This window comes from Candidatus Pantoea symbiotica (genome assembly GCF_056491525.1).
Genome location: NZ_JBSZHR010000002.1, coordinates 807401 through 863562 on the forward strand (window position 1 = coordinate 807401; position 56162 = coordinate 863562).

Annotated in this window: 57 protein-coding genes, 1 other RNA gene and 1 other annotated feature (2 of these 59 running past the window's edge); of the genes, 32 read left to right on the top strand and 26 right to left on the bottom strand. The window is 55.6% G+C overall.

Annotated elements, in window-relative coordinates; translation table 11 throughout:
* The 5 genes from lon to ACXIZX_RS04240 all read left to right on the top strand — a co-directional run.
* Positions 1 to 1497 carry the 3' portion of an endopeptidase La gene (gene lon, locus ACXIZX_RS04220; protein ID WP_008103930.1) on the top strand. The gene continues 858 nt to the left of window position 1, outside the view, so 1497 of the gene's 2355 nt are visible here — the last part of the coding sequence; the start codon falls outside the window, past its left edge; its stop codon occupies positions 1495 to 1497.
* Positions 1498 to 1710: 213 nt separating this feature from the next.
* Complete coding sequence (gene hupB / locus ACXIZX_RS04225; protein ID WP_036648244.1) at positions 1711 to 1983, top strand: nucleoid-associated protein HU-beta; 273 nt, start codon at positions 1711 to 1713, stop codon at positions 1981 to 1983.
* A gap of 237 nt (positions 1984 to 2220) precedes the next feature.
* A complete protein-coding gene (gene ppiD, locus ACXIZX_RS04230) occupies positions 2221 to 4089 on the top strand; it encodes a peptidylprolyl isomerase (RefSeq protein WP_479403641.1) in 1869 nt (622 codons plus the stop codon).
* A 140-nt stretch (positions 4090 to 4229) separates the two neighbouring features.
* Positions 4230 to 4553 (top strand): ComEA family DNA-binding protein, encoded by a 324-nt coding sequence (locus ACXIZX_RS04235; protein WP_008103924.1) that lies wholly within the window; start codon positions 4230 to 4232, stop codon positions 4551 to 4553.
* Positions 4554 to 4654: 101 nt separating this feature from the next.
* Positions 4655 to 5062 (top strand): acyl-CoA thioesterase, encoded by a 408-nt coding sequence (locus ACXIZX_RS04240; RefSeq protein WP_008103922.1) that lies wholly within the window; start codon positions 4655 to 4657, stop codon positions 5060 to 5062.
* 37 nt (positions 5063 to 5099) lie between these two features.
* Here ACXIZX_RS04240 and queC read toward each other — a convergent pair whose 3' ends face one another.
* On the bottom strand, positions 5100 to 5795 hold the full coding sequence (gene queC / locus ACXIZX_RS04245) for a 7-cyano-7-deazaguanine synthase QueC (RefSeq protein ID WP_479403642.1): 696 nt from the start codon (positions 5793 to 5795) through the stop codon (positions 5100 to 5102).
* A gap of 26 nt (positions 5796 to 5821) precedes the next feature.
* On the bottom strand, positions 5822 to 7537 hold the full coding sequence (locus tag ACXIZX_RS04250) for an SgrR family transcriptional regulator (protein WP_479403643.1): 1716 nt from the start codon (positions 7535 to 7537) through the stop codon (positions 5822 to 5824).
* A 93-nt stretch (positions 7538 to 7630) separates the two neighbouring features.
* Here ACXIZX_RS04250 and cof point away from each other — a divergent pair, with 93 nt between their 5' ends.
* Complete coding sequence (gene cof, locus ACXIZX_RS04255; protein ID WP_179451705.1) at positions 7631 to 8452, top strand: HMP-PP phosphatase; 822 nt, start codon at positions 7631 to 7633, stop codon at positions 8450 to 8452.
* A 34-nt stretch (positions 8453 to 8486) separates the two neighbouring features.
* On the opposite strand, the gene ACXIZX_RS04260 is transcribed toward cof, so the two are convergent.
* A complete protein-coding gene (locus tag ACXIZX_RS04260; protein ID WP_061723602.1) occupies positions 8487 to 9521 on the bottom strand; it encodes a PLP-dependent cysteine synthase family protein in 1035 nt (344 codons plus the stop codon).
* 115 nt (positions 9522 to 9636) lie between these two features.
* Between ACXIZX_RS04260 and ACXIZX_RS04265 the strand changes: the two genes are divergently transcribed.
* From ACXIZX_RS04265 to amtB, 5 genes are all read left to right on the top strand, one after another.
* Positions 9637 to 10098, top strand: coding sequence for an Lrp/AsnC family transcriptional regulator (locus ACXIZX_RS04265; protein ID WP_008103913.1), 462 nt, complete (start codon positions 9637 to 9639; stop codon positions 10096 to 10098).
* 23 nt (positions 10099 to 10121) lie between these two features.
* Positions 10122 to 11891, top strand: a complete 1770-nt coding sequence (locus ACXIZX_RS04270; protein WP_008103911.1) for a SmdA family multidrug ABC transporter permease/ATP-binding protein — start codon at positions 10122 to 10124, stop codon at positions 11889 to 11891.
* Positions 11884 to 13659 (top strand): SmdB family multidrug efflux ABC transporter permease/ATP-binding protein, encoded by a 1776-nt coding sequence (locus ACXIZX_RS04275; RefSeq protein ID WP_479403644.1) that lies wholly within the window; start codon positions 11884 to 11886, stop codon positions 13657 to 13659. Before ACXIZX_RS04270 ends, ACXIZX_RS04275 begins: the two co-directional genes overlap by 8 nt.
* Before the next feature lie 259 nt (positions 13660 to 13918).
* Positions 13919 to 14257 carry a P-II family nitrogen regulator gene (gene glnK, locus ACXIZX_RS04280; RefSeq protein ID WP_007886947.1) on the top strand — a complete coding sequence of 113 codons (339 nt, stop codon included), beginning with the start codon at positions 13919 to 13921 and terminating at the stop codon, positions 14255 to 14257.
* A 33-nt stretch (positions 14258 to 14290) separates the two neighbouring features.
* Positions 14291 to 15580, top strand: a complete 1290-nt coding sequence (gene amtB, locus ACXIZX_RS04285; protein WP_008103907.1) for an ammonium transporter AmtB — start codon at positions 14291 to 14293, stop codon at positions 15578 to 15580.
* Between the two features lie 71 nt (positions 15581 to 15651).
* Here amtB and tesB read toward each other — a convergent pair whose 3' ends face one another.
* A complete protein-coding gene (tesB, locus tag ACXIZX_RS04290; protein ID WP_479403645.1) occupies positions 15652 to 16515 on the bottom strand; it encodes an acyl-CoA thioesterase II in 864 nt (287 codons plus the stop codon).
* A 205-nt stretch (positions 16516 to 16720) separates the two neighbouring features.
* Between tesB and ACXIZX_RS04295 the strand changes: the two genes are divergently transcribed.
* The gene (locus tag ACXIZX_RS04295) at positions 16721 to 17278 is read left to right on the top strand and encodes a YbaY family lipoprotein (RefSeq protein ID WP_008103903.1); all 558 of its coding nucleotides are present in this window, start codon (positions 16721 to 16723) and stop codon (positions 17276 to 17278) included.
* Positions 17279 to 17423: 145 nt separating this feature from the next.
* Here ACXIZX_RS04295 and ACXIZX_RS04300 read toward each other — a convergent pair whose 3' ends face one another.
* Positions 17424 to 17735 (bottom strand): MGMT family protein, encoded by a 312-nt coding sequence (locus ACXIZX_RS04300; protein ID WP_008103902.1) that lies wholly within the window; start codon positions 17733 to 17735, stop codon positions 17424 to 17426.
* 177 nt (positions 17736 to 17912) lie between these two features.
* Here ACXIZX_RS04300 and ffs point away from each other — a divergent pair.
* Positions 17913 to 18009, top strand: an RNA gene (gene ffs / locus ACXIZX_RS04305) — signal recognition particle sRNA small type.
* 129 nt (positions 18010 to 18138) lie between these two features.
* Here ffs and ACXIZX_RS04310 read toward each other — a convergent pair.
* From ACXIZX_RS04310 to ACXIZX_RS04320, 3 genes are all read right to left on the bottom strand, one after another.
* On the bottom strand, positions 18139 to 18357 hold the full coding sequence (locus tag ACXIZX_RS04310; protein WP_007886938.1) for an HHA domain-containing protein: 219 nt from the start codon (positions 18355 to 18357) through the stop codon (positions 18139 to 18141).
* Positions 18358 to 18381: 24 nt separating this feature from the next.
* A complete protein-coding gene (gene tomB / locus ACXIZX_RS04315) occupies positions 18382 to 18759 on the bottom strand; it encodes an Hha toxicity modulator TomB (protein WP_007886936.1) in 378 nt (125 codons plus the stop codon).
* A gap of 147 nt (positions 18760 to 18906) precedes the next feature.
* Complete coding sequence (locus ACXIZX_RS04320) at positions 18907 to 19260, bottom strand: hypothetical protein (protein ID WP_479403646.1); 354 nt, start codon at positions 19258 to 19260, stop codon at positions 18907 to 18909.
* 340 nt (positions 19261 to 19600) lie between these two features.
* Here ACXIZX_RS04320 and ACXIZX_RS04325 point away from each other — a divergent pair, with 340 nt between their 5' ends.
* Genes ACXIZX_RS04325 through ACXIZX_RS04335 form a run of 3 tightly spaced genes read left to right on the top strand, consistent with a single transcriptional unit; the run spans position 19601 to position 21994 of the window.
* Entirely contained in the window at positions 19601 to 20257 is a 657-nt protein-coding gene (locus tag ACXIZX_RS04325; RefSeq protein ID WP_061717586.1) for a metal ABC transporter ATP-binding protein, read from the top strand.
* Positions 20254 to 21093 (top strand): metal ABC transporter permease, encoded by an 840-nt coding sequence (locus ACXIZX_RS04330; protein WP_179451700.1) that lies wholly within the window; start codon positions 20254 to 20256, stop codon positions 21091 to 21093. The genes ACXIZX_RS04325 and ACXIZX_RS04330 overlap by 4 nt, the downstream gene beginning before the upstream one ends.
* 22 nt (positions 21094 to 21115) lie before the next feature.
* Positions 21116 to 21994, top strand: a complete 879-nt coding sequence (locus ACXIZX_RS04335; protein WP_479403647.1) for a metal ABC transporter substrate-binding protein — start codon at positions 21116 to 21118, stop codon at positions 21992 to 21994.
* Positions 21995 to 22038: 44 nt separating this feature from the next.
* Here ACXIZX_RS04335 and ykgO read toward each other — a convergent pair whose 3' ends face one another.
* The 4 genes from ykgO to ACXIZX_RS04355 form a co-directional block, all read right to left on the bottom strand.
* A complete protein-coding gene (gene ykgO / locus ACXIZX_RS04340) occupies positions 22039 to 22179 on the bottom strand; it encodes a type B 50S ribosomal protein L36 (RefSeq protein ID WP_008103894.1) in 141 nt (46 codons plus the stop codon).
* Between the two features lie 15 nt (positions 22180 to 22194).
* On the bottom strand, positions 22195 to 22452 hold the full coding sequence (locus tag ACXIZX_RS04345) for a type B 50S ribosomal protein L31 (RefSeq protein ID WP_008103892.1): 258 nt from the start codon (positions 22450 to 22452) through the stop codon (positions 22195 to 22197).
* A gap of 149 nt (positions 22453 to 22601) precedes the next feature.
* Entirely contained in the window at positions 22602 to 25751 is a 3150-nt protein-coding gene (locus ACXIZX_RS04350) for an efflux RND transporter permease subunit (protein WP_479403648.1), read from the bottom strand.
* A 16-nt stretch (positions 25752 to 25767) separates the two neighbouring features.
* Positions 25768 to 26958 (bottom strand): efflux RND transporter periplasmic adaptor subunit, encoded by a 1191-nt coding sequence (locus ACXIZX_RS04355; protein ID WP_008103889.1) that lies wholly within the window; start codon positions 26956 to 26958, stop codon positions 25768 to 25770.
* 142 nt (positions 26959 to 27100) lie between these two features.
* Here ACXIZX_RS04355 and acrR point away from each other — a divergent pair, with 142 nt between their 5' ends.
* A complete protein-coding gene (acrR, locus tag ACXIZX_RS04360) occupies positions 27101 to 27742 on the top strand; it encodes a multidrug efflux transporter transcriptional repressor AcrR (RefSeq protein ID WP_061717444.1) in 642 nt (213 codons plus the stop codon).
* Here the strand turns inward: acrR and rsmS are convergent.
* Genes rsmS through priC form a run of 3 tightly spaced genes read right to left on the bottom strand, consistent with a single transcriptional unit; the run spans position 27739 to position 28713 of the window.
* On the bottom strand, positions 27739 to 27894 hold the full coding sequence (gene rsmS, locus ACXIZX_RS04365; RefSeq protein ID WP_008103886.1) for a pleiotropic regulatory protein RsmS: 156 nt from the start codon (positions 27892 to 27894) through the stop codon (positions 27739 to 27741). The two genes, acrR and rsmS, sit on opposite strands and share 4 nt — an antisense overlap.
* A gap of 8 nt (positions 27895 to 27902) precedes the next feature.
* Positions 27903 to 28148 (bottom strand): GlsB/YeaQ/YmgE family stress response membrane protein, encoded by a 246-nt coding sequence (locus ACXIZX_RS04370; protein WP_479403649.1) that lies wholly within the window; start codon positions 28146 to 28148, stop codon positions 27903 to 27905.
* 52 nt (positions 28149 to 28200) lie between these two features.
* Complete coding sequence (priC, locus tag ACXIZX_RS04375; RefSeq protein ID WP_479403650.1) at positions 28201 to 28713, bottom strand: primosomal replication protein PriC; 513 nt, start codon at positions 28711 to 28713, stop codon at positions 28201 to 28203.
* Between the two features lie 57 nt (positions 28714 to 28770).
* On the opposite strand from priC, the gene ACXIZX_RS04380 reads away from it, so the two are divergent.
* From ACXIZX_RS04380 to htpG, 6 genes are all read left to right on the top strand, one after another.
* On the top strand, positions 28771 to 29154 hold the full coding sequence (locus ACXIZX_RS04380; protein WP_479403651.1) for a DUF454 family protein: 384 nt from the start codon (positions 28771 to 28773) through the stop codon (positions 29152 to 29154).
* A 149-nt stretch (positions 29155 to 29303) separates the two neighbouring features.
* Positions 29304 to 29855 (top strand): adenine phosphoribosyltransferase, encoded by a 552-nt coding sequence (gene apt, locus ACXIZX_RS04385; protein WP_479403652.1) that lies wholly within the window; start codon positions 29304 to 29306, stop codon positions 29853 to 29855.
* 151 nt (positions 29856 to 30006) lie between these two features.
* Positions 30007 to 31986: a DNA polymerase III subunit gamma/tau gene (gene dnaX / locus ACXIZX_RS04390; RefSeq protein WP_479403653.1), complete on the top strand. Its 1980-nt coding sequence runs from the start codon at positions 30007 to 30009 to the stop codon at positions 31984 to 31986.
* Positions 31328 to 31389 (top strand) — a sequence feature (DnaX frameshifting element). It overlaps the preceding gene by 62 nt.
* Before the next feature lie 50 nt (positions 31987 to 32036).
* Complete coding sequence (locus tag ACXIZX_RS04395; protein ID WP_008103874.1) at positions 32037 to 32366, top strand: YbaB/EbfC family nucleoid-associated protein; 330 nt, start codon at positions 32037 to 32039, stop codon at positions 32364 to 32366.
* Entirely contained in the window at positions 32366 to 32971 is a 606-nt protein-coding gene (gene recR, locus ACXIZX_RS04400; RefSeq protein WP_008103873.1) for a recombination mediator RecR, read from the top strand. The genes ACXIZX_RS04395 and recR overlap by 1 nt, the downstream gene beginning before the upstream one ends.
* 99 nt (positions 32972 to 33070) lie before the next feature.
* Positions 33071 to 34945 carry a molecular chaperone HtpG gene (htpG, locus tag ACXIZX_RS04405; RefSeq protein WP_154153571.1) on the top strand — a complete coding sequence of 625 codons (1875 nt, stop codon included), beginning with the start codon at positions 33071 to 33073 and terminating at the stop codon, positions 34943 to 34945.
* Between the two features lie 94 nt (positions 34946 to 35039).
* On the opposite strand, the gene ACXIZX_RS04410 is transcribed toward htpG, so the two are convergent.
* On the bottom strand, positions 35040 to 35909 hold the full coding sequence (locus ACXIZX_RS04410; RefSeq protein WP_008103869.1) for a LysR substrate-binding domain-containing protein: 870 nt from the start codon (positions 35907 to 35909) through the stop codon (positions 35040 to 35042).
* A 188-nt stretch (positions 35910 to 36097) separates the two neighbouring features.
* Here ACXIZX_RS04410 and ACXIZX_RS04415 point away from each other — a divergent pair, with 188 nt between their 5' ends.
* The 4 genes from ACXIZX_RS04415 to ACXIZX_RS04430 all read left to right on the top strand — a co-directional run bounded on the left by ACXIZX_RS04415 (position 36098) and on the right by ACXIZX_RS04430 (position 40166).
* Positions 36098 to 36928, top strand: coding sequence for a DUF6024 family protein (locus ACXIZX_RS04415; RefSeq protein ID WP_479403654.1), 831 nt, complete (start codon positions 36098 to 36100; stop codon positions 36926 to 36928).
* Between the two features lie 151 nt (positions 36929 to 37079).
* Positions 37080 to 37724, top strand: coding sequence for an adenylate kinase (adk, locus tag ACXIZX_RS04420; RefSeq protein ID WP_061717437.1), 645 nt, complete (start codon positions 37080 to 37082; stop codon positions 37722 to 37724).
* Positions 37725 to 37846: 122 nt separating this feature from the next.
* Positions 37847 to 38806 (top strand): ferrochelatase, encoded by a 960-nt coding sequence (gene hemH, locus ACXIZX_RS04425; protein WP_154153565.1) that lies wholly within the window; start codon positions 37847 to 37849, stop codon positions 38804 to 38806.
* A 58-nt stretch (positions 38807 to 38864) separates the two neighbouring features.
* The gene (locus ACXIZX_RS04430; protein ID WP_008103861.1) at positions 38865 to 40166 is read left to right on the top strand and encodes an inosine/guanosine kinase; all 1302 of its coding nucleotides are present in this window, start codon (positions 38865 to 38867) and stop codon (positions 40164 to 40166) included.
* Positions 40167 to 40213: 47 nt separating this feature from the next.
* Here the strand turns inward: ACXIZX_RS04430 and ybaL are convergent, their stop codons facing one another.
* Complete coding sequence (ybaL, locus tag ACXIZX_RS04435) at positions 40214 to 41902, bottom strand: YbaL family putative K(+) efflux transporter (protein WP_154191792.1); 1689 nt, start codon at positions 41900 to 41902, stop codon at positions 40214 to 40216.
* A 445-nt stretch (positions 41903 to 42347) separates the two neighbouring features.
* Between ybaL and ushA the strand changes: the two genes are divergently transcribed.
* Complete coding sequence (gene ushA, locus ACXIZX_RS04440; RefSeq protein WP_479403655.1) at positions 42348 to 44099, top strand: bifunctional UDP-sugar hydrolase/5'-nucleotidase UshA; 1752 nt, start codon at positions 42348 to 42350, stop codon at positions 44097 to 44099.
* Positions 44100 to 44150: 51 nt separating this feature from the next.
* Here ushA and ACXIZX_RS04445 read toward each other — a convergent pair whose 3' ends face one another.
* Complete coding sequence (locus ACXIZX_RS04445; RefSeq protein ID WP_008103853.1) at positions 44151 to 44582, bottom strand: multidrug/biocide efflux PACE transporter; 432 nt, start codon at positions 44580 to 44582, stop codon at positions 44151 to 44153.
* A gap of 90 nt (positions 44583 to 44672) precedes the next feature.
* On the opposite strand from ACXIZX_RS04445, the gene ACXIZX_RS04450 reads away from it, so the two are divergent.
* Positions 44673 to 45542, top strand: coding sequence for a LysR family transcriptional regulator (locus tag ACXIZX_RS04450; protein ID WP_008103852.1), 870 nt, complete (start codon positions 44673 to 44675; stop codon positions 45540 to 45542).
* Here ACXIZX_RS04450 and ybaK read toward each other — a convergent pair.
* From ybaK to copA, 3 genes are all read right to left on the bottom strand, one after another.
* Entirely contained in the window at positions 45539 to 46018 is a 480-nt protein-coding gene (gene ybaK / locus ACXIZX_RS04455) for a Cys-tRNA(Pro)/Cys-tRNA(Cys) deacylase YbaK (RefSeq protein ID WP_008103849.1), read from the bottom strand. The two genes, ACXIZX_RS04450 and ybaK, sit on opposite strands and share 4 nt — an antisense overlap.
* A 269-nt stretch (positions 46019 to 46287) precedes the next feature.
* Positions 46288 to 47088 carry a TraB/GumN family protein gene (locus ACXIZX_RS04460; protein ID WP_323272547.1) on the bottom strand — a complete coding sequence of 267 codons (801 nt, stop codon included), beginning with the start codon at positions 47086 to 47088 and terminating at the stop codon, positions 46288 to 46290.
* A gap of 68 nt (positions 47089 to 47156) precedes the next feature.
* The gene (gene copA / locus ACXIZX_RS04465; RefSeq protein ID WP_479403656.1) at positions 47157 to 49667 is read right to left on the bottom strand and encodes a copper-exporting P-type ATPase CopA; all 2511 of its coding nucleotides are present in this window, start codon (positions 49665 to 49667) and stop codon (positions 47157 to 47159) included.
* Positions 49668 to 49762: 95 nt separating this feature from the next.
* On the opposite strand from copA, the gene cueR reads away from it, so the two are divergent.
* A complete protein-coding gene (gene cueR / locus ACXIZX_RS04470; protein ID WP_061717431.1) occupies positions 49763 to 50179 on the top strand; it encodes a Cu(I)-responsive transcriptional regulator in 417 nt (138 codons plus the stop codon).
* On the opposite strand, the gene ACXIZX_RS04475 is transcribed toward cueR, so the two are convergent.
* From ACXIZX_RS04475 to tesA, 5 genes are all read right to left on the bottom strand, one after another.
* Entirely contained in the window at positions 50155 to 50616 is a 462-nt protein-coding gene (locus ACXIZX_RS04475) for an NfeD family protein (protein ID WP_008103840.1), read from the bottom strand. The genes cueR and ACXIZX_RS04475 overlap by 25 nt on opposite strands.
* A complete protein-coding gene (locus tag ACXIZX_RS04480; protein WP_008103839.1) occupies positions 50613 to 51527 on the bottom strand; it encodes an SPFH domain-containing protein in 915 nt (304 codons plus the stop codon). Before ACXIZX_RS04480 ends, ACXIZX_RS04475 begins: the two co-directional genes overlap by 4 nt.
* Positions 51528 to 51590: 63 nt before the next feature.
* A complete protein-coding gene (locus ACXIZX_RS04485; RefSeq protein WP_008103837.1) occupies positions 51591 to 52445 on the bottom strand; it encodes a co-chaperone YbbN in 855 nt (284 codons plus the stop codon).
* A gap of 79 nt (positions 52446 to 52524) precedes the next feature.
* Entirely contained in the window at positions 52525 to 53298 is a 774-nt protein-coding gene (locus ACXIZX_RS04490; RefSeq protein ID WP_061717430.1) for an SDR family oxidoreductase, read from the bottom strand.
* Between the two features lie 31 nt (positions 53299 to 53329).
* Entirely contained in the window at positions 53330 to 53956 is a 627-nt protein-coding gene (tesA, locus tag ACXIZX_RS04495) for a multifunctional acyl-CoA thioesterase I/protease I/lysophospholipase L1 (RefSeq protein ID WP_479403657.1), read from the bottom strand.
* On the opposite strand from tesA, the gene ybbA reads away from it, so the two are divergent.
* Together ybbA and ybbP are read left to right on the top strand one after the other, a co-directional pair.
* Positions 53924 to 54610 (top strand): putative ABC transporter ATP-binding protein YbbA, encoded by a 687-nt coding sequence (gene ybbA, locus ACXIZX_RS04500; protein ID WP_479403658.1) that lies wholly within the window; start codon positions 53924 to 53926, stop codon positions 54608 to 54610. The two genes, tesA and ybbA, sit on opposite strands and share 33 nt — an antisense overlap.
* Positions 54607 to 56162 carry the 5' portion of a putative ABC transporter permease subunit YbbP gene (gene ybbP, locus ACXIZX_RS04505; RefSeq protein WP_479403659.1) on the top strand. Its footprint extends 859 nt past the window's final position, so 1556 of the gene's 2415 nt are visible here — the first part of the coding sequence; its start codon is at positions 54607 to 54609; the stop codon falls past the right edge of the window. The genes ybbA and ybbP overlap by 4 nt, the downstream gene beginning before the upstream one ends.

Below are 56162 nucleotides of genomic sequence, written 5' to 3' on the forward strand. Positions count from 1 at the left end.
GAAGCGACCGTGGTGCGTGGCTACATCGACTGGATGGTTCAGGTTCCGTGGGTGGCGCGCAGCAAGGTGAAAAAAGACCTGCGTAAAGCGCAGGAAACGCTGGATATCGACCATTACGGTCTGGAACGCGTCAAAGACCGCATCCTTGAGTATCTTGCGGTGCAGAGTCGCGTGAGCAAAATCAAAGGCCCAATTCTTTGCCTCGTTGGACCGCCAGGCGTGGGTAAAACCTCGCTGGGTCAATCGATTGCTAAGGCCACCGGACGTAAATACGTGCGTATGGCGCTGGGTGGCGTGCGTGATGAAGCAGAAATCCGCGGACATCGTCGTACCTACATCGGTTCCATGCCAGGCAAGTTGATCCAGAAAATGGCGAAAGTGGGCGTCAAAAACCCGCTGTTCCTGCTGGATGAGATCGACAAAATGTCTTCTGACATGCGTGGCGATCCGGCTTCAGCGCTGCTTGAGGTACTGGATCCAGAGCAGAACATCGCGTTTAACGATCACTATCTGGAAGTGGATTACGATCTCTCTGACGTTATGTTTGTGGCGACTTCAAACTCCATGAACATCCCGGCGCCGTTGCTTGACCGTATGGAAGTGATTCGTCTCTCCGGTTACACCGAAGATGAAAAGCTTAACATCGCGAAGCAACATTTGCTGCCGAAGCAGATTGAACGTAATGCACTGAAAGAAAAAGAGATCACCGTCGATGACAGCGCGATTGTTGGCATCATCCGCTACTACACCCGTGAAGCGGGCGTGCGTAGTTTGGAACGCGAACTCTCCAAGCTGTGCCGTAAAGCAGTTAAAACGCTGCTGATGGATAAATCGAAAAAGCACATCGTGATCAATGGCGATAACCTCAAGGATTTCCTTGGCGTGCAGCGCTTTGATTATGGTCGCGCAGAGAGCGAAAGCCGTGTTGGTCAGGTGACCGGTCTGGCGTGGACGGAAGTGGGCGGCGATCTGCTGACCATCGAAACCGCCTGCGTGCCAGGCAAAGGTAAGCTGACGTATACCGGTTCGCTGGGCGAAGTGATGCAGGAATCGATTCAGGCGGCGCTGACTGTGGTGCGCGCGCGTGCAGAGAAACTGGGCATCAACGGTGATTTCTACGAGAAACGCGACATCCACGTGCACGTACCCGAAGGTGCGACGCCGAAAGATGGTCCGAGCGCCGGTATCGCCATGTGCACCGCGCTGGTGTCATGCTTAACCGGTAACCCGGTGCGTTCTGATGTGGCGATGACCGGTGAAATCACCCTGCGTGGCTTGGTTCTGCCGATTGGTGGCCTGAAAGAGAAGTTGCTCGCGGCACACCGTGGCGGCATCAAAACCGTGCTGATCCCGGACGAAAACAAGCGCGATCTGGAAGATATTCCACAGAACGTGATTGCCGATCTGGAGATTCATCCGGTGAAGCGTATTGAAGAAGTGCTGAACCTGGCACTGGAAAATGCGCCTTACGGCATGCAGGTTGCGACCGCAAAATAGTGATTAACGGCATAAACCGTTAAAAAGCGAAGCTGGCAGGCAAAATGGTGCTTGCCAGCTTTTTTTTGTGCCGCTAACTTAGTGGGCTGCTGGATCAACGATTAAGATGAATACCGTTGTTTCAGCTCCACAGGCTTGATATAACTGGCTGCGCGTTCGCACCGGGCGGGAAGCGCGGGTGCGATGTGAATAATAAAAGAGGGGATGAAGAGAGTGAATAAGTCACAGTTGATCGACAAAATTGCTGCAGATGCTGACATTTCTAAAGCAGCAGCGGGACGTGTTTTAGATGCATTCATGGACTCCGTTACCGAAGCTCTGAAAGGCGGTGATGAAGTGGCACTGGTTGGTTTCGGTACTTTCTCTGTACGTGAGCGTGCAGCTCGCACCGGCCGTAACCCACAAACGGGTAAAGAGCTCACCATTCCGGCTGGTAAAGTTCCGGGCTTCCGTGCAGGTAAAGCACTGAAAGATTCCGTCAATTAATGACCGCTGATACATCCATTGAAGCATTTTCTTCCGTGGATTGAGGACGCAAAAGCCGTTCTCATGTAACATACGGGCACATCATTTTTGATGTGCCTTTTTTATTCTTGATGCGCGGCGATAGCCTTTGGTTGTTGTCTCCGCATGGTTGCCAACTGCCAGCCTGAACAGCAGTTGCACGATGATGACATCGTGTTAGAGCTTTACATTCACACTACAGCGGAGTGTTGTCATACCATGATGGACAATTTACGCGCGGCGTCGAATCATGTCGTGCTCAAGATTATTCTGGGATTGATCATCCTGTCTTTCGTACTCACCGGGGTGGGCAACTACCTGATCGGCGGCGGCGGTGATTATGCTGCCAAAGTTAACGGCCACGAGATCAGCCGTGCAGAGCTGGAGCAGGGTTTTAACAACGAGCGCAATCGTCAGCAGCAGATGCTGGGCGATCAGTTCTCGCAGTTAGCCAGCAACGAAGGCTACATGCAGCAGATGCGTCAGCAGGCGCTGTCGCAGCTGATTGATCAGGCGTTACTTGATCAGTACATCAAAGATCTGCACATCGGCATCAGCGATGATCAGGTAAAACAGGCGATCTTCAATCAGAAAGCTTTCCAGACCAACGGTAAATTCGACAACGCCAAATACAGCGGCCTGATCACCAGCATGGGCTTCACGGCTGATCAATATGCCGAAGCGCTGCGTAAGCAGCTGGCGACGCAGCAGCTGATTAACGCGATTGCTAACACCGATTTCATGCTGAAAGGCGAAACCAGCAAGCTGGTGGATCTGGTGTCACAGCAGCGTGAAGTGCGTCAGGCGTTGATTGATGTCAACGCGCTGGCGGTTAAACAGACGGTCAGCGACGACGAAGTCAGCCAGTATTACCAGCAGCATCAGAGTAGCTTCATGGCGCCTGAGCAGTTCCGCGTGAGCTACATCAAAATGGATGCCGCAAGCATGCAGGAAACGGCCAGCGAAGCGGACATTCAGAGCTGGTACGATCAACACAAAGCTGATTATTCACAGCCACAGCGTAATCGCTACAGCGTGATCCAGACCAAGACGGAAGCCGATGCTAACGCCGTGGTTGATGCGCTGAAGAAAGGCGAAGATTTCGCCGCGCTGGCGAAAAGCAAATCTATCGACCCAATCTCAGCCCGCAAAGGCGGTGATATGGGTTGGCTGGAGCCGAGTACCACGCCAGACGAGCTGAAAAACGCCAATCTGACGCAGAAAGGCCAGCTTTCCGGTGCTATCAAATCATCGGTTGGCTACCTCGTGGTGCGCCTGGATGACATCCAGCCGGAGCAGGTTAAACCGCTGGCCGATGTTCATGACATCGTTGCCGATAAAGTGAAGCAAGAGAAAGCGGTTGATGCCTTCTACAAAATTCAGCAGAAAGTAAGCGAAGCAGCCAGCAACGATAACGAATCGTTGGCCGGCGCGGCGCAGGCTTCCGGCCTGAAAGTGGTAGAAACCAATTGGATCACCCGCGATAACCTGCCAGACGAGTTGAATTTCGATCAGGTTAAGCAAGCCATCTTCAACGGTGGTTTAGTGGGCCAGAATGGTGCGCCGGGTAACAACTCCGACATCATCTCTGTGGATGGAGATCGTGCCTTTGTACTGCGTATTAGCGAGCACAAACCGGAAGCGGTGAAGCCGTTGGATCAGGTGAAAGCGCAGATCGTAGATTCACTGAAGCATGATAAAGCGACCCAGCAGGCAAAAGCGCAGGCAGACAAACTGCTGGTCGATTTGAAAGCCGGTAAAGCGGATGCATTGAAAGCTGCAGGCTTAACGCTCAGCGCTAGCAAATCGTTTGATCGCAATGCGCAGGATCCGGTGGCTCAGTCGGCCTTCAATCTGCCGCAACCTGCCGACAATAAACCGTCGTGGGGCGTGAGCGAAGATATGCAGGGCAATGTGGTACTGATCGCGCTGGATAAAGTTAGCGCGGGCAACATGCCGCAGGCGCAGATCGATGAGATGGTGAAAGGCGTAACGCAAAATAACGCGCAAATCGCCTTTGAAGCGCTGCTGGAAAACCTGCGTAAAGAGGCGAAGATTAAGTACGGCGCCGCCGCACAAAACCAGTAAGCCTCACAAAAAAAGTTAAACCACTGCAATACCCGAAAGGCCGCTTATGCGGCCTTTTCCATTTCTGAGATTGTCCTTTTGAGCGTTGAATTGAGCTGTGACACCCTGCTGTTGCTGTCAAACACAAGGAGAAACACAGCATGGTGAAATCAACGTTTCAAGCCCTATGCATTACGCTGGCGCTGGGCGGCGCAGTTTATACCACCGGACTGGCGGCTGCCGAAAGTCCCAGTGAAACGCAGGCGACGCAAGTCTCCACGCCAAACGAAGGACAGGTCAGCATCAATTCAGCCACAGCCGAACAGCTCGCAGCCGGTATGAACGGCATCGGACTAAAGAAAGCGCAAGCGATTGTCAGTTATCGCGAGCAATACGGCCCGTTTACCGCCATTGAACAACTCAAGGAGGTGCCCGGTATCGGTAGCGCACTGATTGAGCGCAACAGCGCTCGGCTTAAACTGTGAAGCGTCTCGCGACTTTGAAGGATTGAAAAAGCCCGGATTCAGGCTGTGCTATGCTCAACAGGTCTTACCAGTTGTCATTCTCAGCCTGAACAGGAGCAATAATGCAAACCACAATTAAAGTGCGCGGTTATCATCTGGATGTTTATCAGCACGTGAATAACGCGCGCTATCTGGAGTTTCTGGAAGAGGCGCGCTGGCAGTGGCTGGAGGATGTCGATGCGTTTCATTGGCTGATTGAGCAGCAGCTGGCGTTTGTGGTGGTGAATATCAACATCAACTATCGTCGTCCGGCGGTATTGGGCGACGTACTGAACATTGAAAGTGAAGTGTCACAGCTCGGCGGTAAAAGCGGTGTAATTGCCCAGCGTGTCTTACTGGCGAGCGATAATTCGGTGGTAGCCGATGCCGCACTGACCTTTGTCTGTATTGATTTGCGCACGCAAAAAGCAGTGCCGTTGGAAGGGGAGTTACACCAGCGTCTGGCGTCGTTGATGGTCGAAAATGAATAACTGGCGCCGATGACGCCAGTTTACCCTGCGGCCTGAATCAGTTGAGGCCGCTTTTCTCTTTCATCGCTGCCATCACTGCCGACGCGTTCGCCTGATAATCTGCCAGGCCACGGGCGCGTAAATGGCAGGCCGCGCATTCGCCGCAACCATCACCTTTTACGCCGTTATAGCAGGTAAGCGTTTCAGCACGTACCAGCTGCAGCTGCTGCCAGTAATCGGCCAGCGCCCAGGTTTCGGCTTTATTCAGCCACATCAACGGCGTTTCAAAGCGAATATTGCGTGCCATGCCGAGGCTGACGGCATTATTCAGTGCTTTAACAAACTCATCGCGGCAATCCGGGTAGCCGGAGAAATCGGTTTCGCATACGCCGGTGATCACCGCTTCAGCTTCGACCTGATAGGCATAAATGGATGCCAGCGTCAGGAACAGAATATTGCGGCCCGGCACAAAGGTGCTCGGCAAACCGCTGGCATTCGGATCGTAGGTTGGCACGGGAATGTTGTCGCGCGTCAGGCTGCTGACGGCTAACTCGTTGAGCAGCGTAACGTCGAGCACTTTGTGCGCCCGTGCGCCCAGCTTCTGCGACAGCTCAGCCGCAACTTCGATCTCTTCGCGATGGCGCTGGCCGTAATCAAAAGTAACGCAATGCACTTCATCATAGTGTTGCAGCGCCTGAATTAAACAGGTGGTGGAGTCTTGTCCGCCACTGAATACCACAACGGCTCGTTTCATTTTTTCTTCCTCAAAAATCTGTGCGCTTATGGTACTGGCTCGAAGGAAGGCTGAACAGCGTTAGCTGTGGTTGGCGGCGGAATCCAGGCGCGAGTGAAATCAAACCAGCCCAGGCTATTTAGCTGGATGCCCTCCACGCCGGGCGGGGCAAAAACCTGATAGCGATAGTTAAACAGCGGCAGTAAATGGCCGTCGCACATCAGCTGCTGAAACAGTTGCTGAGTTAATTCACCACGCTGCAATGTATCAGATTGTTGGGCAATGGCGCTCAGCGGCTTTTGCAGTATCTTTTGGCGCAGCGGCTGCCAGACCGGGTCGTTCTCCAGCCAGTTCACCAGCGTAAACAGCGGCGCATCACCAATCAGTCGATCGCCCATCACCACATCGGCCTCACTGAGATCGATATCGTCACGCCAGCTTTTTACGTCATGGAAGATGCAGGTGAGGGCGCAGCCATGTTGTGCCACCAGTGGAATCAACGCCTGCGCCATCACATGCAGTTCGACCGGCAGGTGGTAATGCAGCGTTAGCGTCGGCGGCAGTGAAATTCTCACTCTTTCTGCGCGCGGTACCGGCCAGCCAGGCAGCAGTTCATGGCTCGGTGTAATCAAACCCTCATCCAGCGGCAATTGTTGAATAACGCCGCTGCGCTGAATCAGGGCAATCAGCGATTGGGCCTGCTCGGCACTGAAGTGCGCCGAGATGCGTGGCGCCAGATAGCAAAATCCCAGGCTGATACTGCGATCAACCGGCCGCAGCGAACCGAGCTCTTCAGGATCGCCAATGGCGATTTGCACCGGATGGCTGCAGCTGGTGCCGAGATCACGATCAAACAGCTGCGGCGTGATCCAGTATTCCATCCGCTGGATCAGCGGGCGCTGCAGATGCCAGCGCGCATGGCTCTCCAGCCGCACCATTTCAGCGGTGAAATGCGTGAGTTTCCACGGCCCGCTACCGACATCGGCGAATTCAGGATGAGGTAACAGACAGAATTGATGCGCCAGCCGCTGCGGCAGCCAGTAATCGCTTTCACGTAGTTGAATATGTATCGCCAGCGGATGCGGCGCTTCAACGCGTTCAATTGCAGCCAGAAGCCGCGAGCCGCGCGGCGATTGCATGATCTGCTGCAGCTGCTCAACCAACTGCGCCGCCTGCACCGGTTCATCGTTGTGCCAGCTAAGCTGCGGGCGCAGCCAGAAATACCAGTCACGGCCGCTGGCATCGTGCTGCCAATGGTGAGCAATATCGCCTTCAACATCGTTATCGCGAAAGCGCGTTAGCCCGGAGAAAACCTGGCGCGCCAGATGTTGCTCGGCGCGTCCGGTCAGCTGTAGCGGGCGCAACGGCTCCATCGCACGGTAATAAGGAATGCGCAGCACCGGCGATTGGTTCTGCCACTGACCGCCCATCAGCGGCCGCAACATTTTCACTAACCGCTCGGGATGCAGATCCAGCACCTGCAATGCCTGTACCGCCTCGCCGGCATCAAGTTGCTGCGTTAACAATTGCTGGCGCAGCTGTTCCGGCGACAGCAGGAAAGTCAGCTCGCCCTGCTTGCCACGCCCGGATTCTCCGCGCCAGTTCAGCCAGCCGGCATCCTGCCACTGCCGCAGCAGCGTGCGCACATGGCGCTCGCTGCAAAAACAGTGTTGCGCCATCGCAGCGACGCTGAGGCGTTGTGTTTCGCCGTGGCTGAGTTGCCACAGGCGCTGGAATTGATTAACCCGATGAAGTTCGCGCATCGCTAAACCCGGAACAGTTTTTTAAAAGTATTCACTATTAGTTCCGTAATTACCAGGCGATAGTAACTGCCTCACTCAGACAGGAGAATTCGCATGGCTCGCCTCGCGGCATTTGATATGGATGGCACGCTGTTGCTTCCTTCGCATCGGTTAGGAAATGAAACGCTGACAAGCCTGCATGCGTTGCATCAGCGCGGCGTTACGTTGGCGTTTGCCACCGGGCGTCATCTTATGGATATGCAGCGAGTACGCGAACAAATCACCTTGCCTGCCTGGCTGATTACCGGCAACGGCACGCGTATTCACGATCTGGAAGGCAATCAGCTTTACGGCTGCGATTTATCGCCATCAGTGGCGGAAGAGGTGATTCATACCCATTGGCAAACGCCAGCGTCGATTCATATTTTCAACGATGAAGGCTGGTTTACCGATAAACCGCTGCTCGGTGCGCTGGAAGCGCATGCGATGAGCGGCTTCCACTATCAGCTGCGTGATTTGCGTCAGATGTCGGCGCATGAAGTCACCAAAATCTGTTTTATTGCGCCGCATGAAATGTTGCAGGCGCTAAGAAGTGAATTGCAGGCCGCGTTGGGCGAGCGGGCAAATATTTGTTTCTCAGCCTGGGATTGCCTGGAAGTGTTGCCGGTTGATTGCCATAAAGGCGCGGCGTTGGGACGTTTGTGCCAGCATCTTTCGCTGTCGTTGGCGGATTGTATGGCGTTTGGCGATGCCATGAACGATCGCGAAATGCTGGAGCGCGTTGGCAGCGGTTTCATTATGGGCAACGCCATGAATCAACTGAAAGCGTCGTTGCCCCATTTACCGATTATCGGACATTGCGAGACACAGGCGGTGTCTCACTACCTTAATCACTGGATGACCACACCACACCTCGATTATTCCCCCGAATGCTGAGGCTTACAGTGAACCGGACAGGACGTCCGGTTTTTTATTGCAGCTCTCGCACCCAAGGCGCAATGTCGCCGATATTCTGCTCTACCCACTGCGCATTGTAATAGGTGTCCGGATAGCGCTCACCGCTGTCACACAGCAATGTCACCAAAGATCCTTGCTCGCCGTTTTCCCGCATGCGTTTTGCCACCTGCATCATGCCCCAGAAGTTGGTGCCGGTTGAGGCGCCAGGGCGACGTCCAAGCACTTTTTCCAACTGCAGCATCGCGGCGATGGTCGCGCCATCCGGCACTTTCATCATCTCGTCAATGACGTCGGGTAAAAACGACGGTTCGACACGCGGACGACCAATGCCTTCAATCAGGCTGCCGCGTTCGCTGCGCAACGTTTTGTCGCGGCTGTGCCAGTAGTCAAAGAACACCGAATGTTGCGGATCGACCACCAGCAGGCGCGTGTCATGGCCCTGATAGCGGATATAGCGGCCCAGCGTTGCCGAAGTGCCGCCGGTACCGGCGCTCATGATCACCGTATGCGGCACCGGGAACGGTTCGTGTGACATCTGGCGGAAAATGCTTTCGGCAATATTGTTGTTGCCGCGCCAGTCGGTGGCGCGCTCGGCGTAGGTGAACTGGTCCATAAAGTGGCCATTCAGTTCACGTGCTAAACGTTCGGATTCGCTGTACAGCTGGCAGGGATCGGCTACGAAATGGCATTCACCACCGTAAAAGCCAATCATCTCGATTTTGCGTTTCGCGGTGCTGGCCGGCATTACGGCGATAAACGGCAAACCGAGCAGACGCGCGAAGTAAGCTTCCGATACCGCAGTACTGCCGGAAGAGGCTTCAATGATCGGCGTATTTTCATGGATCCAGCCGTTCGCCAGGCCATAGAGAAACAGGGAGCGCGCCAGGCGATGTTTTAAGCTGCCGCTAGGATGCGTGCTTTCATCTTTGAGATAGAAGTGAATGCCAGGAAAATCATCCAGCTTAAAGCGGATCAGATGCGTATCCGCAGAGCGCTGAAAATCGGCGTTAATTTCATTAATGGCGTGGCGAACCCAGGGCGTTTGCATGTGGCATTTCCGTAATCATTATTGCGCACAGTGTAAGGCACTGGCAGGAAAAAGAGGTTGCTAAAACCGCGCTATAATGGCGAGATTAGAGAAAAATTTTCTCCCGGAGTGGCAAATGTTAGATAAAACTGACCGCACTTTGCTGGCAATGCTGCAGCAGGATTGCACCTTGTCGCTGCAGACGTTGGCCGATGCGGTGAACCTCACCACCACGCCGTGCTGGAAACGCCTGAAAAAACTGGAAGATGATGGCATTATTCGTGCGCGCGTGGCGCTGGTGGACGGCGAAAAAATCGGTCTGTCACTCACCGCCTTTATGTTTGTCAAAACCCAGCAGCACAGCAGCGAGTGGTTTAAGCAATTTGTCGCCGTGGTGCAGCAAATGCCGGAAGTGATGGCGTTTTATCGCATGGCGGGCGAGTACGATTATTTGCTGCGCATTCAGGTCGCGGACATGAAGAGTTATGACAGCTTTTATAAGCGCCTGGTGAACGGCGTGCCGGGCCTGATGGATGTGACCTCCAGTTTTGCCATGGAAGAGATTAAATACACCACCGCCTTGCCGGTAGCGCCCTAGCGGGCCCAGAAAGAGACACGCTTGTGCAATTATTCAGCCAGTTAAGTTGGTATTTCCTGCGCGAGTGGCGGCGATATCTGGGCGCCGTCAGCTTGCTGATCGTTATTGCCTTATTGCAATTGCTGCCACCGCACGTGGTTGGCGTGATTGTCGACGGCGTCACCCAGCATAATTTAAGCGCCGGGCAGATCTTTATGTGGATCGGCGTGATGCTGGTGACGGCGGTGATCGTCTATCTGCTGCGCTACGTCTGGCGCGTACTGTTGTTCGGCGCATCCTACCAATTAGCCGTTGAGCTACGTGAAGATTTCTATCGTCAGCTCAGCCGCCAGCATCCGGCATTTTATCTGCGTCATCGCACCGGCGATCTGATCGCCCGCGCCACCAATGATGTGGATCGCGTGGTGTTTGCCGCCGGTGAAGGCGTGCTGACGCTGGTGGATTCGCTGGTGATGGGATTGGTGGTGCTGATTGTGATGAGCACCCAAATCAGCTGGGAACTGACGTTACTGGCGCTGATCCCGATGCCGATTATGGCCTTCGCCATTCAGAAAGATGGCGCACGCCTGCATCAGCGTTTCAAAGTGGCGCAAGCGGCGTTCTCCAGTCTGAACGATCAAACCCAGGAAAGTCTGACCAGCATTCGCATGATCAAAGCCTTTGGCCTCGAAGATCATCAGTCGCAGCAGTTTGCTGGCATCGCTGCCGATACCGGCAAGAAAAATCTGCATGTGGCGCGCGTGGATGCGCGTTTTGATCCGATCATTTATATCGCCGTTGGCTTCTCCAACCTGCTGGCGATTGCCGGTGGCGGCTGGATGGTGTGGAACGGCAGTTTGACGCTCGGGCAGCTCACCAGCTTTGTGATGTACCTCGGCCTGATGATTTGGCCGATGCTGGCGCTGGCATGGATGATCAACATCGTTGAGCGCGGCAGTGCGGCATGGAGCCGTATCCGTTCCTTGCTGGCGGAAGCGCCTGCAGTTGAAGATGGAGCGAAAGTGTTGCCGCCCGAACCTGGCGTGATGCAAGTTGCCATTCGTGAGTTCCGCTATCCGGCCAGTTCTGGCCCGGTGCTGAGCCATGTTAACTTCCAGTTAAAACCGGGCCAGATGCTAGGCTTATGCGGGCCAACCGGCTGCGGCAAGAGCACGCTGCTGAGCCTGATTCAGCGCCACTTCGACATCGATCAGGGCGATATTCGCTACCACAATACGCCGCTGCCGCAGTTGCGGCTCGATAGCTGGCGCAGCCGGTTGGCGGTGGTCAGCCAAACGCCGTTCCTGTTCTCCGACACCATCGCCGCCAATCTGGCGCTGGGTCGCCCGAATGCGACGCAGCAAGAGCTGGAGCGCGTCGCAACCATGGCCTGTGTGCACGATGATATTCTGCGCCTGCCGCAAGGTTATGAGACCGAAGTGGGCGAGCGCGGCGTGATGTTATCGGGCGGGCAGAAGCAGCGCATTGCGATTGCACGCGCGCTGCTGCTGAATGCCGAAATTCTGATTCTGGATGATGCGCTGTCGGCGGTTGATGGTCGTACTGAACATGACATCCTGCATAACCTGCGTCAGTGGGGTAAAGGGCGCACCTTGATTATCAGCGCGCATCGTCTGTCGGCGCTCACTGAAGCGAGTGAAATTCTGGTGCTGCAGCAGGGCGCCGTGGCACAGCGTGGCGATCATGACACTCTGGCCGCCAAAGAAGGCTGGTATCGCGATATGTATCGTTATCAGCAGCTGGAAGCCGCGCTGGATGACGATGAAGTGGCAGAAGGAGCAAGCCGTGGCTAAATCACAACGTTTATGGCCGACGCTGAAACGTCTGCTGGCGTATGGCAAACCGTGGCGTAAATCGCTGTGGCTGGCGGTCGGCATGCTGTGGATTGCCGCGGCAGCCGAAGTGACCGGACCGGTGCTGGTGAGTTACTTCATCGATAATCTGGTGGCAAAACATCAAATGCCGTGGGGCATCGTCGCTGGCCTGCTGGTGGGCTTTATCCTGCTGCAATTGCTGGCTGCCGGTCTGCACTATTTTCAGGCATTGCTGTTTAACCGCGCGGCGATTGGCGTGGTGCAGCAATTGCGCGTAGACGTGATGAACGCGGCGTTGCGCCAGCCTCTCAGCGCCTTCGATACGCAGCCGGTCGGACAAATTATCTCGCGTGTCACCAACGACACCGAAGTGATCAAAGATCTCTACGTCACCGTGGTAGCAACGGTGTTGCGCGCCGCCGCGTTGATTGGCGCGATGCTGGTGGCGATGTTCTCTCTCGACTGGCGTATGGCGCTGGTGGCGATCGTGATTTTCCCGCTGGTGCTGACGGTGATGCTGATTTATCAGCGCTTCAGCACGCCGATTGCGCGTCGCGTGCGCAGCTATCTGGCGGATATCAACAACGGCTTTAATGAAGTGATCAACGGCATGAGCGTGATCCAGCAGTTCCGCCAGCAGGTGCGCTTTGGTGAGCGCATGGGCGAAGCCAGCCGTTCGCACTATCTGGCGCGTATGGAAACGCTGCGGCTGGATGGTTTTTTATTGCGCCCGTTGCTGAGTCTGTTTTCGGCCATGATTCTGTGCGGTTTGCTGATGCTGTTCAGCTTCGCCACGCCAGGCGTGTTTGAAGTGGGCGTGCTTTATGCCTTTATTACCTATCTTGGTCGCCTCAACGAGCCGCTGATTGAACTCACCACGCAGCAGTCGATGCTGCAACAAGCGGTGGTGTCTGGCGAGCGCATCTTCGAACTGATGGATGCAGAGCAGCAAGGTTACGGCAGCGATATTCAGCCGCTGGCTTCCGGCAGCATCTCGCTGCGTGATGTGAGCTTTGCCTATCGCGATAACCGTGATGTGCTCAGCAACATCAATCTTGAGGTGCCCGCGCGTAATTTTGTTGCGCTGGTGGGACACACCGGCAGCGGGAAAAGCACGCTGGCGAATCTGCTGATGGGCTATTACCCGGTGACGCGCGGTAGCATTGAGCTGGATGGTCGCCCACTGCCGCAGCTGTCGCACGCCGCTTTACGTCAAAGCGTTGCGATGGTGCAACAGGATCCGGTGGTGCTGGCGGATTCGCTGCTGGCCAACGTGCGCTTAGGGCGTGATATCCCGGAAGAGCAAGTGTGGCAGGCGCTGGAGACGGTGCAGTTGGCACCGTTGGCGCGCAGCATGGCGGACGGCATCCATACGCGTTTAGGCGAGCAGGGCAATAATCTGTCGGTTGGGCAGAAACAGCTACTGGCGCTGGCGCGCGTGTTGGTGTCATTGCCACAAATCCTGATCCTCGACGAAGCCACTGCCAATATTGATTCCGGTACGGAACAGGCGATTCAGCACGCGTTGCGTGCATTACGTCAGCACAGCACGCTGGTGGTGATCGCGCATCGCCTTTCCACCATCACCGAAGCCGATCAAATTTTAGTGCTGCATCGCGGTCAGGTAGTGGAGCGCGGTACGCATGCTGAGCTGCTGGCCGAGCAGGGCCGTTACTGGCAGATGTATCAGTTGCAGCAGGCCGGCGATGAACTCGCGGCGGGCATCCCCGTACAAGCTGAAGGGTGAATTGCACCTTTTTTGCACAGTTTTATCGGAATGTTCTGTATTGATGCACTTCTTTGAGGCTTGAAGCACCAAAGAAGTGCAATATTGCAACACCTTTCCTATTCCTCCTCCCCAATCTGCGCTGTGCTTCACATAACGAAGCGTGATGCAGCGCGCCTATGCTACTGACATTCCCCTTTTTTTATTTATGGCACAGCCTTTGCTTATATCCCTGTGTGTCCGCGAAGACTCACTCAATTTCTTATCCGGAGGGGAACGTATGAAGCTGGTTACCGTGGTAATCAAACCATTTAAGCTGGAGGACGTGCGTGAAGCCTTATCCTCTATTGGCATTCAGGGACTGACAGTTACCGAGGTTAAAGGTTTCGGTCGCCAGAAAGGTCACGCAGAGCTTTATCGCGGTGCCGAGTACAGCGTTAACTTCCTGCCTAAAGTAAAAATTGATATCGCTATTGCGGACGACCAACTTGATGAAGTGGTCGATGTCATCAGCAAAGCCGCGTATACCGGCAAAATTGGCGACGGCAAGATTTTCGTCGCAGAACTGCAGCGCGTCATTCGTATTCGTACCGGCGAGACCGACGAAGCAGCACTGTAACTGGGGCTCTGAATTGTGATGGGATGGAAAGAAATGAATAAACTGATAACGAAGTTGGGCCTCACCAGCCTTGCGCTGTTACCTTCTCTGGCGATGGCGGCAGCGCCTGCCGTCGCAGATAAAGCCGATAACGCCTTTATGATGATCTGTACCGCGCTGGTACTGTTTATGTCGATTCCAGGCATTGCGCTGTTCTACGGCGGTTTGATTCGCGGTAAGAACGTGCTGTCGATGCTGACGCAGGTTGCAGTGACCTTCTCGCTGGTGTGCGTGCTGTGGGTGATTTACGGCTACTCGCTGGCGTTCAGTGAAGGCAACTCCTTCTTTGGTAGCTTCCAATGGGCGATGCTGAAAAATATTGAGCTGAAAGCGGTGATGGGCAGCTTCTATCAGTACATTCACGTTGCGTTCCAGGCTTCCTTCGCCTGTATTACCGTCGGCCTGATTGTCGGTGCGCTGGCTGAACGTATTCGCTTCTCGGCGGTACTGATTTTCGTGGTGGTTTGGCTGACGCTGGCTTATCTGCCAATCGCACACATGGTTTGGGCGGGTGGCTTGCTGGCGCAAGATGGCGCGCTCGACTTCGCGGGCGGCACCGTGGTTCACATCAACGCCGCAGTCGCTGGCCTGGTGGGTGCTTATCTGGTGGGTAAACGTGCTGGTTTCGGCAAAGAAGCCTTCAAACCACATAACCTGCCGATGGTGTTCCTCGGTACCGCGATTCTGTATGTGGGCTGGTTCGGCTTCAACGCCGGTTCTGCTTCCTCAGCTAACGAAATCGCTGCGCTGGCGTTCCTGAATACCGTAGTGGCTACGGCGGGTGCGGTGCTGTCGTGGGTGTTCGGCGAGTGGGCGGTACGTGGTAAACCTTCTCTGCTCGGTGCGTGTTCAGGCTTCATCGCTGGTCTGGTGGCGATTACCCCAGCTTGTGGTTATGTTGGTGTCGGCGGCGCGTTGATTATCGGTCTGGCGGGTGGTTTAGCCGGTCTGTGGGGCGTAACTACTCTGAAGAAATGGCTGCGTGTTGATGACCCATGTGATGTATTCGGTGTGCACGGCGTGTGTGGCATCCTCGGTTGTATCCTGACCGGCGTGTTCGCCTCCTCTTCATTGGGCGGCGTAGGCTACGCAGAAGGTGTGACCATGGGCCATCAGGTTTGGATTCAGTTGTTCAGCGTGGGCGTGACCATCGTCTGGACTGCAGTTGTGGCCTTCATCGGCTTCAAACTGGCGGATATGATTGTTGGCCTGCGTGTTCCGGAAGATCAGGAACGTGAAGGTTTGGATGTGAACAGCCACGGCGAGAACGCTTACAACCAGTAACAGCCGGGCTGAAGAAGAGCAGTGCGCTAAAATTATAAAAAGCAGAAGGGGCGATAATATCGCCCCTTTTTTTATGCGTCGCGTTGGCGCATCACGCCTTCCTGTACCGTGGTCGCCACCAGTCGGCCATCCTGCGTATAAAACTCGCCACGCACAAAACCGCGCGCGCCGGAGGCAGAGGTGCTCACCACGCTGTACAGCAGCCATTCAGACAAGTCGAACGGGCGATGGAACCACATTGAGTGATCGATGGTGGCAACCTGCATATCGGCTTCGAGAAAGCCTTTACCGTGCGGCTGCAGCGCCACCGGCAGGAAGTTGAGATCCGAGGCATATCCCAGCAGGTATTGATGGATACGGCGATCGGCTGGTAACTCGCCGTTGGCACGAATCCACACCTGACGCAGCGGTTCATCAACGTGGCCTTTTAGCGGGTTATGAATCTGTACCGGACGAATATCCAGCGGACGCTCGGCGAGGAATTTTTCTTTCAGCTTGAGTGGCAGATGGTCGGCCAGCTTTTTCGCCAAATCCTGTTCCGATGGCAGATTATCCGGGCCCGGCACCTGCGGCATGCTGTTCTGGTGCTCGAAGCCGCTTTCTGGTGCCTGGAACGAGGCGGTCATGTAGAAGATCGGTTGGCCATTCTGTACCGCGCTGACCCGGCGTGCGCTGAAGCTTTTGCCGTCACGCAGCGTTTCGACATCATAAATGATGGCTTTTTGGCTATCGCCCGGACGCAGAAAGTAGCTGTGGAAGGAGTGAATGATGCGCTCTTCCGGCACCGTTTGTTTCGCGGCATACAGCGCCTGGCCAACTACCTGGCCACCAAACACCTGGCGCAGACCAAGATCTTCGCTCTGACCACGAAACAGGCCTTCTTCCAGTTTTTCCAGATTTAATAAATTAAGCAGGTTGTGCAGTGCCTGGCTCATAGCGGATTCCTCAGCGTGACTAATCGCGTCAGTGTGAAAGATCCGACCAGTTTCCGTCAATGATTTTGCCGCGATTTCAGTGGGCTGGCGGAAGGTTTAGGCGCAATGCCGATATTTGTGCCAGAATTAAGGTCATTCGGCGGCTGAAAAGCTAAGTAATGAATTTACCGCCGACAATCATAGTGTTCATAAGGAGACGACATCGATGAAAATCTGGCAAGTTATTAGCGGTATGACCCTTGCAGCGGCGATTACCGGTTGTGCGGACCACAGCAAGCCGGTAGCCACACCTACACTTGGCTCAGCGGTAGCGGGGCAGCAGGCCGCCATTGCGCAGCCGAATGTCAGTGGTTCGGTGTATATCCGCCAGCGCATCGCGCTGCCACCGGATTCCGTGCTAACCGTAACGCTGTCTGATGCATCGCTGGCCGATGCGCCTTCAAAAGTCTTGTCACAGCGCGTAGTACGTACTGAAGGGAAACAGTCACCGTTCCAGTTTGTTCTGCCGTTCAATCCGGCTGACATCCAGCCGAACGCGCGCATTCTGTTAAGTGCTGCGATTTCAATTGATGGCAAGCTGGCGTTTATCACTGATACGGTGAAACCGGTGATTAATCAGGGCGGAACGAAAGCCGAACTGCTGTTGGTTCCCGTGACTAACGTCGCGATGCAAACCCAGCCGGGTGCCGCAACAACAGTGCCATCGACTTCTCCTACGCAGGTGACGCCATCGTCCTCGGTGCCGGCACCGACGAGTTTGTAATCTACCAAACGGCATAGGCTAAGCGCACAGGCCCGCTGCCGTGGAGTAAAGCGTCACACGCCATGGATGGCGTGTGCCGAGCGATCAGGGACGAGACAGCGGCTTTACGGAACGGCAGCGGGCTTGGGCGCGACATATCGCACAGCTAAATTTCCCAACGATATTTTTCCAGCTCAATCTCCCCAGCATCGCTCACCTCAATGCCTTCCGCTTCTAGCGCATCACGCTGACGAAACAGATCGTCGCCCTGCAGCGAAATCCTGCCGTGACGATTAATAACGCGAAACCAGGGTAACTTACTGCCTTCCGGCAAACGGCGTAATACGCCACCTACCTGACGTGCCGCGCGTGGCGATCCGGCCAACTGTGCAACATCACCATAAGTGGTGACCTTTCCTGGCGGAATGGCTGCAATGATTTGCCACACGCGCTCAGAGAAATTGTTTTGGTCGCTCATATGCGCACCTATTTTCATCAGGAAAGGGCAAACTTTAGCATGCAGAAGGGTAGACATCAGCGCATTGCTGTGTGCTTGTGCAAGAAACCAACGGTTGTCGGGCCTGCGCTTGCAATTGCCAGGGGCATACTTGATAATGCATGCGCTCTCGAAATGAGGGCTTGTCAATGGGGGCCCTGTTGGTTCTCCCGCAATGCTAACTTGTGAACTCGGTCAGATCCGGAAGGAAGCAGCCGCAGCAGGCGACGCGTGTGCCGGGATGTAGCTGGCAGGGCCCCCACCATTTTGTACCCGCCTAATACTCCACAGAATTTTACGCACAGAGAAATCTGGCAATCCTTTGCCTGTGATTCAATCCTTGATTAATACGATGATGGTGCAGAGCGGCTGTTAGGGGAAAAACTTAGCGGACGAACTTCCAGACAGAAACCGGTACTTTATCGTAAAGCTTATTCATGGTCAGTTCAGCCAGACGATGATCGGCTGCCGAATAGAATACCGCGAGTTCATTATCAGGTAATTCATACTTGTTTTTTTCGATAACCCGTTCAAGGGTATCGATTGAGCGACAGCGGCGCAGTCGCATCAAATAATCTGTTTTGGTTAAGGCTTGGTTGCTCATAAATAAACCGGTCTCAGTCTGGTGCTAAAAGGAATGGCTAGGTTGTTGGAGATAAGCACACTCTTCGGCAAACAGATTAAATAAACGTTTTGCTGAACGCTGCCACCGTTGTAGATCCTGAGTATTGATTCCATAGCTGCTGAACAGCATAAAGGTATCGTCAAGATATTCATCGATTTGCGTAATCAGGGCTTCATCTTCAACGTGCTTAATTTTGTAATTCATCGTGAAAGAAGCGATATGCTCAATCAAATCGTTGAGCTGTAAATTGCTTTCCGAAGTAGGATCATTAACCCAACCATGATGGCTATCAGTCAATGTCGCCATACTTTCGTCGAACAAGTTCTCACACAGGTATTTAAGCTGGGCAATATCATGCCGTTTCGGTGAGTATTCGTCCATCTTTTTCCCCTCCATAGCTAGCACAGTTACCGCAGCGCGGCGAGATTAGGAAAAGCTACCAGGAAGCGATCTCGAATAAAATTGAATTCAGCGACTCCTTAAATGTAATCCACAATCATTAGCTTTGCTCACCTCAATTACCAAATATTACAATTCGTCGGCAGGAGAGGGGCGCTCATTGTCAATCACTTCAAACACCAGCGCGCCGGGCGTTACCTGAAACAACACTTCTTCACGACGCTTAAACGTTTCATTTAAATCCAGGCAAGGATTAAATAAATTCCAGCTGAAATCGTAAAGCATTTTAAATCGATTGTTGTTGGTTGGTTGAATAGAAATAATCTGGAAGCTCTCGGGAACTAATTGCGAGTTTTGAGAATACCACTGTAAATCACCGGCTAATGCCTCGGCTATTTTGAGAATATTCCCCTGGATAATTCTTACCAACTTTTCGCAATCGTCCTCATCCACAGCAATATCACAATGAATAATAGACGGCATTTTGTATCCAGTAAAAGAATGATGTTTCTATCATTGAGCTTATTGGGTGACATTGCAAGTCGCTAATAAACAGAAAGAGTAATCGTTGTGATGGGTTTCATAACTCAATCATGGCGAAACGGCGAATTACAGCGGTAATCGTCTTGAGCGATCAACTTTTGAAACACTTTAACTCGGGCGCAATAGAGGAAAATTCGGGTAGGATAATTGTTATGTTATAACATTTTTGGTTGTTGAGTATGAATCACAGCGGTTTACTTCTTTCCCTTGGCGGCCGTTTGCTGGTTGCGCTGATGCTGATTGCCTTTCTGGCAATAGCCTTATGGTGGGGAATGCAGAAATGATGCATTTCAACCGCTTACAAGCAGGTTATCAAGGCCGTGCGGTGACGCCTGTAGTTAATGGTGAGCTGGCAAAGGGCAGCATGACGGCGCTGATTGGCGCTAACGGCACCGGCAAATCGACCTTATTGAAAACCATTGCCGGCTTACTGCCGCCGATTTACGGCAGCTGCGAATTGCAGATCCCACGTAAAGCACTGGGCTGGTTACCACAACGCAGTGAACTCGAAACCCGCTTTCCTCTTACTGCTTATGAACTGGTGGCGATGGGCTGTTGGCCACGCTGCGGCTGGTTTGGTGGCATTAATCGCGCCTTGCGTCTGGAAATTGATGCCGCGCTGGATGCGGTGCAAATGCGTGAGTTTGCCGATGCGCAGCCAGCCACTTTATCCGGCGGACAACTACAGCGCATATTGTTCGCGCGCTTAATGCTGCAGCGCAGCCAACTCTGGCTGCTGGATGAACCCTTCAACGGCATTGATAGCCAAACCGTCACCTTGCTGATGTCGATCCTTGAACAGCAGCAGCAGGCGGGCACCACATTATTAGTGGTGCTGCACGATCGTCCGCTGGTGGCGCGCTATTTTCAGGATGTGTTATCGCTCGATGACGCTGATTCCGCACAAACGCCAACGTTGCGTAGGGTAGCGTCGTGACATTACTTCAACCCTTTATCGAATTTGGTTTCATGCGCCGTGCGTTGGTGGCATGCGTGGCATTAGCGATTAGCGCCACGCCGCTGGGCGTCTTCCTTTCGCTGCGCCGCATGAGTCTGGTCGGCGATGCGTTATCACATGCAGTATTACCCGGCGCGGCGATAGGTTATCTGGTGTCGGGATTATCGCTGGTGGCGATGGGCATTGGCGGCCTGATTGCCGGTTTGGCAGTGGCGCTGCTCTCGGGGGCGGTCAGCCGTTACACGCACCTCAAAGAGGATGCCAGTTTTTCGGGCTTCTACCTCGGATCTCTCGCACTCGGCGTCACGCTGGTGTCACTGCGTGGTTCCAGCGTTGATCTGCTGCACGTGTTATTTGGATCGCTGCTGGCGGTGGATAACGCGGCAATTCTGCTGGTTGGCGGCATTGCCGCTACGACCTTGCTGCTGCTGGCGGTGATCTTCCGTCCATTGGTGATCGATGCCTTCGATCCCGATTTCCTGCGCGCACAGGGCAAATGGAGCGCACCGCTGGTGCACGGTCTGTTCCTGATGCTGGTGGTGCTCAATCTGGTGGCGGGCTTTCAGGTGCTGGGCACGCTGATGTCGGTGGGATTGATGATGCTGCCGGCCACCAGCGCACGCTTCTGGAGTCGCCACCTGGCTTGCATGCTTGGCATCGCCATGCTGCTGGCGATCGTCTCTGCGTTTATCGGTCTGATTCTTTCGTGGCATTTCTCGCTGCCGGCTGGACCTGCGGTGGTGCTGAGTGCTGCGGTGCTGTTTCTGCTTTCTGTTTTGACAGGACCATGTGGCGGCCTGTTGCGCCGTCGATAACGAAACCAATAAGGGGATATGAATGAAAAAGTTACCGCTGAGTCTGGCGATTGGTGCCATGCTGATTAGCCCACTGTCGCTGGCGAAAAGCGTTGATGTTGTGGCGAGTTTTACCGTGCTGGCGGATATCGTTAAACAGGTTGGTGGCGATCACGTCAACGTGAAATCGCTGGTCGGCCCGAACGGCGATCCGCACACCTTCGAACCGACACCGCAGGATAGTCAGGCGCTGTCGAAAGCGGATATGGTGTTTGTCAGCGGTTTGGGCATGGAAGGTTGGATGGATCGCCTGATCAGCGCGTCAGGTTACAAAGGCACCATCGTAGTGGCCTCGAACGGTGTTAACACGCGCAAGATGGAAGAGGACGGTAAAAGCGTCACCGATCCGCATGCGTGGAACAGCATGCAAAACGGTGTGATCTACGCCACCAATGTGATGAATGCGCTGATCAAAGCCGATCCTGAAGATGCGGCGGATATTCGTAAAAGCGGTGAAAGTTACATTCAGCAGTTGCAAAAGCTAGATAGCTGGGCGAAAACCGCTTTTGCTGAGGTGCCGAAGAACAAGCGTAAGGTGCTGACCAGCCACGATGCCTTTGGCTACTTTGGCCAACGTTATGGCGTCAGTTTCCTTGCGCCGGTGGGCTTCTCTACTGAAGCGGAAGCCAGCGCCAGCGATGTGGCTTCGATCATCAAACAGCTGAAGGCCGAGCACATCAAAACCTACTTCATGGAGAATCAAACCGATCCACGTCTGGTAAAACAGATTGCCAGCGAAACCGGCGCACAGCCGGGCGGTGAACTCTATCCTGAAGCGTTGTCGGAAGCGAATGGCCCGGCAGCGACCTATGTTGCTGCGTTCAAACACAATGTTGACGCCATTCTGCATAGCATGAAGTAAAAAAAAGGCCGGGGAGCATCCCGGCCAATTATCACGACACTTTCCTACCTTTTTTTCTTTCTTCCCTGAACCGCCTTAAAGCGCGGGTTGGTTTTGCAAATCACATAAATGCGACCTTTACGACGCACGACTTTGCAATCTTTATGGCGCGTCTTTGCAGAGCGCAATGAACTCAATACCTGCATCTCTTCTCTCCAGCGTTACTTGTTGCGCGACAGGAAGCTGCCAAAACGCTGGTTGAAGCGCGCGGTGCTGCCTTCTTTGGCGAAATCTTTCTGTTTGCCGGTATAGAACACGTGGGATTTTGACGAGACATCCAGCGTGACGTACGGCAGCACTTCACCTTCAAACTCAATGGTGCGCTCGGTTTTGATAGTGGAGCCGACTTTGAAGTATTCGTTGGCCGAGGTGTCGTGGAACACCACAGGGCGATAAAGGGGATGGATATTCGGTTTCATAGTAACCTCGCTATGTAATGTTATACTATAACAATATTATGAACCCGAGAGTGGCTGATTGCAACCGTGGAAAACGCAGGGCTTTTGGCAGGGCAGAGAAGCAGCAATAAAAAAGGCCGCATCAGCGGCCTTTTAAGGAAGGGTAGAGCTTAGTGTTTGTGCTCTACCGGATGACCTTGTTCGAGGTCACCTTTGTTCTTACTGAAGCGGCGACGTACCACCACGAAGAACACCGGAACGAAGAAGATAGCCAGCGCGGTCGCTGTGACCATCCCGCCCATTACGCCAGTGCCTACCGCATTCTGCGCGCCAGAGCCAGCACCGGTGCTGATCGCCAGCGGCATTACGCCGAGGATAAAGGCGAGCGAGGTCATCAGAATCGGACGCAGACGCATACGGGATGCTTCCAGCGTTGATTCAACCAGCCCTTTGCCTTCCTTCTCCATCAAATCCTTGGCGAATTCGACGATAAGAATGGCGTTCTTCGCCGACAATCCTATGGTGGTCAACAAGCCCACCACAAAGTAGACGTCGTTACTCAAGCCACGCGCCGTGGTGAAGATCAGTGCGCCGACAACACCCAGCGGTACCACCAACATCACCGAGAACGGAATCGACCAGCTCTCATACAGCGCGGCCAGACACAGGAACACCACAATCAGCGAGATAGCATACAGCGCCGGTGCCTGGTTACCTGACAAGCGTTCCTGATAGGACATGCCGGTCCAGTCGTAACCGATACCCGCAGGCAGTTTTCCTGCCAGCTGTTCCATCAGGTTCATGGCATCACCGGAGCTCTTGCCTGGTGCAGCCTGGCCGAGAATCTCCATTGATGGCAAGCCGTTGTAACGCTCCAGACGTGGCGAGCCGTACTGCCACTTCGCCGAAGAGAAGGCGGAGAACGGAACCATGGTGCCGCCGCTGTTGCGCACGAACCACTTACTGATATCGTCCGGCAACATACGTGAATCGGCCTGGCCCATTACGTACACTTTCTTCACACGACCGCGGTCGATGAAGTCGTTGACGTAAGAACCGCCCCATGCGGCGCCCAGCGTGGTGTTGATGTCTGACAGCGACACACCCAGCGCCTGTGCTTTTTCCTGATCGATAATCAGTTTGTACTGCGGCGTATCTTCCATACCGTTTGGACGCACGCCCACCAGCGTATCCGGATGCTGGGCAATCATGCCAAACAGCTGGTTACGCGCGGCGGTCAGCTTCTCGTGACCCAGGTTGCCCTGATCGGTCAGCATGAAGTCGAAGCCGGTGGCGTTACCCAGTTCGATAATCGCTGGCAGGTTGAACGGGAACACCATTGCATCTTTGATTTGACCGAGCGCCTGCATGGCACGACCGGCAATCGCAGGCACTTTCAGGCTGGCATCGCCACGCTCATCCCACGGCTTGAGGCTGACGAACGCGATACCGGTGTTCTGTCCACGACCGGCAAAGCCGAAGCCGTTAACGGTAAACACCGAATTCACGCTGTCTTTCTCTTTGTTCAGGAAGTAGTCAGTAACCTGATCCAGTACTTTCTGCGTACGTTCCTGGGTTGCACCGGCTGGCAATTGCGCCTGAGCCAGTAACAGACCCTGATCCTCTTCCGGCAGGAATGAGGTAGGCAGTTTTATGAACAGGTAAGCCATGCCGACGACGATTACCAGGTAAATCAGCAGGTAACGACCGGTGCTGCGAACGATGTGGCCCACACTATCAACATAGTGGTTGGTGCTCTTATCGAACACGCGGTTAAACCAACCAAAGAAGCCGGTAGTTTTACCATGGGTGCCTTTTTCCACCGGCTTCAGCAAGGTGGCACAAAGCGCTGGAGTCAGAATCAACGCCACCAGCACCGAGAGCGCCATCGCCGAAACGATGGTGATCGAGAACTGGCGATAGATGACGCCGGTTGAACCGCCGAAGAAGGCCATCGGAATAAATACCGCTGACAGCACCAACGCGATACCGACCAACGCGCCCTGAATCTGCTCCATCGAACGTTTGGTGGCTTCTTTAGGCGGCAAGCCTTCTTCCGCCATCACACGCTCAACGTTCTCGACCACCACGATGGCGTCATCCACTAACAGGCCGATGGCAAGCACCATCCCGAACATCGTTAGGGTGTTTATCGAGTAACCAAAGGCGCTGATGACGGCGAAAGTACCCAGCAAGACTACCGGTACGGCGATGGTTGGAATCAAGGTCGCACGGAAGTTCTGCAGGAACAGATACATCACCAGGAACACCAGCACGATCGCTTCAAACAGCGTTTTCACCACTTCGAAAATCGAAATTTTCACGAACGGCGTGGTGTCGTACGGATAGACCGTTTTCATGCCTGCCGGGAAGAACGGCTGCAGTTTCGCCAGTTCTGCTTTCACCGCATCGGCGGTGTCCAGCGCGTTAGCGCCGGTTGCCAGCTTAATACCGATACCGGAAGCCGGTTTGCCATTATAACGCGCGATGATCTCGTAGCTTTCACCACCGAGTTCAATCTTCGCCACGTCACGCAGGCGCACCTGAGAACCATCCTGATTCACTTTCAGCAAGATCTTGCCGAACTCATCTGTTGAAGTCAGACGGGTCTGCGCAATGATCGAGGCATTAAGTTGTTGACCCGGCACAGGTGGCGTGCCGCCCAACTGACCGGCGGCGATTTGGGTGTTCTGAACCTTCAATGCGCTGATGACATCCACTGGCGTCAGTGAGTAGTTATTCAGCTTGTGTGGGTCCAGCCAGATACGCATCGCATACTGCGCACCAAACACCTGCGTATCACCAACCCCCGGCATACGGCTGACCGGATCTTTGATGTTCGAAGCAACATAGTCAGAAATATCGTTCTGCGTCATGTTGTCGTTATCGCTGACGAAACCTGCCACCATCAGGAAGCTGCTGGAGGATTTCTTAACCTGAATCCCCTGTTGCTGCACTTCTTGTGGCAGTAACGGTGTGGCCAGCTGCAGTTTGTTCTGCACCTGAACCTGCGCGATATCAGCGTCAGTACCGGATTGGAAGGTCAGCGTCAGCGTCAATGTGCCCGACGAATCACTGCTCGATGACATATACATCAGGCCATCGATACCGTTCATGTTTTGCTCGATGACCTGCGTCACCGAATCTTGCAGCGTTTTCGCATCAGCACCCGGATAGGTTGCCTGGATTTCAACTGCCGGCGGCGCAACATTGGGATATTGCTCAATCGGCAGGCTGATAATCGATAGCACACCAACCAACATGATGATGATGGCGAGCACCCACGCAAAAATGGGGCGATCAATAAAGAACTTAGCCATGTATCAGTGGCTCCTGTTATGACGATGATTTAGCAGACGGTGATTCTGGTGCAGCTTTGGCATCATCGGAGACTTCTTGTGGCGTCACCTGCGCACCCGGTTTGGCACGCTGGATACCGGTGGTGATCACCCGATCGCCTGCTTTAAGACCTTCCGTTACCAGCCATTTGTCACCAAATGCCTGATTAGCGGTGATATTACGAGATTCCACTTTATTATCCGCGCCCACTACCATCGCCGTTGCCTGACCGGTTGGGGTACGTGTTACGCCCTGTTGCGGTACCAGCAATGCGGTTGGATTGGTGCCTTCATCCAGACGTGCGCGAACAAACATACCTGGCAGCAGGCGATTGTCCGGATTCGGGAAGATGGCGCGCAGCGTGATTGAACCGGTGGTTTCATCCACGCTCACATCAGAGAATTCCAATGTGCCTGTTTGCGGGTATGCGTTACCGTTTTGCATCAGCAGGGTGACGTTGGCCTTACCGTCGTTCTGTTTCAGCTGACCGGATTCCAGTTCTGCGCGCAAACGCAGGAATTCATCACTGGATTGGGTCACGTCGACATACATAGGATCGAGCTGTTGCACGGTCGCCAGCGCGGTAGTCTGCCCATTTGAAACCAGCGCACCTTCGGTCACTGACGATTTACCAATACGACCGCTAATTGGCGAGGTCACTTTGGTATACGCCAGATTGATGCGTGCGGTTTCAACGTTGGCACGCGCAGCCTGTGCGGCAGCAGCCGTTTGGGCTGCTGTGCCTGCGGCGGTGTCATAGTCCTGCTGACTGATGTACTTGGTACCCAGCAGCGGCTTATAGCGCGTGATAGTCAACTGCGCCACGCGAGCATTGGCTTCAGCCTGGGCTAAATCCGCTTTAGCGCTGTCGTAGGCCGCCTGGTAGGTGGCGGGATCGATCTGATACAGCGACTGACCGGCTTTTACATCACTACCTTCAACAAAATTACGCTTGAGAATAATACCTGACACCTGAGGGCGAACTTCCGCAACGCGGAAAGCCGAGGTACGGCCCGGCAGCTCAGTAGTAATTTGCAATGGTTCGTTTTTTAACGTCACAACACCCACTTCTGGGGGCTGCTGCTGGGCGGCTTGCTGGGATTTATTATCATCACATCCTGTTAACAAAAAGCTGCCTGAAAGCATCAGGACGGCCGCCAGAGGCGCTAATCCTCTGTTTTTATTCATAAATAAACCTCTAGTGTCCGATATCAAATGATCAATGGATCACAAACCGATAAACCCATTGCTGCGTTAAAACACGGGTCGTGCTATGGTACATACATTCACAAATGTATGTAAACTTACAAGTTTGTAAAAAAAGCCCAGCATGGCACGAAAAACCAAAGCGCAAGCTCTTGAAACACGGCATCAAATTCTTGACGCCGCATTAGCACACTTTTCCGAACATGGTGTGGCCGCCACGTCTCTGGCGGATATCGCAACAGCGGCCGGCGTCACGCGCGGGGCTATCTACTGGCATTTCAAAAACAAAGCCGATCTCTTACATGAAATCTGGCTACGTTGTGACGCTGGGCTGGACGATGTGGAACTTGAGTATCAGACAAAATACCCGGGTGATCCACTTTCTGTTGTACGTTCAATGTTGATCTATATCCTTGACGCCACAGCAAAGGATCCGCAAAGACGCGCATTAATGGAGATTATCTTCCATAAGTGTGAGTTTGTTGGCGAAATGTCGACGTTACAGGATATGCGCCAAAGCTTACTGCTGGAGTGTTACGACCGCATTGAAGTGGTGTTGAAAGAGTGTATTGAGGTCGGTCAGTTGCCCAGTAACATCAATACGCGGCAGTCTGCCCGCCTGATGTGCGGCTACATCAACGGCATGATGGAAAACTGGTTATTCAATCCGCAGGCTTATGATTTGGCTGCCGATGCGCCGCAGCTAGTCGATGCATTTTTGGATATGTTGCGACTTAGTCCAACACTTACCACCGGGCCACGTTAAGCAGCATCTTCCGCCGCTTTCTTTTGTTGATAATCCCGCTGAACAATTGCCAGCGCGGCCAGCACGGTGGCGGTGGGAACATTATTCTCTTCAAGCAGTTGAATCAGATCGACGGCAAGCTTGATTTCGTCGGGTGCGCTGTCCAGTGACATTGTTTCTCCTATATACGTAATTTCGCCGCGACCAGCAGCATTAACAGTGCACCCAGCAGCGCGCTGGCGAAACCGGCTGGATGCAAGGCGGCCAGATCGCCGGTGGTGAAATAGGTAGCGATATAGCCGCCAATCAGCGCGCCAATCACCGCCAGCACCAGCGTCGGCACAAATCCTCCCGGACGACCGGGAAAAATCACCCGCTTAAGCCAGCCTGCTGCTAAACCAATTACAATCCAAAAAACCAGCGCCATGATTTTTCTCCTTTTTCTCACCGCACTGAGTATAGAGGAAAAAGCGCCGCGTTTAGCGTGGCATAGACGGCAACTCCAGTTTGTAGATGGCGGCGCGGCAGCGTGCCAGACGCTCCTGCAGCTGATCGACTTCACGAATCAATTGTTGCTGAACGCTAAGGGTTTCGGCGCGCGCCAGATGCTGCTCGCGCTGTTGAATCATCGCCAGTAAGCGCTTTTCGTAGCCTTGATACTCTTCACGTTTGGTCTGGCGTGCATCGACGCGTGGCCGCTCGCGCTTCACCCGCAGCTGTTGGCTTTGGCATTCACGCTGCAAGGCGGCAATCTGATCCAACACTTTCTCCGCCAGCCATTGACGACGCGCCACATCGGTATCGGCTGCGGTTAACTGCGTAATATTGCCTTCCAGTTCGCGCAGATAATCCGCCAGACGCGTGCCGCTGGTGCGAAACAGTTGAGAGTCAAAGCGCGGCTGACGACAGGCACCATCCGGCTGCTGCGCAATCTGCTGGCGCAGTAGATCTAACATGGCGTGGAGACGCTGCTGTGCGGGCGCTTGGGGCATCACTCTGTTTCCGACTGTGTTAACGTAACGCTGTTTTGACTCATTCAGGCATCAGGCATGCAGCGCATTTTACTACTGAGCCTTGGCTGGCTGGCGATTGTGCTAGGTACGCTGGGCATTGTATTACCTTTATTACCTACGACGCCATTTGTGTTGCTGGCGGCTTGGTGTTTTGCCCGCTCGTCGCCGCGTTTCCACCATTGGCTGCTGTGGAAATCGCCGTTTGGCCGCTACATTCGTCACTGGCAGCAGCATCGTGCTATGCCACCCGGTGCCAAATTTCGCGCCATGTTGCTGATTGTGATTACCTTTTCGATCTCGATTTATCTGGTGAACCTGCTGTGGGTACGCATTCTGTTAGGCGCGATGCTGTGCATGCTGCTGCTTTTTATGTGGCGCATTCCGGTCGTTGCCGAGGATGCCAGCCCGCCACAACAGTAGCGTGAGGGTTGCATTTAGCCGGGTATTTGCATAGATTTGGGCATCTTCGTGCGTGGCTTCCCTTATAAACGACTTCGCTTAACCCGGTTTCCGGGGTTTGGCGCTAGAGAAGCTGCGCGTATTAGATATTTTCTCCAGGCGTAACATTTATGACCGCAACTGCGCAGCAGCTTGAACTCATCAAAAACAGCATTAAAAGCATTCCTGACTATCCGAAGCCGGGCATTCTGTTCCGTGACGTAACCAGTCTGATGGAAGATCCGCAGGCGTATGCCGCGTCGATCGCCATTCTGGTCGAGCGTTATCGTAACAAAGGCATCACCAAGGTGGTGGGAACGGAAGCGCGTGGCTTCCTGTTTGGCGCGCCGGTGGCGCTGGGTTTGGGCGTGGGTTTTGTGCCGGTGCGTAAGCCAGGTAAACTGCCGCGTGAAACCTTCAGCGAAAGCTATGAGCTGGAATACGGCACCGATGCGCTGGAACTGCACAAAAATGCCATCAAGCCAGGCGATGTGGTGCTGGTGGTGGACGATCTGCTGGCAACCGGCGGCACGCTGGAAGCAACGGTGAAACTGATCCGCCGCGCCGGTGGTGAAGTGAAAGACGCCGCATTCGTGATTAATCTGTTTGACCTGACCGGCGAAGCCCGCCTGACCGCCATGGGCGTCGAGTGCTTCAGCCTGGTGAATTTCCCCGGCCACTAAGGCCTGCGCGCTCCGCTATGCGGCGGGGCGCCACCTCTGCAAAGTTAGTGGTTGCTGATCCGCTGGTGGCTGTTAAACTACTGCCAAAATAAACAGGGTTTGCGAAGCTGCATTTTCTCCCTTCTCCCTAAATTCCAGTGATTGAATCCACATGAGCTATCAGGTACTTGCGCGAAAATGGCGTCCCCAGGCCTTCGCTGACGTAGTCGGTCAGGAACATGTGCTGACTGCGCTGGCTAACGGGTTGTCACTGGGACGAATCCATCATGCTTATCTCTTTTCTGGCACCCGCGGCGTCGGGAAAACCTCGATCGCCCGTCTGCTGGCGAAGGGCCTTAACTGTGAAACCGGCATCACGTCAACGCCGTGCGGACAATGCGACAACTGCCGCGAAATCGAGCAGGGCCGCTTTGTCGATCTGATTGAGATCGATGCCGCCTCACGCACCAAAGTGGAAGATACGCGCGATCTGCTCGATAACGTGCAGTACGCGCCCGCGCGCGGTCGCTTCAAGGTCTATCTGATCGATGAAGTGCACATGCTGTCGCGCCACAGCTTCAATGCGCTGCTGAAAACGCTGGAAGAGCCGCCATCGCACGTCAAATTCCTGCTGGCGACCACCGATCCGCAGAAGCTGCCTGTGACGATTCTGTCACGTTGCCTGCAATTCCATCTTAAAGCGCTCGACGTTGAGCAAATCCAGCAGCAGCTGGCGCATGTGTTGCAGCAGGAGCAGATTGCTGCCGAACCGCGCGCGCTGCATCTCCTGGCGCGCGCCGCTGACGGCAGTATGCGCGATGCGCTGAGCCTGACCGACCAGGCGATTGCCATGGGGCAGGGCAGCGTAACGCGTGACACCGTGGCACAAATGCTCGGCACACTCGACGACGAACAGCCGCTGGCGCTGATTGAAGCGCTGGTGGAGGGTCAGGGCGAACAGGTGATGGCGCTGCTAAATCAGGCCGCATCGCGCGGGGTGGAGTGGGAAGCGCTGCTGGTTGAGATGCTGCGTTTGCTGCACCGCATTGCGATGGTGCAGCTGTTACCGAGCTCGCTCAGCGAGGACGATCTCAGCCAAGCCGATCGCCTGCGCGAGTTAGCGCGCGTGCTGCCACCGGCTGACGTGCAGCTCTATTACCAAACGCTGTTGATGGGACGTAAAGATCTGCCGCTGGCACCGGATCGGCGCTTAGGCGTGGAGATGACACTGCTGCGCGCGCTGGCCTTCCATCCGCAGGCAACAATTGCTGAGCCGCTGGCGCGTCCCACCTTGACGCCACAAGCTGCTCCGCAGGTGGCTGCGCCGCAAGCCGCACCAAAAGCCGTGCCCGCTCCGGCTGCGCAGCCGCAGATGGCACCGCCGAACCATGACGCGCCGCCAATGTCGGATGATTATCCGGACATGCAGCCAGCGTCCGATCCGTTACCCGACTCCACCAGCCAGTTGTTACAGGCGCGAACGCAGTTGCTGCGTCAGGGAGCCGGCAAAGCAAAAAAGAGTGAGCCGGCAGCGCGTTCCGCGCGGCCGGCGAATCCGGCGCTGGAACGTCTCGCTAGCGTCACTGAACGTGTGCAACAACGTGCGTCTGAACCCACGGTAAAAGCGCCGGCTAAACCGGAAGCCTATCGCTGGAAAACGCAGCTGCCGGTTGAGGTTAAAGCGGAGCCGGTGGCGACGCCAAAAGCCTTGCGTTCGGCTCTGGAGCATGAGAAAACGCCAGAGCTGGCGCTACGTCTGGCGGAAGAAGCCCAGCAGCGCGATGCGTGGGCCGCAGAAATCGCCGCGCTGACGCTGCCGAAACTGGTGCAGCAAGTGGCGCTCAATGCGTGGAAAGAGGTGGGCGAGAATGGCATTACGCTGCATCTGCGCAGCAGCCAGCGCCATCTGAATTCTGCGTCGGCAAAGCAAGCGCTGGCGGACGCGCTGAGTCAGTCTGCCGGTCAGCCGGTTGAATTGACCATTATTGAAGACGATAATCCTACGGTATTGACGCCACTGGAGTGGCGCCAGGCCATTTATGAAGAGAAGCTGTCGCAGGCGCGGCAGTCGATCGAAAGTGATACCCATATTCAGACATTGCGTCGATTCTTCGATGCTGATTTGGATGAAGAGAGTATTCGACCGGTGTGAACATGCTGCCGCGCGTCAACTGCGCGCAGCCCCAGCAGAGAGAGAAAACTATGTTTGGTAAAGGCGGATTGGGCAACCTGATGAAACAGGCCCAGCAGATGCAAGACAAAATGGCCAAAGTTCAGGAAGAGATCGCCGCGATCGAAGTGACCGGTGAATCAGGCGCTGGCTTGGTTAAAGTAACCATCAACGGTGCGCACAACTGCCGTCGTGTCGAAGTCGATCCAAGCTTGCTGGAAGATGACAAAGACATGCTGGAAGATCTGATCGCTGCAGCCTTCAACGATGCGGCACGTCGTATTGATGAAACGCAGAAAGAGAAGATGGCTGCTGTCTCTTCAGGTATGCAGCTGCCACCTGGCTTCAAGATGCCGTTCTGATGCAAACCAGTCCACTGCTTGAATCTTTGATGGAGTCGTTGCGCTGCCTGCCGGGCGTTGGCCCGAAGTCGGCGCAGCGCATGGCTTTTCAGCTGTTGCAGCGCGATCGTAGCGGTGGCATGCGTCTGGCGCAGGCGTTGACCCGCGCCATGTCGGAAATCGGCCACTGCGCTGATTGCCGTACCTTCACCGAGCAGGAAATCTGCACCATCTGCGCCAATCCGCGTCGTCAGCAAAACGGCCAGATTTGTGTGGTGGAGAGCCCGGCAGATATCCACGCCATTGAGCAGACCGGCCAGTTTGGCGGCCGCTACTTTGTGCTGATGGGCCACTTGTCACCGCTGGATGGCATTGGTCCACAGGATATCGGCCTGGATCGGCTGGAGCAGCGTCTTGAGCGCGAAACCTTAACCGAAGTGATCCTCGCCACCAATCCGACGGTGGAAGGGGAAGCCACGGCCAACTACATCGCCGAGCTGTGCGGACAATATGGCGTTGATGCCAGCCGCATTGCGCACGGTGTGCCGGTTGGCGGTGAGCTGGAAATGGTCGATGGCACCACGCTGTCGCACTCGCTCGCCGGACGCCACAAGATTAATTTCTAATCACTTGCCGATGTCTTCGCAGACATCGGCTTGAAATCCTGCCCTTCATCCCCATTTCTCTCTCAACGTATCATCAACCCCGATTCAGTTGAGGTAGCAATGACCATGAAAGGACAAGAGACGCGTGGCTTCCAGTCAGAGGTAAAACAACTTCTGCACCTGATGATCCATTCGCTCTATTCAAATAAAGAGATTTTCCTGCGCGAGCTGATTTCCAATGCTTCAGATGCCGCCGACAAACTGCGCTTCCGCGCGCTGTCGACGCCCGATCTGTATGAAGGCGACGGCGACCTGCGCGTACGTATCTCGGTCAACCCGGAAAACCGCACGCTGACGCTCAGCGATAACGGCATCGGTATGCGCCGTGATGAGGTGATTGAGAACCTCGGCACCATCGCGAAATCCGGTACCAAATCCTTCCTCGAATCCATGGGCTCCGATCAGGCGAAAGACAGCCAGCTGATCGGCCAGTTCGGCGTGGGCTTCTACTCGGCGTTCATCGTGGCGGATAAAGTTACCGTGCGCACCCGCGCCGCTGGCGCTAAAGCCGATGAAGCGGTGTTCTGGGAATCTGCCGGCGAAGGCGAATACACATTGGCGGAGATTGAGAAAGCCGATCGCGGTACCGAAATCACGCTGCACTTCCGTGAAGGCGAAGACGATTTCCTTGATGCGTGGCGTGTACGTAACGTGATCAGCAAATACTCCGATCACATCGCGCTGCCGGTGGAGATTGAAAGCAAAGACGAAGAGAGCGACACCACCACCTGGGAAAAGATCAACAAAGCCCAGGCGCTGTGGACGCGTAACAAGTCCGAGATCAGCGACGACGAGTACAACGAGTTTTACAAACATATCGCCCATGATTTTAGCGATCCGGCGATCTGGAGTCACAACCGCGTGGAAGGTAAGCAGGAATACACCAGCTTGCTGTATCTGCCATCACGCGCGCCGTTTGACATGTTCAATCGCGACAGCAAGCATGGCCTGAAACTCTACGTGCAGCGCGTATTCATCATGGACGATGCTGAGCAGTTCATGCCGAACTACCTGCGCTTTGTGCGCGGTCTGATAGATTCCAACGATCTGCCGCTGAACGTGTCGCGTGAAATCCTGCAGGACAGCCGCGTGACCCAAAGCCTGCGTGCCGCGCTGACCAAGCGTAGCCTGCAGATGCTGGAAAAACTGGCGAAAGACGACGCAGAAAAATATCAGCAGTTCTGGAAAGAGTTCGGTCTGGTGCTGAAAGAAGGTCCAGCCGAAGACAATGCTAACCAGCAACAGATTGCCAAATTGCTGCGTTTTGCCACCAGCCAGAGCGAAGGCGCCGAGCAGACCATTTCGCTCGACGACTACCTGACGCGCATGGTGGAAGGTCAGGATAAGATTTACTACATCACCGCCGACAGCTATGCCGCCGCGAAGAGCAGCCCGCATCTGGAACTGTTCCGCAAGAAAGGCATCGAGGTGCTGCTGCTCTCCGATCGCATCGACGAATGGATGATGAGCTACCTCACCGAGTTCGACGGAAAAACCTTCCAGTCAGTCAGCAAAGCGGATGATTCGCTGAGCAAACTGGCCGACGAAGAGACCGAAGAGCAGAAAGAAGCGGAGAAGGCGCTGGAGCCGTTCGTTGAGCGCGTGAAAACCCTGCTGGGCGAGCGCGTGAAAGAGGTGCGTCTGACGCATCGTCTCACCGATACGCCAGCGATCGTCACCACCGATGCCAACGAAATGACCACGCAGATGGCGAAACTGTTTGCCGCAGCGGGTCAGGATGTGCCAGAAGTGAAGTACATCTTCGAGATCAATCCGGATCACACGCTGGTGAAACGCGTGGCCGACACCCAGGACGAAACGCGCTTTGCCGAGTGGGTTGAGCTGCTGCTGGATCAGGCGCTACTGGCTGAGCGCGGTACGCTGGACGATCCCAACCAGTTTATCCGTCGCATGAACCAGTTGCTGACGGCTTAAGCCTGTGCGGTAATTGGCAAGGGCGTCATAAATGACGCCCCTACATTCGCCTTCGTAGGGTCGCCATTCATGGCGACCTTTTTATTATCTGCTCTTAAATCTGCGCCTGATCCCGCAACCAATCGCGAAACAAGGTAATCTCCGCATCGTGCTGGCGCGAAGTCTTGGTCATCATCAACGTCGCGCGATCGACGCGCACAAAGCCCAGCGGCGCAATCAAGGTGCCGTCACTCAACTCCTGACGCACCAGCAAGCGCGGCGCCATAATCACGCCCAATCCGTTTCTCGCTGCCTGAATGCCTAACGTCAAATTATCGAAATGCTTGCCGATCCAGTAATTGCCGCGCACGCCGCTGGTTTTCGCCCATTCGGCCCACGCATGCAGCCGCGTATCGGCGTGCAGCAACGGCAGCGAGGCGAGATCCTGCTCGCTCTGAAAACGGGCAGCAAACTGCGGGGCGCACAGCGGGCCGATGTAATCATCGCTGATCAAAGTGGCATCAATATCGTCATCCGGCGACTGCTCGGCGCTGAGGATCAGCACATCGGTGTGCTCGCTGCGCAGTTGGTCGATCTCCACCAGCGACTGAAACTGCACTTCTATATCGGGATAGCGCTGATAAAAGCTGGCGATACGCGGAATCAGCCATTGTGAGAGAAAGCTGGGCGCGCAGGAGACGCTGAGGTGATGGCGCATGCCGGTACGGATGCTTTCGCAGGTAGTTGAGAGTTCGCTAAAAGCTTTCTGACAGCTCACCAGCAAACGTTCACCGTGTGAGGTTAATTTGACGCGTCCATTGGTGCGCACAAACAGCGGCTTACCCATCCAGCTCTCCAGCTGTCGAACCTGATGGCTAATGGCGCTATGGGTGACATGCAGACGTTCGGCCGCCACGCTAAAACTGCTATACAGTGCCGCCTGGTGGAAATAGTGCAGTGCACGTAACGATGGAAGCGCGGTCATACTCGTCCCCTGTGTAAAAACCTAACAGGGATTGTCAGTTTATATCATTTTAATGTCCAGCCGCATTGGCCTAACCTTTCCCCCAGATTCTGGCGGGTTGACGGCTCCGGCTCTCTGTGTTTCAAGCCGACTATCACCGCAGGTTTCACCTCCCACACACAGCACAATAATAAGAGACCTATCACGCGATGGCTCCACAACTTGCTACTGCCAGGGCGGCGGCGGCGCGCGATAAGCTTCGCGGCTTGCTTTCCCGTCATTACCGGCTTGAAAACTACGATCTTTTCTTCGCACCCTCTTTGCATATCTCGCGGGTGCTGCTTTCCCAGCTTTTTCTCCGTCAGGAACAATCACGTAATCAAACGCGCTATGCCTCGCACCATCCGGTCAGCGAACTCAGCGTGCTGCCCACTTTGCCGATGACGGCGGGCAATATTGCGTTGGTGGATCATGTTGATATGCAGCAAGGTCGGGTGCGGGCGCTAAGCGAATGCCAAAGCCACGGCGTTACCGATGCGTCGGAGTCGTTTGCCACGCAGCTACATAAGCGACTGGTGAGCGATGCGCGCCTGTTTGTTGCTCGCCTTGATCGTCACGCGGCATTATGCGGCGATCTGGTGTTGATTGCGTTGCGCACCGCCGATTTCAGCACGCTAGTGCGCAGCGAACTGCGGCTGTTTGAGCAAGGATTAGCGCTTCGTGACGCACCAGAACAGGCGCTGACGATGATGGAGGACAGCGAATGGCGTCCGTTCAATATTGCGATGGTGGAAAATATCGCACTCGACTCGCCTTTCATCCTGCATTCCATTCAGCAACCGGGTTTACCCTTTGCGCTTTTTCCGCTGCCGAACGGCCTCAATGCCAGTCAATTGCCGCAGGATATTCAGGTGTTGCCGCAACAGGCGTGTTTACGCTTGCGCGCCGACGTGCGCGGCGGCGTCAACAAACAGCAGAACGTCACGCCTGTACTGAAAAAACGTCTTAAAGACGTACTCATGCTTAGCCGTGATTCCTAAAAACGGGCACTCTGCTGGTATTTGCTGACAAAGCAGGTCAAAGTAGACCTTTCGTGGCGAGCGCGCCCGTTTCCTTGTGGTGCGCGGGTCATAATGGTATGTTCTTCGCCTTCTCAGATTGAACAATGCGATTCGCAAGGGGAATTACGCAATGCGTATTATTCTGCTCGGAGCTCCGGGCGCAGGTAAAGGCACTCAGGCTCAATTCATCATGGAGAAATACGGTATTCCGCAAATCTCCACCGGTGACATGTTACGTGCGGCAGTTAAAGCAGGTACGGAACTGGGCCAACAGGCAAAAGCGATCATGGATGCCGGTAAACTGGTGACTGACGAGCTGGTGATAGCGCTGGTTAAAGAGCGTATCACTCAGGAAGACTGCAAAAACGGTTTTCTGCTCGATGGCTTCCCACGCACCATCCCGCAGGCTGACGCCATGAAAGAAGCGGGCATCAAGGTTGACTACGTGCTGGAGTTCGCTGTACCGGACGAGCTGATTGTGGATCGTATTGTTGGTCGTCGCGTACACACGCCATCAGGCCGCGTTTATCACGTCACTTACAATCCACCGAAAGTGGAAGGTAAAGATGACCTGACCGGCGAAGAGCTGACCACGCGCAAAGATGACCAGGAAGAGACCGTGCGTAAGCGTCTGGTGGAATACCATCAGCTGACCGCGCCGCTGATTGCCTACTACGGCAAAGAAGCGCAAGACGGCAACACCGAATATCACAAAATCGACGGCACCCGTCCTGTCGCTGAAGTGAGCACGCAATTGGCCACGATTCTCGGTTAATGCGTTGATAGGGCCGGTTGTCCGGCCCTTTTGCAGCAATTGCTTTCCCCTCCCTCGATTTCCGCTACAATTTCCCCCTGATTTTGCATTCGACCCATTCGTTTCGACATCAAGGAAATACAATGAGGCAAGAAAAGCCCGGGGTTTTGCTGGTTAACTTAGGCACACCAGACGCACCCACAACACCTGCGGTTAAACGCTATCTGAAACAATTCCTCGGCGATCCACGAGTGGTTGATACACCGCGCTTATTGTGGTGGCCGATTCTCAATTTCATCATCGTGCCTTTCCGTTCGCCACGCGTGTCGAAACTTTATGCTTCCGTGTGGATGGATGAAGGTTCACCACTGATGGTGTTCAGCAAGCGTCAACGTGACGCATTGGCGCAGCGCCTCGATATGCCGGTTGAACTTGGCATGAGCTACGGCCAGCCAAGCCTCGACAGCGCGTTAAAGCGCTTGCTGGATCAAGGTGTGACCAAACTCATCGTGCTGCCGCTCTATCCGCAGTTCTCCTGCTCGACGGTTGCCGCAGTCTGGGACGGCTTAGCCACCAGCTTTAAACCGTTGCGTTCACTGCCGGAAGTGGCGTTTATCCGCGATTATGCAGAGCATCCGGCTTACATTGCCGCGCTGAAAGCCTCGGTGGAGCGCTCGTTTGCGCTGCATGGCGAACCGGATCTGCTGGTGCTGTCGTATCACGGCATTCCGCAGCGTTTCGCCAATGAAGGCGATGATTATCCGCTGCGCTGCAAAGACACCACCGACGCGCTGGCCGCGGCATTGGGTATTGCGCCGCACAAGATCATGATGACCTTCCAGTCGCGCTTTGGTCGCGAGCCGTGGCTGACGCCGTATACCGACGAAACCATGAAGAGCTTGCCGGCGAAAGGCATCAAGCACGTGCAGGTGATGAGTCCGGGCTTTGCGGCGGATTGCCTTGAAACGCTCGAGGAGATCAGCGGTGAGAACTGCGAGATCTTCCTGCATGCTGGCGGCGAAAAGTTCGAGTACATTCCTGCGCTCAATGACGATGCTGAACACATTGAAATGATGGTGCAGCTGGTCAACGCGCGCCGTTAAGGGTGTGGCAGAGAGTGTGATATCATTCTCTGCCTGATTTTCCCTGACGGCACTCTCGATGAAATTTCCCGGCAAACGCAAATCCAAACACTATTTCCCCGTCAACGCGCGCGATCCGCTGCTGCAAGCCACGCAGCAAGAGCAGGAAGAGGGCAGTTGGGTAGTGGGTATCGACCAGACGCTGGTGGATATTGAAGCTAAAGTCGACGACGACTTTCTGCAGCGTTACGGCTTAAGCGCCGGTCACTCGCTGGTGATCGACGATGCCACCGCCGAGGCGCTCTACAACGAGCTGATGCGCGAAGAGCTTATCAGCCATCAATTTGCCGGTGGCACCATCGGAAATACCCTGCATAACTACTCGGTGCTGGCGGATGATCGCTCGGTGCTGCTCGGCGTGATGTGCAATAACATCCAAATCGGCGGCTACGCTTATCGCTACCTGTGCAACACCTCCAGCCGCATGGATCTCAACTTCCTGCAGGGCGTCGATGGCGCGATTGGCCGCTGCTTCACGCTGATTGGCGAGCAGGGCGAACGTACTTTCGCCATCAGTCCCGGCTTGATGAACCAGCTGCAGGCCAACAGCATTCCGGAAGAGGTGATTGCAGGCGCATCGGCGCTGGTGCTGACTTCCTATCTGGTGCGCTGCCAGCCGGGCGAACCGATGCCGGAAGCCACCTTGCGCGCTATCGAATACGCCAAAAAGCACAATGTGCCGGTGGTGCTGACGCTCGGTACCAAATATGTGATTCAGGATAACCCGCAGTTCTGGCGCGATTTCCTGCGCGATCACGTGTCGATTGTGGCGATGAACGAAGAAGAAGCCTTTGCGCTGACTGGCGAACAGGATCCGCTGCTGGCGTCGAATATGGCGCTGGATTGGGTGGATTTGGTGCTGTGCACCGCCGGGCCAACCGGTTTATACATGGCCGGTTTCACCGAAGAAGAGTACAAACGTAAAACCAATCATCCGCTGCTGCCGGGCGCGCTGGCTGAATTCAACCAATATGAATTTAGCCGCGCGATGCGCCACAAGGATTGCGATCAGCCGCTGCGCATCTTCTCACATATTGCGCCTTATATGGGCGGGCCAGAGAAGATCATGAACACTAACGGCGCGGGCGATGGTGCGCTGGCGGCGCTGCTGCATGACATCACCGCCAACAACTTCCACCGCCAAAAAGTGCCTAACTCCAGCAAACACGGCCGCGCCTACCTGACCTATTCGTCACTGGCACAGGTGTGTAAATACGCCAACCGGGTAAGTTATCAGGTGCTGAATCAGCATTCACCGCGTCTGACGCGCGGCCTGCCGGAGCGGGAAGACAGCTTAGAAGAGTCATACTGGGACAGATAAAACGTAGGGTCGCCATTAATGGCGACCTTCCCAAAGACCGCACTCACTTAAATCGGGCACTCACGCACAATCGGGTTCTGCGCAATCTCTTCTTCCAGCACATGCAACATGCTGTTGGCGATCTCACGCTCGCCCATCACCACGCGATTCGCGCCGCGCTCCATAATGTAGGTCACTTCATCGTCATAATGCGCACGCGCAATAATCTCAATGTCCGGACGCTTCTCGCGCGCCGCCGTCACCACTTCACCGGCTTCGTAGCCATTTGGAATGGTTAGCAGCAGCCAGCGGGCGCAGTCGAGACGGGCGAGATCCATGGTATCGACGCGCGCCGCATTGCCCAGCACCGCCTTGATTCCTTGCTCGCGCAGTGCTTCAACGCGCGGGCGCGAGTTCTCAACCACCACCAGCGGCACATCCGCTTCCAACAGTTTTTGCCCCAGCAGGCTGCCGACACGGCCATAACCAACCAGCACCGCGTGATTGCAGATATCCACCGGAATCTGCTTCTCTTCTTCGATCGCTTCTTCCAGCGTCTGCTCTTCGATGGTCTCGGTTTTGTCGAGATAACGTTCCAGCACGCTGAACAGAATCGGGTTAAGCATGATGGAGAGAATCGCCGCCGCCAGCACCAGATTGCGCCCTTCCTCGCTCAGCATGCCGAGCGAGATGCCGAGACCGGCCAGAATAAAGGCGAATTCACCAATCTGCGCCAGGCTCACCGAAATGGTCATCGCGGTACGACGTGAATGGCCAAGCAGCGTTACCAGCAGCCAGGCGGCAATGGATTTGCCCAGTACGATAATCGCGAGCGCGCCCAATACAGCCAGCGGCTGTTCGATCAGGATCATTGGGTCAAACAGCATGCCGACCGACACAAAGAACAGCACGGCGAACGCATCACGCAGCGGCAAGGTGTCATGCGCCGCGCGGTGGCTGAGTTCAGATTCGTTCAGTACCATGCCGGCAAAGAAGGCGCCGAGTGCGAAGGAGACGTCAAAGAATTCAACGGCGCCGAAGGCGATACCGAGCGCCAGCGCTAACACCGCAAGGGTAAACAGCTCACGCGAACCGGTCGCGGCACTTTTTGCCAGAATCCACGGCACCACGCGACGGCCTACCACCATCATCAGCACCATAAAGGCGACGACCTTACCGATGGTCAGCAGCAGATCCCACAACAGCAGCGTTGGGCTGGCGTTGCCTTGTTCCAGCATGCCCGCAATCGCTGGCAGCAGCACCAGCGTCAGCACCATCACCAAATCTTCCACGATCAACCAGCCAATGGCGATTTGCCCGCGTTGGCTATCAATCAGCTGACGCTCTTCCAGCGCGCGCAGCAGCACCACGGTACTGGCAGTGGAAAGACACAGACCAAATACCAGACCAGTCATCCACGACCAGCCCATTGTCCAGGAAAGTCCCATTCCCAGCAGCGTTGCCACGGCGATTTGCGCGATGGCGCCAGGAATGGCGATAGACTTTACCGACATCAAATCCTTCAGCGAGAAGTGCAAACCGACGCCGAACATCAGCAGAATTACGCCGAGTTCAGCCAGTTCTGGAGCAAGGTTGGTATCCGCAACAAAGCCTGGTGTGAAAGGGCCGGCTAATACGCCAGCTAATAGGTAACCGACCAGCGGTGAGATGCGCAGGCGGTTTGCCAGCATACCAAGGAGAAATGCGAGGACCAGCCCCCCGACAATGGTAGTGATCAACGGTGTGGTGTGATGCATGCCTGTCTCCTTGTGTGCAAATGTATCCGCTTGTAACAACCTAGTGTAATGCACAATCACTTACCGCGTTTAAACATTTGAGCGGTAAAAACGCACTAAATTGAAAAAATGAGACTAAAACGCAGCTGAAGCTCCATTTTCGTCAGTTATCTCACTATATCGGCTGGAAATACGCAGAATGAAGGGTGGCGCGGAAAAATAGTTGCGACGGGAAACTGGCTTCGCAGCAGGTGTTGTTGCGGTTAAAGCGGTCCTAAGTCGATAAAGTCGCCGCCAAACGTAGAATTGGGTTATCCAATTAAGCGCCAGGCGGTTTTGCAGCTTGTTTGATTGATGCTTTGCCAGTTTCATCTTGAGTTAGCCAGCCATCTGTGCGAAACAGAAGGGCGATAACGCACATTAAGTCCACCGCTCAGTGGAAAAACGCAGAATAAGGAGATCGGCTTTGTTTTTATCACCGCGAAAGGGGCGCTGGCTGGCGCTGACAGTGTTACTGCTGCCGATGTTGGCGCAGGCGTGGCAAACGGATCGCAGTTATCGTTTTAGTATTCTGCACACCAACGATCATCACGGTCGCTACTGGACCAACGCGCAGGGCGAATATGGCCTCGCTGCGCAGAAAACGCTGATGGATCAACAGCGCTACGATGTGCAGGCCAAAGGTGGCGGCGCGCTGATCCTGTCGGCAGGCGATGTGAACACCGGCGTGCCCGAGTCAGACATGCTGGATGCTGAACCCGACATTCGCGGCATGAACCTGGTGGGCTATGACGCCATGGCGCTGGGTAATCACGAATTCGATAAACCGATCAGCGTGCTGCAAAAGCAGCAGAAGTGGGCCAAGTTTCCTTTCCTTTCGGCCAACATCTATCAAAAAGGCACCGACACACGCTTATTCAAGCCGTGGGCGACCTTTAACCGCATGGGGCTGAAGATTGCGGTGATCGGCCTGACCACCACCGACACGCTGCGTATTTCCAATCCAGAAAATATTGCGACCATTGATATTCGCGATCCGGTGAAAGAGACCGAGAAAGCCGTGGCGGAATTACGCGCCAGCGAAAAGCCTGACGTGATTATCGCGTTGACGCACATGGGCCATTACGACGACGGCCAGCACGGCAGCAATGCGCCGGGCGACGTTGAGCTGGCGCGCAGCCTGCCGCCGGGCACCATCAATGTGATCATTGGTGGCCATTCGCAGGATGCGGTGTGCATGGAGAAAGAGAACGTTAGCGTAAAAGATTATCAGCCGGGCCAGCCTTGCCAGCCGGATCGTCAAAACGGCGTGTGGATCATGCAGGCGAAAGAGTGGGGCAAATTTGTTGGACGCGGCGACTTCACCTTCCGCAATGGCGAGCTGACGCTGGAGAATTACCAGCTGATCCCGGTCAACCTCAAGCACAAAGTGAAGAATCTTGATGGCAGCGAATCCTGGCTCACCTGGCAGGAAGAGATCCCGCCGAACAGCGCGATGATGAAGCTGTTAACGCCTTTCCAGCTGCGTGCCGGCAAGAAGCTGGATGTTAAAGTTGGCAGCAGCGACGGCGTGTTTGTGGGCGAGCGCGACAAAGTACGCTTTGAGCAAACCAATCTTGGGCAGCTGATTTTGCGCGCGCAAATAGCGGCAACCAAAGCGGACTTTGCGGTGATGAGCGGCGGCGGCATTCGTACGTCGCTGGCGCAGGGCAATCTCAGCTGGCGCGATTTGTTGCAGGTGCAGCCGTTCGGCAATCAGGTTGTCTCAGTTACGCTGAGCGGCAATGAGCTGCTGAGTTATCTGGCAACGGTGGCCAATATCAAAGTGGATTCCGGCGGCTTCGCGCAGTTCAGCAACATCAGCCTGGTGGCGGATGGCAAAGGCGTCAGCGACGTGAAGATTAATGGCGAACCGTTGCAAAAGGATAAAACCTACCGCATGGCGACCAACAGCTTTAACGCCAGCGGCGGCGACGGCTATCCGAACATGGAAACTCATGCCAGTTTCAGCAACAGCGGGCAGCGCGATGCGGATGTGCTGCGTGACTACGTCAGCCAGCATTCGCCTTTAAAAGTGAGTGATTATCAACCGAGCGGAATTGTGCATCTGACGGCGGCGCAAATTGAAGATCGCAACAAAGCGCAGGAGAAGCAGCGCAAGCCAAGCTATCCGCAGATGATTCTGGCGTGGATCTGGCCGCGCGCCGCACAACATTGAACGTTGCGCACGTAGGGTCGCCATTCATGGCGACCGCTTTGCAAATGCACATCACGCCTGACAGGATTTCTGCGTCACCCAACGGTGGCGCAACTTATCCCACATCCAGTTGTAAACCATGGTGTAGGGCAGGAAGAACAGGAAGAACGCCACTTCCAGCACAAAGGCTTCCAGCAGCGAAATATTCAGCATCCAGGCGGCAATCGGCAAGCCGATCAGGATAAAACCGCCTTCAAAGCCCAGCGCATGCATCGCGCGCAAACCGAATCCGCGTTTGACCTGCGGTGGCCAGATGCGATCAAAACCGCTGTTATAGATCATGTTCCACAGCATGGCGACGGTCGACAGCATAATCGCCAGCGCGCCCATCTGAAACAGCGGTTTCTCCATGATCCAGGCAGCCAGCGGCGCAACAGTGATAAGTGCCAACCCTTCAAAGCCTGCGGCATGACAAAAACGTTCTTTCAGCGAACGGGTACGCATATAAACCTCCTTATTAGTGATAACCCGCATTTTCGCACTGTGTGATGCTAAGATAAAATGATCACCTATCGATAAAAGCGATGGTTCACCATGAAGTATTCCCCGGAATCCCTGGAGGCGTTTGTGCAAACCGTGGCCAGTGGATCATTTTCAGCGGCGGCGCGCGCGTTGGCTAAAAGCCAGTCCACCATCAGTAACGCGATCGCGAATCTGGAAGATGATCTCGGTTTCACGCTGTTTGATCGCAGCGGACGTAATCCGGTATTAACCGAATATGGTCAGCGCGCCTTTGCGCAGGTACAGCAAATTCTGGCCGCCAGTCAGCGGCTGGACGAACTGGCTGAATGCCTTACCGATGGCGTCGAGCCGCGTCTGAGTCTGGCAATTTCCGACTTTTGGCAAGCCGATCATCACGTCACTTTGCTCACCCGTTTTGCTGAGCTTTATCCCGAGATCGCCTTCGAATGCATGATCGCCGAGGATGAAGATGTACTCGATCTGTTACAGGCTGGACGCGTGCATCTTGGCGTGGTGCGGGCGCAGCCGAAGCTGCCGACCGATTTGGCGATGGCGCGTTTACAGGTCGGCGCGCAGATGGCGATCTATCTGCATCAGGATCATGTTTTATCGCAGCTGGAGCAGGTGAGTGACGAGCAGCTAAGCCAATTACGTCAGCTGCGGCTCAATACGTGGGTGCAAAATCGCGACCCTTTGCCCGCCGGACGCGTGTGGTCGGCGCCATCTTATTTGTTGCTGTTGGAGATGGCGGAGCAGGGTTTTGGCTGGAGTATATTGCCGCGCTGGCTGGTGGAGCAGTTTGGGCATCAGGTGTTGAAGGAGTTGCCGGTGCCGGGCTGGCCGCAGCATATTGCGGTTGATGTGGTGTGGTCACGACGTAATCCGCCGGGACCGGCCGGGCGCTGGATGATCGATCAACTCTGCGCCCAGCAGCCTGATTAATCGCGCCGCGCGATGTCGGCCAGCGGCGCGTCCAGCAGGCGAGACAAATCTTGTGCGGCCAGCTCCAGATCCAAGCCGCGTTTGCCGCCGGAGATAAAGATGGTGGCAAACTCCGCCGCTTGCTGATCGATCACCGTTGGCAGACGTTTTTTCTGTCCTAACGGGCTGATGCCGCCCACCAGATAACCGGTTACGCGCTGTGCCAGCTGCGGATCAGCCATATCCGCTTTCTTCGCGCCCAGCGCTTTGGCGACCTTTTTTAGATCCAGCTGGGTTGAGACTGGCGTCACCGCAACCGCCAGCGCTTTGGCATCGCCGTTGAGCGACACCAGCAAGGTTTTGAACACCTGACGCGCATCCAGATTCAGCTTACGCACCGCTTCATCACCAAAATTGGTTTCATGGCTATCGTGGTCGTACGGATGCAGGGTAAAGGTGACTTTTTGTTTTTCCAGAAGTTTTACCGCAGGCGTCATGATCGGTCCTTGTTAGGAAAATTCTTATTTCAGTTTTGATGGAAAAACAGTGGCGAAATTCTGAACTTTGCGCGAGAATTGGCCCGCGCCAGCAAGAGATTGTTGGTGATAACCAAAATCATAAACAAATTCCTCTTTGACGGGCCAATATAATTATTGGCCTTCTTTTTTTGTATTTTGAGCACATCTGGAGTGTAGGTCGCCATTAATGGCGACCTACGGATGTTTGGTGCGTTTTTGTAGGGGCGCCATTTATGGCGACCAATACGTTAACCCTTCAGCAAATCCGGCAGATTATCGTCGCCGTAAAGATGCAACGCGCCCACCGCCACCACATAACGCCCTTTTGGTAACGCCAGCAGCAACTCGCGCCAATGCTGATTACGATTGCGCATCAGTGTGTCGTTCAGCTCGCTGCTGAAAGTGGTTGGCAGCGCGACCGGTTGCTGGGTGGGCGGCGCATCCAGCCACCAGCTGATCATGGTTTGCAGCAGACGCGCGTTGGTATGCCAGTGTTCCAGCGTATCCAGCAACAGCGGCAAGCCATCCTGCGGCAGCGATTTGAGCAGGGCGATCTGCGTTTCCGGACCTTCCAGCTCGATAACGCGTTTGTTGGCCGCTTTGGCCGCCTGCAACAGCTGATAATCGATACCAAACTGCGGACGCAATCCCAGCCGCTGCGCCTGTTGCGCCTGCAACATCAGCGCGATCTGCCAGAACGGCAGCGTATCGAACAGGCTCAATGACAGCGAAAGCTCATCGCATAAGGCCTGTAAGCGCTGTAGCACCTCGTCGTCGAGCCGCATGGCCAGCGGCGGATGTTCATCATCATTGCTGAACGGCGATCCGCCTTGAGTGATATCGGCTTCGACAATCAGCGCGTCGGCTTTATGCAGCTGGCGCAACAGCCCGGCAGGCAGCGGCTGCATATCGCGCGTGCCCATGTGAATGCTGCCCGCCAGATGCAAACGACGATCGCCCAGCTGAATATCCATCGCCGGCCAGCTGTAACTGGCCGGGAAAAGGGTCGCGATCCGTTGTTGGATGCTGTGCCACAGACCGTGTCTCATTCCCTGTCCTTTTTAAGGCAAAAAACCATGCTAGCGATTTCATCCGATGAAAAACAGGGCTGTAATGGCTATTGCCGTTGCGCGGGCTTAAAGCGCAGCAAACGGTTAGCGTTGCTCACCACGGTAATCGATGACAGCGCCATCGCTGCGCCCGCAACAATCGGGCTTAGCAGCATGCCGGTAAACGGATAGAGCACGCCCGCCGCAATTGGAATCCCCAGGCTGTTATAAATAAAGGCACCCAACAGGTTTTGCCGCATATTGCGCAGTGTGGCGCTGGAGATCGACAGCGCATCGGCGACGCAGTGCAGATCGTTTCGCATCAACGTCATGGCGGCGGTTTCTACTGCCACATCGCTGCCGCCGCCCATGGCAATGCCGACATCGGCTTGCGCCAGCGCGGGCGCATCATTGATGCCATCGCCGACCATCACCACTTTGCGGCCTTGCTGCTGAAGCTGCGTAATCGCCTGCGCTTTGCCATCCGGCAACACGCCGGCAATCACTTCATCCATACCTGCTTCGGAGGCAATCGCCTGCGCGGTTTTTTGGTGATCGCCGGTCAGCATAATCAGGCGATAACCTTGCTGATGCAGACGCTGCAGCGCCGCTTTGCTCTCCGGACGTAAGCTGTCTCGCAGTGCGATCAATCCCAGCAGCTGCTGATCATCGGCCAGCAGCACCGGTGTTGCGCCTTGTGCGGCGAAGCGTTCGATGTCGGCCTGCGCGGCGCGATAATCAATCTGCTGCTCATCCAGCAGCGCCTGATTTCCCAGCAGCAGCGTTCTGTCGGCCACTGTAGCGCTGATACCTTTGCCGCGTATTGTACGAAATTGCTTAACCGCTTCGGCGTTCACCGCTGGCGCAGCATCGAGGATCGCTTTAGCCAGAGGATGGCTGGAGCCTTGCTCCATCTGCGCCGCCGCGCTGAGCACCTGTTCGCGATTCCAATCGCCATACAGCACGACATCACTGACCTGCGGCGTGCCGCGTGTCAGGGTGCCGGTTTTATCAAACACAATGGTATCGACTTCGCTGGCCCGCTGAAGCGCATCGGCGTCACGCACTAGCACGCCCAGCTCTGCGGCGCGCCCGACGCCTGCAATCACCGACATCGGTGTAGCTAAACCCAAAGCGCAAGGGCAGGCGATGATCAGCACCGTCGTCACAATCACCAGCGTGTAAGCCAGCTGCGGCTGCGGACCCGCCAGATACCAAATCAAACCACTTAGCAGCGCGATCGCCACGACCACCGGTACAAATACCGCGGAGATGCGATCGGCCAGCCGGCCAATATCCGGTTTGCTGCTTTGCGCCTGGCGCACCAGATTGATGATGCGCGCCAGCGTGGTGTGGCTGCCGGTGGCGCGCGCAACAAAGTGCAGCGTGCCGTCTTGCACCAGTGTACCAGCAAAGATTTTATCGCCCTGCTGTTTGGCCTGCGGCACCGCTTCACCAGTCAGCATCGCTTCATCCAGCCAGGCTTCGCCGCTGGCAACGTCACCGTCCACCGGGACGCGATCGCCGGTCACCAGTTTCAGTGTCATGCCGGACTTAACTTCGCTGAGTGGCAGCAGCGTTTCACCTTGATCGCTAATGACCCGCGCCTGCGCCGGGGTTAAATCCAGTAATCGTTCCAGCGCCTTCGAGGCGCGCTGGCGTGCGCGCTGCTCTAGCGCGTGGCCGAGATTGATCAGACCAACGATCATCACGCTGGCTTCGAAATAGAGATGACGCGCCTGATGCGGGAAGAATTCGGGCCACAGGGCGACGCTCATCGAGTAGAGCCACGCCGCGCCGGTTCCCAGCGCCACCAGCGTATCCATGGTGGCGGTACCGTGACGCAAACTGCGCCACGCGCTGCGATAGAAGTGCCCTCCAGCAATCACCATCACCAGCAAGGTGATGACGCCAAGCGTGCGCCACAGCGTTTGGTTATCTGCGCTCAGCATCATGTTGTCGCCGAGCATGCCCCAAATCATCATCGGCACGCCGAGCAGCAATGCCAGCGCTGATTGCCAGCTAAAGCGGCGCATGGCTTGCTGCGCGCTGATCTGCTGGCGCTCGCGCCGGGTTTGTTCGTCATCGATCACTTCAGCGGAATAACCGGCCTGATCGACAGCGCTCACCAGCGCTTCGGCGCTTGCATCGCCGATGATCAGCGCGCTGCGCTCACCGAGATTGACGCGTGCCTGACTGACGCCCGGCACCTTTTGCAGCGCCTGTTCCACGCGACTCACGCAGCTGGCGCAGCTCATGCCGCCTATCAGTAAGTGATGCACCGCTTCAGTGGATGGTGCCGGTTGCGACTCCGTTGTCAGCGCCTCCGGCGGCGGCTCTGTAGCTGTCAACGGATCAGGCTTTGGGCTGGTTGCGCCGTCTTTTAGTGCTGCGTGATAACCGGCTTGTTCAACCGTAGCGATCAGATCGCTGGCGCTCGCCTCACCGGTGACGCGCGCTTCTTGCTGCGTGACGTCGGCCTGTTCAACATCGCTGCGCTGCTCCAGCGCTTCTTTAACGCGTTTAACGCAGTGGCCGCAGGACAAGCCGTCCAGCGCCAGCAGTTGGGTATGTGACATGGTTAACTCCTCAGGTAATGATTTTGACTGCATGCAAAATTTGCATTAGAACTAAAGCCTAAACCTTCCCCTGAATGGAAGGTCAAGGGGGAAAAATGAACATCAGCGATGTGGCAAAAAAAACCGGACTCACCAGCAAAGCGATCCGCTTCTACGAAGAGAAGGGCGTAGTGACGCCGCCGTCGCGCAGCGACAATGGTTATCGTCATTATGCGGCGCATCATATTGATGAGCTGAATCTGCTGCGTCAGGCGCGTCAGGTGGGATTTACGCTGGAAGAGTGCCGTGAACTGGTGACGCTGTTCAACGATCCCGCGCGCCACAGCGCCGATGTGAAAGCGCGCACCTTGCAGAAAGCCGACGAGATTGCTGCGCACATTGAAGAGTTACATGCGATGCGCGCGCGCTTGCTGGAGCTGGCGGAAGCTTGTCCCGGCGATGACAGCGCCGAGTGCCCGATCATCAATCATCTGGCCGGTTGCTGCCATCAGGCCGATGGAAAGCGTGGCTGAATCATCAGCGTAATGCCGACTACGCCGGTGACAATCACTGGCGTGCCCGCTGGCAGATCGCTATCTGCTTGCACGCGCCAGCTGCTGTCGCCGATACGCACGTGACCAAGGCCATTTTTTAGCGCGTTATCCAGCGTCAGCTGCATGCCCATTAACTGATTGCCGCGCTGGTTAAGCGTGTTGGCGACCTGCGACGATTCGCGATAGCGCATCCAACGATGCCAGAAAAACGCGCTGAGCAGCGTCATCACCGCAAACACAATGCCCTGGCTGGTCCATGAAATGGGAAACAACCATTCAATCAGCGCCACCGCGACGGCGGCTAAGCCACTCCACAGCAGATAACCGCTGGTACCGAGCATTTCGGCGGCCAGCAGCAGGCCGCCCAACGTCAGCCAGAACCAATGTGGATGCGCAATCAGCTCCATCAGGATCATGGTCGGCGCTCCGTCCGGCTCTCCTTCAGCAACTCACTGATACCGGCAATTGAACCGAGCAGGCTGCTAGCGTCCAGCGGCATCATCACCACTTTGCTGTTGTTGGCTTCGCCAATTTTTTGCAGCGCGTCGGTGTATTTCTGCGCCACGAAGTAGTTCACCGCCTGAATATCGCCGGCGGCTATCGCCTCAGAAACCATGCGCGTCGCCGTGGCTTCCGCTTCAGCCTGACGCTCGCGCGCTTCGGCTTGCAGGAAAGCGGAGGTGCGTTCACCTTCGGCTTTGAGGATCTGCGACTGTTTGTCACCTTCGGCACGCAGAATCGCCGCCTGACGTACGCCTTCTGCGGCAAGGATGTCGGCGCGCTTGGTACGTTCCGCCTTCATCTGCGCGTTCATCGCGGCGATCAATTCCTGTGGCGGGCGCACATCGCGGATTTCGATACGGGTGATTTTCACGCCCCACGGATTGGTGGCTTCATCGACGATATGCAACAGACGCGTGTTGATGTTGTCGCGCTGCGACAGCATCTCATCCAGTTCCATGCTGCCGAGCACGGTGCGGATATTGGTCATGGTCAGATTGAGGATCGAGAGTTCAAGATTGCTGACTTCGTAGGCGGCGCGCGCCGGATCTACAACCTGGATAAAGCACACCGCATCAATAGTGACGTTGGCGTTGTCTTTGGAGATAATTTCCTGCGAAGGGATATCGAGCACCTGTTCCATCATATTGATTTTGCGACCAATACGATCCATGAACGGCACCAGCAGATTGAGGCCTGGCTCCAGCGTTTTGGTATAACGGCCAAAGCGCTCTACCGTCCACTGATAACCTTGTGGAACAATTTTTACACCGGCCCACACGGTAACGAGTGCGAGCACAATGATGACGGGAATTACCGTTAACATATAACCTCCTGGCTGTCAGATTGTCGGGCCGAGTCGTTCGGCCCGTTTAACGCGCGGTACCGATCAGTACAGCAGCGAGTAAAGCTGGCGGCGATAGCGCGTGGCGAGGGTGTCGCCGGTGCCGAGTGCGGCCAAAATCTCCTGGAACATTTTACGCACCTGGCCGTCGCCGACGCTGAGATCGCTTTTCAGGAAGCTGAACAACAACTCCAGCGCTTCCTCATTGCGACCAACCTGATGCAGCTGTAACGACAGTTTAGCAGCCAGCTCGGCATTGGTTGGATCGCTGGCTAACTGCTCCTGCAACAGCTGAATTTCTGGTGTATCGGCGGCCTGTTTTAACAGGTCGATTTGTGAAACCAGGCTCTGATAGCGCGTGTCCTGATCCTGCAGCGGCACCGCATCCAACACGGTTTCGGCTTCGTCGCTGCGATTCAGAGTGATCAGCACTTCCGCCAGCAGGAAACCAATTTCGCTGTTTTTGTTGCTCAGCTGCCAGGCGTCTTTCAGCAGCGGCAGCGCTTCCAGCGGTTTGCCTTCGTGCATCAGTTGCATCGCCTGCTGCGCTTTAACCTCTTCTTCACGCGGCAACACTTTTTGCAGCAGGGCGCGAATGGCCTCTTCCGGCTGCGGTCCCTGGAAGCCGTCCACCGGCTGACCGTTCTGGAACAGGTAAACGGTTGGAATGGAGCGCAGACCAAACTGCGATGCCACCATCTGCTCTTTATCGCAATCCAGCTTCGCCAAAATAAACTGACCCGCATACTCCTGCGCCAGGCGATCCAGCACCGGCGTCAGTTCCAGACAGTGCTGACTGCGTTCGGACCAGAAATAAAACAGCACCGGCAGCTGCATCGACTGTTCTAAGGTCTGCTGCAGGTTGGATTCGTTGATGTCGATAATCAAAGCGTGTGACATGAATACGTCTCTTGTCAGAAAGTGTGTTGAGGATATGGGGGCAAGCTGCCCCGGTTCAAGTTTGATTCTGCGTTGCAGCTTAGTTGCTGCGCAAAATGCGATCCAGTATCCAACCTGGCAGCAGGCGTTTCAGCAGACTCATCGCCCAGGCGACCAGCGTCACCGGATAGCGCAGGCGCGGATGCTTGCTCTCTAACGCGTGGCGCAGCTTCGGCAGAATCGCTTCTGGCGGCAGGGTAAAACGCGCGGCGATGCCCGGATTGCGCACCGGTTTATCCTGCTGGCCCTGATGCACGTTATCGGTGAAACGGGTGCTGATCGGGCCCGGCTCAATCAGGCTGACGCGCACGCCTGAGTCGCGCACTTCGAGACGCAGCGCATCGCTCCAGGCTTCCAGCGCCCATTTGCTGGCGGCATAGGCACCGCGTCCCGGCGTGGAGATCAGTCCCAGCACCGAGCTGGTATTAACGATACGTCCGTTGCCGCTGGCTTGCAGCGCGGGCAGCAGGCGCATGGTCAGTTGATGGGTGCCAAACAGGTTGGTGGAAAACTGCTTCTCTAACTGCTGACGCGAAACGCTACTGAGCGGCCCATATTGACCAAAACCGCCGTTGTTAAACAGCGCGTGCAGGCGATGATCGGTGAGTTCCAGCACGCGATCGGCGGCGGCATCGACGCTGGCGGCATCATCCAGATCCAGCTGCACGCCAATAAATCCCAGCGCTTCCATGCGCGCCACATCGTCGGCGCGGCGACAGGCGGCCAGCACGCGATAGCCGCGCGATAAAAGGTCATTCGCGGCGACCAAACCAATGCCGCTCGAGCAGCCGGTGATAAGAATAGTTCTTTGCATTTTTTTACCCGTTAAAAATCACGCGTCTGCATTAATCATGCTTTACTAACGGAGCCAGTTCGGTCGCCATCAGGTTGGCGATAAACGGCTGAGCATCCGGATTGGGGTGAATTCCATCCTGCTGCATCCACTCCGGCTTCAGGTAGACCTGCTCCATAAAGAAGGGCACCAGAGGAATGTCGTACTGCTGTGCCAGGCGCGGATAGATCGCGCTAAACGCCTCCGTATAACGACGTCCATAATTGGCCGGTAGACGAATCTGCATCAGCAGCGGCTGTGCCTTAGCGGCTTTCACTTCGTCGATCACTTTGGTCAGATCGGCGGTGATATTCTGCGGCGGGAAACCGCGCAGGCCATCGTTACCGCCCAATTCGATTAACACCCAGCGGGGTTGATGCTGTTTTAATAGGCCCGGTAAACGTGCCAGCCCAAGGCCTACGGTATCTCCGCTGATGCTGGCGTTCACCACTTTGGGCTGCTGTTGCCACTCTTTATTCAGCAGGCTCGGCCAGGCCGCCGTGGCCGACATGCGATACCCGGCGCTCAGGCTGTCGCCCAATACCAGCAAGGTATCGGCGGCGGCGATGCGGGACACCAGCAGAAGCAATAACAACAGGAAGGGATAATGCCAGCGGAAAACATTGTTGCAGTTCATCATCTTACTAAGTCCGTCGGTCAGGGAGAGCATCAGCTGACCATCCTTACCGGAGTTGAGCTGGTTGTCAAACCAGCTGAGACCATCGCCCTGATTGGTGAGTCCGGCTCTGGCAAATCCACGCTGCTGGGCATTCTGGCCGGACTGGATGACGGCAGCAGCGGCGAAGTGCATCTGCTTGGCCAGCCGCTGCACAGCATGAACGAAGAGCAACGTGCAGCGCTGCGCGCGCGTGAAGTGGGCTTTGTATTTCAATCTTTTATGCTGGTGCCGACGCTGAACGCGCTGGAAAACGTGCAGCTGCCGGCGCTACTGCGTGGCGACAGCGATCGCGAAAGCCGTGCGCAATCGATGGAGTTGCTTACTTTATTGGGCTTGAAAGATCGTCTGCATCATCTGCCGGCCCAACTTTCTGGCGGCGAGCAGCAGCGTGTGGCGCTGGCGCGTGCCTTTAGCGGCCGTCCCGGTTTACTGTTTGCCGATGAACCCACCGGTAACCTCGATCGTAAAACCGGCGATCGCATCGCCGATCTGCTGTTCTCCCTCAACCGCGATTTTGCCACCACGCTGATTCTGGTGACGCACGATGAACAACTGGCGGCGCGCTGCGACCGCCGCTTACGGCTGCGCGACGGCAAGTTGTGGGAGGAGTCATGATTTGGCGCTGGTTCTGGCGCGAGTGGCGTTCGCCCTCGCTGCTGATTGTCTGGATGGCGCTCACCCTTGCGGTGGCCTGCGTGCTGGCGTTGGGATCGATCAGCGATCGTATGGAGAAAGGCTTAAGCCAGCAGAGCCGCGACTTTATGGCGGGGGATCGCACACTGCGCACCACCTCGCCCGCGCCGGACGCGTGGCTGAATAAAGCGCGTGAAGAAGGGCTGTCGGTTAGCAGCCAGCTGCACTTTATGACCATGACGTTCGCACAAGAGACGCCGCAGCTGGCGGACGTTAAAGCGGTGGATGATGCCTATCCAATGTTTGGCACGCTGCAAACCGATCCGCCAGGCTTGCGTCCACAAGCGGGCACGGTGTTGGCTGCGCCGCGTTTGCTGGCGCTGCTGAATCTGAAAGTGGGTGATAGCGTGGATGTCGGCGACACCACGCTGCGCATTGCTGGTGAAGTGATTCAGGAGCCGGATGGCGGCTTCAATCCGTTCCAGACCGCGCCGCGTCTGCTGATGAATCTGGCTGACGTGGAGAAAACTGGCGCGGTGCAGCCGGGCAGTCGCCTGAGCTGGCGCTACAAATTCTCCGGCGAACCGGCACCGCTGGCGCGCTATGACAGCTGGATCGAACCACAGCTGAAAGCCGATCAGCGCTGGATCAGCGTTGATAACTCGGAAGATGCGCTGGGCCGCTCAATGCAGCGCGCGCAGCAATTTTTACTGCTATCGGCTTTGCTGACGCTGATGCTGGCGATTGCTGCGGTAGCGGTGGCGATGAGTCATTACTGCCGCAGTCGCTACGATTTGGTGGCGGTGCTGAAAACGTTGGGCGCAACCCGTAAAGCGCTGCAGCGGCTGATTATCGGTCAATGGCTGGCGGTGCTGCTGCTGGCGGCGATTGTTGGTAGCGCGTTGGGGCAGGGCATTGAAGTGATTCTGCTGCTGATGCTGAAACCGGTGCTGCCGGGCGCGCTGCCTGCGGCGAGTTTCTGGCCGTGGCTGTGGGCGATTGGCGCGATGTTTGTGATTTCGCTGCTGGTGGGTTTGCGTCCGTATCGCTTGCTGATGGCGACGCAACCGCTGCGCGTACTGAGGCGGGATGCGGTGGCGAACGTCTGGCCGCTGCGCATCTATCTGCCCGCGATGGCGCTGGTGGTGATTGGCTTGCTGGCGCTGCTGATGGGCGGCAGTAAAATGTTGTGGGCGTTGCTGGCGGGCGTGGTGATGTTGGCGTTATTGCTGGCGATGCTCGGCTGGGGCACCTTGCTGCTGCTGCGTCGGTTGGTGGTGCGCAATCTGGCGCTGCGCCTGGCGATTAACCGTCTGCTGCGTCAACCGGCGATGACGCTCAGCCAACTGGCGGCGTTTTCGCTGTCATTTATGTTGCTGGCGCTGCTGCTGGTGATGCGCGGCGATCTGCTGGATCGCTGGCAACAACAACTGCCGCCGGATAGCCCGAACTATTTCCTGCTGAACATCACCAAAGAGCAGGTGCCACAGGTGCGCGACTTCCTGAGTGAGCATCAGCTTAAGCCGGAAACCTT

Coding starts and splice junctions, on each gene's coding strand:
- ppiD (WP_479403641.1), top strand. CDS start 2,221: ATGATGGACAATTTACGCGCGGCGTCGAATCATGTCGTGCTCAAGATT.
- ACXIZX_RS04235 (WP_008103924.1), top strand. CDS start 4,230: ATGGTGAAATCAACGTTTCAAGCCCTATGCATTACGCTGGCGCTGGGC.
- ACXIZX_RS04240 (WP_008103922.1), top strand. CDS start 4,655: ATGCAAACCACAATTAAAGTGCGCGGTTATCATCTGGATGTTTATCAG.
- queC (WP_479403642.1), bottom strand. CDS start 5,795: ATGAAACGAGCCGTTGTGGTATTCAGTGGCGGACAAGACTCCACCACC.
- ACXIZX_RS04250 (WP_479403643.1), bottom strand. CDS start 7,537: ATGCGCGAACTTCATCGGGTTAATCAATTCCAGCGCCTGTGGCAACTC.
- cof (WP_179451705.1), top strand. CDS start 7,631: ATGGCTCGCCTCGCGGCATTTGATATGGATGGCACGCTGTTGCTTCCT.
- ACXIZX_RS04260 (WP_061723602.1), bottom strand. CDS start 9,521: ATGCAAACGCCCTGGGTTCGCCACGCCATTAATGAAATTAACGCCGAT.
- ACXIZX_RS04265 (WP_008103913.1), top strand. CDS start 9,637: ATGTTAGATAAAACTGACCGCACTTTGCTGGCAATGCTGCAGCAGGAT.
- glnK (WP_007886947.1), top strand. CDS start 13,919: ATGAAGCTGGTTACCGTGGTAATCAAACCATTTAAGCTGGAGGACGTG.
- amtB (WP_008103907.1), top strand. CDS start 14,291: ATGAATAAACTGATAACGAAGTTGGGCCTCACCAGCCTTGCGCTGTTA.
- tesB (WP_479403645.1), bottom strand. CDS start 16,515: ATGAGCCAGGCACTGCACAACCTGCTTAATTTATTAAATCTGGAAAAA.
- ACXIZX_RS04295 (WP_008103903.1), top strand. CDS start 16,721: ATGAAAATCTGGCAAGTTATTAGCGGTATGACCCTTGCAGCGGCGATT.
- ACXIZX_RS04300 (WP_008103902.1), bottom strand. CDS start 17,735: ATGAGCGACCAAAACAATTTCTCTGAGCGCGTGTGGCAAATCATTGCA.
- ACXIZX_RS04310 (WP_007886938.1), bottom strand. CDS start 18,357: ATGAGCAACCAAGCCTTAACCAAAACAGATTATTTGATGCGACTGCGC.
- tomB (WP_007886936.1), bottom strand. CDS start 18,759: ATGGACGAATACTCACCGAAACGGCATGATATTGCCCAGCTTAAATAC.
- ACXIZX_RS04320 (WP_479403646.1), bottom strand. CDS start 19,260: ATGCCGTCTATTATTCATTGTGATATTGCTGTGGATGAGGACGATTGC.
- ACXIZX_RS04325 (WP_061717586.1), top strand. CDS start 19,601: ATGATGCATTTCAACCGCTTACAAGCAGGTTATCAAGGCCGTGCGGTG.
- ACXIZX_RS04335 (WP_479403647.1), top strand. CDS start 21,116: ATGAAAAAGTTACCGCTGAGTCTGGCGATTGGTGCCATGCTGATTAGC.
- ykgO (WP_008103894.1), bottom strand. CDS start 22,179: ATGCAGGTATTGAGTTCATTGCGCTCTGCAAAGACGCGCCATAAAGAT.
- ACXIZX_RS04345 (WP_008103892.1), bottom strand. CDS start 22,452: ATGAAACCGAATATCCATCCCCTTTATCGCCCTGTGGTGTTCCACGAC.
- ACXIZX_RS04350 (WP_479403648.1), bottom strand. CDS start 25,751: ATGGCTAAGTTCTTTATTGATCGCCCCATTTTTGCGTGGGTGCTCGCC.
- ACXIZX_RS04355 (WP_008103889.1), bottom strand. CDS start 26,958: ATGAATAAAAACAGAGGATTAGCGCCTCTGGCGGCCGTCCTGATGCTT.
- acrR (WP_061717444.1), top strand. CDS start 27,101: ATGGCACGAAAAACCAAAGCGCAAGCTCTTGAAACACGGCATCAAATT.
- rsmS (WP_008103886.1), bottom strand. CDS start 27,894: ATGTCACTGGACAGCGCACCCGACGAAATCAAGCTTGCCGTCGATCTG.
- ACXIZX_RS04370 (WP_479403649.1), bottom strand. CDS start 28,148: ATGGCGCTGGTTTTTTGGATTGTAATTGGTTTAGCAGCAGGCTGGCTT.
- priC (WP_479403650.1), bottom strand. CDS start 28,713: ATGCCCCAAGCGCCCGCACAGCAGCGTCTCCACGCCATGTTAGATCTA.
- ACXIZX_RS04380 (WP_479403651.1), top strand. CDS start 28,771: ATGCAGCGCATTTTACTACTGAGCCTTGGCTGGCTGGCGATTGTGCTA.
- apt (WP_479403652.1), top strand. CDS start 29,304: ATGACCGCAACTGCGCAGCAGCTTGAACTCATCAAAAACAGCATTAAA.
- dnaX (WP_479403653.1), top strand. CDS start 30,007: ATGAGCTATCAGGTACTTGCGCGAAAATGGCGTCCCCAGGCCTTCGCT.
- ACXIZX_RS04395 (WP_008103874.1), top strand. CDS start 32,037: ATGTTTGGTAAAGGCGGATTGGGCAACCTGATGAAACAGGCCCAGCAG.
- recR (WP_008103873.1), top strand. CDS start 32,366: ATGCAAACCAGTCCACTGCTTGAATCTTTGATGGAGTCGTTGCGCTGC.
- htpG (WP_154153571.1), top strand. CDS start 33,071: ATGACCATGAAAGGACAAGAGACGCGTGGCTTCCAGTCAGAGGTAAAA.
- ACXIZX_RS04410 (WP_008103869.1), bottom strand. CDS start 35,909: ATGACCGCGCTTCCATCGTTACGTGCACTGCACTATTTCCACCAGGCG.
- ACXIZX_RS04415 (WP_479403654.1), top strand. CDS start 36,098: ATGGCTCCACAACTTGCTACTGCCAGGGCGGCGGCGGCGCGCGATAAG.
- adk (WP_061717437.1), top strand. CDS start 37,080: ATGCGTATTATTCTGCTCGGAGCTCCGGGCGCAGGTAAAGGCACTCAG.
- hemH (WP_154153565.1), top strand. CDS start 37,847: ATGAGGCAAGAAAAGCCCGGGGTTTTGCTGGTTAACTTAGGCACACCA.
- ACXIZX_RS04430 (WP_008103861.1), top strand. CDS start 38,865: ATGAAATTTCCCGGCAAACGCAAATCCAAACACTATTTCCCCGTCAAC.
- ybaL (WP_154191792.1), bottom strand. CDS start 41,902: ATGCATCACACCACACCGTTGATCACTACCATTGTCGGGGGGCTGGTC.
- ACXIZX_RS04445 (WP_008103853.1), bottom strand. CDS start 44,582: ATGCGTACCCGTTCGCTGAAAGAACGTTTTTGTCATGCCGCAGGCTTT.
- ACXIZX_RS04450 (WP_008103852.1), top strand. CDS start 44,673: ATGAAGTATTCCCCGGAATCCCTGGAGGCGTTTGTGCAAACCGTGGCC.
- ybaK (WP_008103849.1), bottom strand. CDS start 46,018: ATGACGCCTGCGGTAAAACTTCTGGAAAAACAAAAAGTCACCTTTACC.
- ACXIZX_RS04460 (WP_323272547.1), bottom strand. CDS start 47,088: ATGAGACACGGTCTGTGGCACAGCATCCAACAACGGATCGCGACCCTT.
- copA (WP_479403656.1), bottom strand. CDS start 49,667: ATGTCACATACCCAACTGCTGGCGCTGGACGGCTTGTCCTGCGGCCAC.
- cueR (WP_061717431.1), top strand. CDS start 49,763: ATGAACATCAGCGATGTGGCAAAAAAAACCGGACTCACCAGCAAAGCG.
- ACXIZX_RS04475 (WP_008103840.1), bottom strand. CDS start 50,616: ATGATCCTGATGGAGCTGATTGCGCATCCACATTGGTTCTGGCTGACG.
- ACXIZX_RS04480 (WP_008103839.1), bottom strand. CDS start 51,527: ATGTTAACGGTAATTCCCGTCATCATTGTGCTCGCACTCGTTACCGTG.
- ACXIZX_RS04485 (WP_008103837.1), bottom strand. CDS start 52,445: ATGTCACACGCTTTGATTATCGACATCAACGAATCCAACCTGCAGCAG.
- ACXIZX_RS04490 (WP_061717430.1), bottom strand. CDS start 53,298: ATGCAAAGAACTATTCTTATCACCGGCTGCTCGAGCGGCATTGGTTTG.
- ybbA (WP_479403658.1), top strand. CDS start 53,924: ATGCCAGCGGAAAACATTGTTGCAGTTCATCATCTTACTAAGTCCGTC.
- tesA (WP_479403657.1), bottom strand. CDS start 53,956: ATGATGAACTGCAACAATGTTTTCCGCTGGCATTATCCCTTCCTGTTG.